At 63.7% G+C, this 54,331-nt stretch carries 64 protein-coding genes and 2 pseudogenes (1 of these 66 cut by a window edge); 41 read left to right on the top strand and 25 right to left on the bottom strand.

Annotation, left to right across the window (positions count from 1 at the left end):
* A protein-coding gene (locus AX703_RS09120) for an LPS-assembly protein LptD (RefSeq protein WP_062343707.1) crosses the window boundary here: on the bottom strand, window positions 1-1,238 show its 5' portion. It extends 1,042 nt beyond the left edge of the window; only the first 1,238 of its 2,280 coding nucleotides appear in the window; it begins with the start codon at window positions 1,236-1,238; the stop codon falls past the left edge of the window.
* Between the two features lie 104 nt (window positions 1,239-1,342).
* Between AX703_RS09120 and AX703_RS09115 the strand changes: the two genes are divergently transcribed.
* The 7 genes and pseudogenes from AX703_RS09115 to AX703_RS28850 all read left to right on the top strand — a co-directional run bounded on the left by AX703_RS09115 (window position 1,343) and on the right by AX703_RS28850 (window position 6,779).
* The gene (locus AX703_RS09115) at window positions 1,343-2,815 is read left to right on the top strand and encodes a leucyl aminopeptidase (protein WP_039332623.1); all 1,473 of its coding nucleotides are present in this window, start codon (window positions 1,343-1,345) and stop codon (window positions 2,813-2,815) included.
* Window positions 2,816-2,824: 9 nt separating this feature from the next.
* A complete protein-coding gene (locus AX703_RS26555) occupies window positions 2,825-2,980 on the top strand; it encodes a DUF2256 domain-containing protein (RefSeq protein WP_082013293.1) in 156 nt (51 codons plus the stop codon).
* A complete protein-coding gene (locus AX703_RS09110; protein WP_039332625.1) occupies window positions 2,980-3,411 on the top strand; it encodes a DNA polymerase III subunit chi in 432 nt (143 codons plus the stop codon). The genes AX703_RS26555 and AX703_RS09110 overlap by 1 nt, the downstream gene beginning before the upstream one ends.
* A gap of 78 nt (window positions 3,412-3,489) precedes the next feature.
* A complete protein-coding gene (gene ndk, locus AX703_RS09105; protein WP_039332627.1) occupies window positions 3,490-3,912 on the top strand; it encodes a nucleoside-diphosphate kinase in 423 nt (140 codons plus the stop codon).
* A gap of 227 nt (window positions 3,913-4,139) precedes the next feature.
* A pseudogene (locus tag AX703_RS28860) lies at window positions 4,140-4,616 on the top strand (TonB-dependent receptor plug domain-containing protein); the annotation flags it as partial.
* A gap of 423 nt (window positions 4,617-5,039) precedes the next feature.
* Complete coding sequence (locus tag AX703_RS28855) at window positions 5,040-6,449, top strand: TonB-dependent receptor (RefSeq protein ID WP_369821005.1); 1,410 nt, start codon at window positions 5,040-5,042, stop codon at window positions 6,447-6,449.
* A gap of 198 nt (window positions 6,450-6,647) precedes the next feature.
* Complete coding sequence (locus AX703_RS28850) at window positions 6,648-6,779, top strand: hypothetical protein (protein WP_369821004.1); 132 nt, start codon at window positions 6,648-6,650, stop codon at window positions 6,777-6,779.
* On the opposite strand, the gene AX703_RS09090 is transcribed toward AX703_RS28850, so the two are convergent.
* The 3 genes from AX703_RS09090 to purM all read right to left on the bottom strand — a co-directional run bounded on the left by AX703_RS09090 (window position 6,776) and on the right by purM (window position 9,967).
* Window positions 6,776-7,840, bottom strand: coding sequence for an MFS transporter (locus AX703_RS09090; RefSeq protein ID WP_231735465.1), 1,065 nt, complete (start codon window positions 7,838-7,840; stop codon window positions 6,776-6,778). The two genes, AX703_RS28850 and AX703_RS09090, sit on opposite strands and share 4 nt — an antisense overlap.
* Window positions 7,841-7,926: 86 nt before the next feature.
* Window positions 7,927-8,868, bottom strand: a complete 942-nt coding sequence (gene purN, locus AX703_RS09085) for a phosphoribosylglycinamide formyltransferase (RefSeq protein WP_082734501.1) — start codon at window positions 8,866-8,868, stop codon at window positions 7,927-7,929.
* Window positions 8,861-9,967 (bottom strand): phosphoribosylformylglycinamidine cyclo-ligase, encoded by a 1,107-nt coding sequence (gene purM / locus AX703_RS09080; RefSeq protein ID WP_062343705.1) that lies wholly within the window; start codon window positions 9,965-9,967, stop codon window positions 8,861-8,863. Before purM ends, purN begins: the two co-directional genes overlap by 8 nt.
* Before the next feature lie 112 nt (window positions 9,968-10,079).
* On the opposite strand from purM, the gene AX703_RS09075 reads away from it, so the two are divergent.
* Genes AX703_RS09075 through AX703_RS09060 form a run of 4 tightly spaced genes read left to right on the top strand, consistent with a single transcriptional unit; the run spans window position 10,080 to window position 13,136 of the window.
* A complete protein-coding gene (locus AX703_RS09075) occupies window positions 10,080-11,369 on the top strand; it encodes a hypothetical protein (RefSeq protein WP_062343704.1) in 1,290 nt (429 codons plus the stop codon).
* Between the two features lie 32 nt (window positions 11,370-11,401).
* Window positions 11,402-12,016: a DnaA ATPase domain-containing protein gene (locus AX703_RS09070; protein WP_062343703.1), complete on the top strand. Its 615-nt coding sequence runs from the start codon at window positions 11,402-11,404 to the stop codon at window positions 12,014-12,016.
* Window positions 12,017-12,042: 26 nt separating this feature from the next.
* Window positions 12,043-12,768 (top strand): serine O-acetyltransferase EpsC, encoded by a 726-nt coding sequence (epsC, locus tag AX703_RS09065; protein ID WP_062343702.1) that lies wholly within the window; start codon window positions 12,043-12,045, stop codon window positions 12,766-12,768.
* A gap of 2 nt (window positions 12,769-12,770) precedes the next feature.
* Window positions 12,771-13,136, top strand: a complete 366-nt coding sequence (locus AX703_RS09060) for a DUF2794 domain-containing protein (RefSeq protein WP_230487778.1) — start codon at window positions 12,771-12,773, stop codon at window positions 13,134-13,136.
* Here the strand turns inward: AX703_RS09060 and AX703_RS09055 are convergent.
* From AX703_RS09055 to pyrE, 9 genes are read right to left on the bottom strand one after another with little or no spacing between them, the layout of a single operon-like run.
* Window positions 13,133-13,495, bottom strand: coding sequence for a PaaI family thioesterase (locus tag AX703_RS09055; protein ID WP_052242158.1), 363 nt, complete (start codon window positions 13,493-13,495; stop codon window positions 13,133-13,135). The two genes, AX703_RS09060 and AX703_RS09055, sit on opposite strands and share 4 nt — an antisense overlap.
* 50 nt (window positions 13,496-13,545) lie before the next feature.
* Window positions 13,546-14,049, bottom strand: coding sequence for a PaaI family thioesterase (locus AX703_RS09050; protein WP_082734500.1), 504 nt, complete (start codon window positions 14,047-14,049; stop codon window positions 13,546-13,548).
* Between the two features lie 52 nt (window positions 14,050-14,101).
* Window positions 14,102-14,545: a Holliday junction resolvase RuvX gene (ruvX, locus tag AX703_RS09045; protein WP_156451994.1), complete on the bottom strand. Its 444-nt coding sequence runs from the start codon at window positions 14,543-14,545 to the stop codon at window positions 14,102-14,104.
* Between the two features lie 20 nt (window positions 14,546-14,565).
* On the bottom strand, window positions 14,566-15,672 hold the full coding sequence (locus AX703_RS09040) for a DUF3089 domain-containing protein (protein ID WP_369821003.1): 1,107 nt from the start codon (window positions 15,670-15,672) through the stop codon (window positions 14,566-14,568).
* Between the two features lie 53 nt (window positions 15,673-15,725).
* On the bottom strand, window positions 15,726-16,787 hold the full coding sequence (locus AX703_RS09035) for an AI-2E family transporter (RefSeq protein ID WP_062343699.1): 1,062 nt from the start codon (window positions 16,785-16,787) through the stop codon (window positions 15,726-15,728).
* A gap of 5 nt (window positions 16,788-16,792) precedes the next feature.
* Window positions 16,793-17,704, bottom strand: a complete 912-nt coding sequence (gene lepB, locus AX703_RS09030; protein WP_062343698.1) for a signal peptidase I — start codon at window positions 17,702-17,704, stop codon at window positions 16,793-16,795.
* The gene (gene acpS, locus AX703_RS09025; protein WP_062343697.1) at window positions 17,701-18,120 is read right to left on the bottom strand and encodes a holo-ACP synthase; all 420 of its coding nucleotides are present in this window, start codon (window positions 18,118-18,120) and stop codon (window positions 17,701-17,703) included. Before acpS ends, lepB begins: the two co-directional genes overlap by 4 nt.
* A 10-nt stretch (window positions 18,121-18,130) precedes the next feature.
* Window positions 18,131-18,874, bottom strand: coding sequence for a pyridoxine 5'-phosphate synthase (locus tag AX703_RS09020; RefSeq protein ID WP_062343696.1), 744 nt, complete (start codon window positions 18,872-18,874; stop codon window positions 18,131-18,133).
* The gene (gene pyrE, locus AX703_RS09015; protein WP_062343695.1) at window positions 18,871-19,455 is read right to left on the bottom strand and encodes an orotate phosphoribosyltransferase; all 585 of its coding nucleotides are present in this window, start codon (window positions 19,453-19,455) and stop codon (window positions 18,871-18,873) included. The genes AX703_RS09020 and pyrE overlap by 4 nt, the downstream gene beginning before the upstream one ends.
* A gap of 269 nt (window positions 19,456-19,724) precedes the next feature.
* On the opposite strand from pyrE, the gene coxB reads away from it, so the two are divergent.
* The 16 genes from coxB (at window position 19,725) to AX703_RS08940 (ending at window position 31,897) form a co-directional block, all read left to right on the top strand.
* The gene (gene coxB, locus AX703_RS09010) at window positions 19,725-20,723 is read left to right on the top strand and encodes a cytochrome c oxidase subunit II (protein WP_082734502.1); all 999 of its coding nucleotides are present in this window, start codon (window positions 19,725-19,727) and stop codon (window positions 20,721-20,723) included.
* Between the two features lie 30 nt (window positions 20,724-20,753).
* Window positions 20,754-22,445, top strand: coding sequence for a cytochrome c oxidase subunit I (gene ctaD, locus AX703_RS09005; RefSeq protein WP_062343694.1), 1,692 nt, complete (start codon window positions 20,754-20,756; stop codon window positions 22,443-22,445).
* A 154-nt stretch (window positions 22,446-22,599) separates the two neighbouring features.
* Window positions 22,600-23,526 carry a heme o synthase gene (locus AX703_RS09000; protein WP_062343693.1) on the top strand — a complete coding sequence of 309 codons (927 nt, stop codon included), beginning with the start codon at window positions 22,600-22,602 and terminating at the stop codon, window positions 23,524-23,526.
* Window positions 23,526-23,690 (top strand): hypothetical protein, encoded by a 165-nt coding sequence (locus AX703_RS27855; RefSeq protein ID WP_169745704.1) that lies wholly within the window; start codon window positions 23,526-23,528, stop codon window positions 23,688-23,690. Before AX703_RS09000 ends, AX703_RS27855 begins: the two co-directional genes overlap by 1 nt.
* A 1-nt stretch (window position 23,691) precedes the next feature.
* Complete coding sequence (locus AX703_RS08995; RefSeq protein ID WP_062343692.1) at window positions 23,692-24,333, top strand: cytochrome c oxidase assembly protein; 642 nt, start codon at window positions 23,692-23,694, stop codon at window positions 24,331-24,333.
* Between the two features lie 82 nt (window positions 24,334-24,415).
* The gene (locus tag AX703_RS08990) at window positions 24,416-25,237 is read left to right on the top strand and encodes a cytochrome c oxidase subunit 3 (protein ID WP_039332657.1); all 822 of its coding nucleotides are present in this window, start codon (window positions 24,416-24,418) and stop codon (window positions 25,235-25,237) included.
* Window positions 25,237-25,608, top strand: coding sequence for a DUF983 domain-containing protein (locus tag AX703_RS26550; RefSeq protein ID WP_082734499.1), 372 nt, complete (start codon window positions 25,237-25,239; stop codon window positions 25,606-25,608). Before AX703_RS08990 ends, AX703_RS26550 begins: the two co-directional genes overlap by 1 nt.
* Entirely contained in the window at window positions 25,608-26,201 is a 594-nt protein-coding gene (locus AX703_RS08980; RefSeq protein ID WP_062343691.1) for an SURF1 family protein, read from the top strand. The genes AX703_RS26550 and AX703_RS08980 overlap by 1 nt, the downstream gene beginning before the upstream one ends.
* A 59-nt stretch (window positions 26,202-26,260) precedes the next feature.
* Entirely contained in the window at window positions 26,261-27,667 is a 1,407-nt protein-coding gene (thrC, locus tag AX703_RS08975) for a threonine synthase (protein WP_062343690.1), read from the top strand.
* Window positions 27,660-28,544, top strand: a complete 885-nt coding sequence (locus AX703_RS08970; protein ID WP_039332903.1) for a class I SAM-dependent methyltransferase — start codon at window positions 27,660-27,662, stop codon at window positions 28,542-28,544. Before thrC ends, AX703_RS08970 begins: the two co-directional genes overlap by 8 nt.
* Before the next feature lie 54 nt (window positions 28,545-28,598).
* The gene (locus tag AX703_RS08965) at window positions 28,599-28,973 is read left to right on the top strand and encodes a dihydroneopterin aldolase (protein ID WP_039332665.1); all 375 of its coding nucleotides are present in this window, start codon (window positions 28,599-28,601) and stop codon (window positions 28,971-28,973) included.
* Window positions 28,970-29,731, top strand: coding sequence for an SDR family oxidoreductase (locus AX703_RS08960; protein WP_039332667.1), 762 nt, complete (start codon window positions 28,970-28,972; stop codon window positions 29,729-29,731). The genes AX703_RS08965 and AX703_RS08960 overlap by 4 nt, the downstream gene beginning before the upstream one ends.
* Window positions 29,728-30,732, top strand: coding sequence for a GTP 3',8-cyclase MoaA (gene moaA, locus AX703_RS08955; protein ID WP_062343689.1), 1,005 nt, complete (start codon window positions 29,728-29,730; stop codon window positions 30,730-30,732). Before AX703_RS08960 ends, moaA begins: the two co-directional genes overlap by 4 nt.
* A 3-nt stretch (window positions 30,733-30,735) precedes the next feature.
* A complete protein-coding gene (locus AX703_RS08950) occupies window positions 30,736-30,972 on the top strand; it encodes a MoaD/ThiS family protein (protein WP_039332670.1) in 237 nt (78 codons plus the stop codon).
* Window positions 30,965-31,411 carry a molybdenum cofactor biosynthesis protein MoaE gene (locus AX703_RS08945; protein WP_039332671.1) on the top strand — a complete coding sequence of 149 codons (447 nt, stop codon included), beginning with the start codon at window positions 30,965-30,967 and terminating at the stop codon, window positions 31,409-31,411. Before AX703_RS08950 ends, AX703_RS08945 begins: the two co-directional genes overlap by 8 nt.
* Window positions 31,412-31,474: 63 nt before the next feature.
* Window positions 31,475-31,897, top strand: a complete 423-nt coding sequence (locus tag AX703_RS08940; RefSeq protein ID WP_039332672.1) for a hypothetical protein — start codon at window positions 31,475-31,477, stop codon at window positions 31,895-31,897.
* A 51-nt stretch (window positions 31,898-31,948) separates the two neighbouring features.
* Here AX703_RS08940 and AX703_RS08935 read toward each other — a convergent pair whose 3' ends face one another.
* The gene (locus AX703_RS08935) at window positions 31,949-32,521 is read right to left on the bottom strand and encodes a hypothetical protein (protein ID WP_156451993.1); all 573 of its coding nucleotides are present in this window, start codon (window positions 32,519-32,521) and stop codon (window positions 31,949-31,951) included.
* 269 nt (window positions 32,522-32,790) lie between these two features.
* Here AX703_RS08935 and rplU point away from each other — a divergent pair, with 269 nt between their 5' ends.
* The 3 genes from rplU (at window position 32,791) to AX703_RS08920 (ending at window position 34,187) form a co-directional block, all read left to right on the top strand.
* Window positions 32,791-33,087, top strand: a complete 297-nt coding sequence (rplU, locus tag AX703_RS08930) for a 50S ribosomal protein L21 (protein WP_011444588.1) — start codon at window positions 32,791-32,793, stop codon at window positions 33,085-33,087.
* A gap of 28 nt (window positions 33,088-33,115) precedes the next feature.
* Window positions 33,116-33,385 carry a 50S ribosomal protein L27 gene (gene rpmA, locus AX703_RS08925; protein ID WP_039332678.1) on the top strand — a complete coding sequence of 90 codons (270 nt, stop codon included), beginning with the start codon at window positions 33,116-33,118 and terminating at the stop codon, window positions 33,383-33,385.
* 232 nt (window positions 33,386-33,617) lie between these two features.
* Entirely contained in the window at window positions 33,618-34,187 is a 570-nt protein-coding gene (locus AX703_RS08920) for a GNAT family N-acetyltransferase (protein ID WP_062343713.1), read from the top strand.
* Window positions 34,188-34,224: 37 nt separating this feature from the next.
* On the opposite strand, the gene AX703_RS08915 is transcribed toward AX703_RS08920, so the two are convergent.
* A complete protein-coding gene (locus AX703_RS08915) occupies window positions 34,225-35,109 on the bottom strand; it encodes a metal-dependent hydrolase (protein ID WP_062343712.1) in 885 nt (294 codons plus the stop codon).
* Between the two features lie 37 nt (window positions 35,110-35,146).
* On the opposite strand from AX703_RS08915, the gene AX703_RS08910 reads away from it, so the two are divergent.
* Window positions 35,147-35,734, top strand: a complete 588-nt coding sequence (locus tag AX703_RS08910; protein ID WP_039332680.1) for a TetR/AcrR family transcriptional regulator — start codon at window positions 35,147-35,149, stop codon at window positions 35,732-35,734.
* Here the strand turns inward: AX703_RS08910 and AX703_RS08905 are convergent.
* On the bottom strand, window positions 35,718-36,452 hold the full coding sequence (locus tag AX703_RS08905; RefSeq protein WP_062343687.1) for a folate-binding protein YgfZ: 735 nt from the start codon (window positions 36,450-36,452) through the stop codon (window positions 35,718-35,720). The genes AX703_RS08910 and AX703_RS08905 overlap by 17 nt on opposite strands.
* Before the next feature lie 39 nt (window positions 36,453-36,491).
* Between AX703_RS08905 and pyrC the strand changes: the two genes are divergently transcribed.
* Window positions 36,492-37,532: a dihydroorotase gene (gene pyrC, locus AX703_RS08900; RefSeq protein ID WP_062343686.1), complete on the top strand. Its 1,041-nt coding sequence runs from the start codon at window positions 36,492-36,494 to the stop codon at window positions 37,530-37,532.
* A gap of 4 nt (window positions 37,533-37,536) precedes the next feature.
* Here the strand turns inward: pyrC and rarD are convergent, their stop codons facing one another.
* Complete coding sequence (rarD, locus tag AX703_RS08895) at window positions 37,537-38,424, bottom strand: EamA family transporter RarD (RefSeq protein WP_062343685.1); 888 nt, start codon at window positions 38,422-38,424, stop codon at window positions 37,537-37,539.
* 205 nt (window positions 38,425-38,629) lie between these two features.
* On the opposite strand from rarD, the gene AX703_RS08890 reads away from it, so the two are divergent.
* On the top strand, window positions 38,630-39,106 hold the full coding sequence (locus AX703_RS08890) for a glycine zipper 2TM domain-containing protein (RefSeq protein ID WP_062343684.1): 477 nt from the start codon (window positions 38,630-38,632) through the stop codon (window positions 39,104-39,106).
* 117 nt (window positions 39,107-39,223) lie between these two features.
* On the top strand, window positions 39,224-39,442 hold the full coding sequence (locus tag AX703_RS08885) for a hypothetical protein (RefSeq protein WP_062343683.1): 219 nt from the start codon (window positions 39,224-39,226) through the stop codon (window positions 39,440-39,442).
* Between the two features lie 107 nt (window positions 39,443-39,549).
* Here the strand turns inward: AX703_RS08885 and astD are convergent, their stop codons facing one another.
* Both astD and AX703_RS08875 read right to left on the bottom strand, forming a co-directional pair.
* Entirely contained in the window at window positions 39,550-40,965 is a 1,416-nt protein-coding gene (gene astD / locus AX703_RS08880; RefSeq protein WP_062343682.1) for a succinylglutamate-semialdehyde dehydrogenase, read from the bottom strand.
* Window positions 40,966-41,108: 143 nt separating this feature from the next.
* The gene (locus AX703_RS08875) at window positions 41,109-42,515 is read right to left on the bottom strand and encodes a protein adenylyltransferase SelO (protein WP_062343681.1); all 1,407 of its coding nucleotides are present in this window, start codon (window positions 42,513-42,515) and stop codon (window positions 41,109-41,111) included.
* A 72-nt stretch (window positions 42,516-42,587) separates the two neighbouring features.
* On the opposite strand from AX703_RS08875, the gene AX703_RS08870 reads away from it, so the two are divergent.
* The 5 genes from AX703_RS08870 (at window position 42,588) to AX703_RS08850 (ending at window position 48,355) form a co-directional block, all read left to right on the top strand.
* Window positions 42,588-43,442 (top strand): alpha/beta fold hydrolase, encoded by an 855-nt coding sequence (locus AX703_RS08870; protein WP_062343680.1) that lies wholly within the window; start codon window positions 42,588-42,590, stop codon window positions 43,440-43,442.
* Window positions 43,439-44,608 (top strand): glycosyltransferase family 4 protein, encoded by a 1,170-nt coding sequence (locus tag AX703_RS08865; protein ID WP_062343679.1) that lies wholly within the window; start codon window positions 43,439-43,441, stop codon window positions 44,606-44,608. The genes AX703_RS08870 and AX703_RS08865 overlap by 4 nt, the downstream gene beginning before the upstream one ends.
* Before the next feature lie 139 nt (window positions 44,609-44,747).
* Window positions 44,748-45,506, top strand: a complete 759-nt coding sequence (locus AX703_RS08860; RefSeq protein ID WP_039332697.1) for a tetratricopeptide repeat protein — start codon at window positions 44,748-44,750, stop codon at window positions 45,504-45,506.
* 18 nt (window positions 45,507-45,524) lie between these two features.
* A complete protein-coding gene (locus tag AX703_RS08855) occupies window positions 45,525-46,865 on the top strand; it encodes a PQQ-binding-like beta-propeller repeat protein (protein ID WP_062343711.1) in 1,341 nt (446 codons plus the stop codon).
* 155 nt (window positions 46,866-47,020) lie between these two features.
* Window positions 47,021-48,355, top strand: coding sequence for an isoprenylcysteine carboxylmethyltransferase family protein (locus AX703_RS08850; RefSeq protein WP_082734498.1), 1,335 nt, complete (start codon window positions 47,021-47,023; stop codon window positions 48,353-48,355).
* A 3-nt stretch (window positions 48,356-48,358) separates the two neighbouring features.
* On the opposite strand, the gene AX703_RS08845 is transcribed toward AX703_RS08850, so the two are convergent.
* The 3 genes from AX703_RS08845 to AX703_RS08835 all read right to left on the bottom strand — a co-directional run bounded on the left by AX703_RS08845 (window position 48,359) and on the right by AX703_RS08835 (window position 50,892).
* Window positions 48,359-48,658 carry a putative quinol monooxygenase gene (locus AX703_RS08845; RefSeq protein ID WP_062343677.1) on the bottom strand — a complete coding sequence of 100 codons (300 nt, stop codon included), beginning with the start codon at window positions 48,656-48,658 and terminating at the stop codon, window positions 48,359-48,361.
* Window positions 48,658-50,031 carry a glutamate--cysteine ligase gene (locus tag AX703_RS08840; RefSeq protein WP_062343676.1) on the bottom strand — a complete coding sequence of 458 codons (1,374 nt, stop codon included), beginning with the start codon at window positions 50,029-50,031 and terminating at the stop codon, window positions 48,658-48,660. The genes AX703_RS08845 and AX703_RS08840 overlap by 1 nt, the downstream gene beginning before the upstream one ends.
* 111 nt (window positions 50,032-50,142) lie before the next feature.
* On the bottom strand, window positions 50,143-50,892 hold the full coding sequence (locus tag AX703_RS08835; RefSeq protein WP_062343675.1) for a 16S rRNA (uracil(1498)-N(3))-methyltransferase: 750 nt from the start codon (window positions 50,890-50,892) through the stop codon (window positions 50,143-50,145).
* 46 nt (window positions 50,893-50,938) lie between these two features.
* On the opposite strand from AX703_RS08835, the gene ubiA reads away from it, so the two are divergent.
* Window positions 50,939-51,853 (top strand): 4-hydroxybenzoate octaprenyltransferase, encoded by a 915-nt coding sequence (gene ubiA / locus AX703_RS08830; protein WP_062343674.1) that lies wholly within the window; start codon window positions 50,939-50,941, stop codon window positions 51,851-51,853.
* Here the strand turns inward: ubiA and AX703_RS08825 are convergent.
* Together AX703_RS08825 and AX703_RS08820 are read right to left on the bottom strand one after the other, a co-directional pair.
* Window positions 51,832-52,677, bottom strand: coding sequence for an arylamine N-acetyltransferase (locus AX703_RS08825; RefSeq protein WP_062343673.1), 846 nt, complete (start codon window positions 52,675-52,677; stop codon window positions 51,832-51,834). The two genes, ubiA and AX703_RS08825, sit on opposite strands and share 22 nt — an antisense overlap.
* Complete coding sequence (locus AX703_RS08820; RefSeq protein WP_062343672.1) at window positions 52,667-53,044, bottom strand: VOC family protein; 378 nt, start codon at window positions 53,042-53,044, stop codon at window positions 52,667-52,669. Before AX703_RS08820 ends, AX703_RS08825 begins: the two co-directional genes overlap by 11 nt.
* 105 nt (window positions 53,045-53,149) lie before the next feature.
* On the opposite strand from AX703_RS08820, the gene soxR reads away from it, so the two are divergent.
* Window positions 53,150-53,590 carry a redox-sensitive transcriptional activator SoxR gene (gene soxR / locus AX703_RS08815; RefSeq protein WP_039332918.1) on the top strand — a complete coding sequence of 147 codons (441 nt, stop codon included), beginning with the start codon at window positions 53,150-53,152 and terminating at the stop codon, window positions 53,588-53,590.
* On the opposite strand, the pseudogene AX703_RS08810 reads toward soxR, so the two are convergent.
* A pseudogene (locus AX703_RS08810) lies at window positions 53,587-54,331 on the bottom strand (chromosome segregation protein); the annotation flags it as partial. The gene soxR and the pseudogene AX703_RS08810 overlap by 4 nt on opposite strands.

Below are 54,331 nucleotides of genomic sequence, written 5' to 3'. Positions count from 1 at the left end.
GGAACACCGTCGAACGCCATCCTCTTGCGATAATCGATCGCTGGCAGGGCGAGCGGCACCATGCCCTGTGGATCGTTGACGCGGACCGTCTGCGTGACCCAGCCGGCAATCGAGAGATAGCTGTCGTCGTCGATGCGCTCGAGGTTCAGCGAAGACCGCAGGCGGTCGTCACGGCTGATGTCGTAGCGGCGCAGGAAGGTGCGGTCGGAGGCAAAACGTGCGTTGCCGGTCAGGCTCCAGTGCGGCGAGAACTGGAGCTTCCCGTTGGCGTCGAGATACCCGCGCCATGATTGCTGGCTGGCGTTGGCTGCGCCCGTCGAGGTACTGCCAAGCGGAATGCGCGCGCTTCGCGTCGCATAGCCGGTAACCTGGAACGCACCGAGGTTGGTGAGATGCCGGTACTTGGCCGTCAGCATCGGTAGCGAGCCGGTATAGAACGTGCCGGTCAGCGCAAGGTCGCGGTTGTCGGCGATGCGCCAGTACCAGGTCTCGCTGATTTCCGCGCCGTTGGCTGCACCAAGCCGGAAGTCGGGAATCAACAGGCCTGTTTCGGCACGGAAGTCCGAGGTGTGTCCCAGGCCGGGCAGTGGCAGGATCGGCACGCCGAACATGTGGAGCGTGGCGCCCTTGTACTTCACGCGCTTCTGCTTGGCGTCGAAATAGACGCGGGCTGCCGTCACTTCCCAACTCGGCCTTTTAGGACAGCCCTTGTCATCTTCGACTGCACAGCCCGAATAGGCCGCGTTCTCGAGCGTCATGTTGCCGGATTCGTCGCGCATGCCGCGTTCGGCGGCAAGGCGGCCCCCGGTACGCAACACCACCAGCAGGTCCTCGATAGCGCCAGCCTTGAATTCGTCCGTCAGCTCGACCTGATCGGTGTAGACGATGTTGCCGTCTTCATCCACGAATCGGATGTTGCCTGTCGCGAGGATCTGCCCTGTGTTGCGGTCCCAGGTGACATTGTCTGCACGCACTGTCTGAACATCGTGGCGCAGCACGACATTGCCCTCGGCAAAGACCTTTTCGGCGTTGCTGTCGTAGCGGACCTTGTCGGCTTCAAAGCGGACCTGATCGTCTACGCTCGATTCGTCGCCGGCGGGCGAGGCCATCGGCGCTTCCTGCGCAAGGGCCTGCGATGCGGCGAGCGGGAACAATGCCGCGGCAGAGGCAGCGGCAATACGCGCAAGGCGCAAGCGACGATCAAGGGCTTGCGGCTGCGGCCGCCGGGCGGGTTGCATGCGCTTGCCTATCGCACCAGTGCACCCTAACTGCAATTCCACAATTTCCGCTTCCCGCCCAGCTTGCGTCGAAGTGTGACGTCCATTCCGTTCAGGAGTTCCCCATGAAGGTCGTTTTCCGCACCAGCGATGCCCCGCTTCCCCGTCTGGTCGCCCGTCTCGTGGCGCAGGATGCGCTGCCGTCCGATCTTGACGCAGTGGTGCGCGAAGGTGCTGCGGCCGCGCGGTTTGCCGGAAAGGTGGGCCAGGTATTCGAAGCTTTCGTTGCGCACGATGCAGGCGTGAAGCGGCTCGCGTTGGCCGGTTTGGGCAAGGCAGACGCCACCGAGCGCAGCGCCAGTCTTGAGAAGGCCGGCGCGGCACTGACCGCAAAGTACCTGACATCGGGCGAGACTTCTTTGGCCATCGACTTCAGCGGCTCGGGCCTGTCCGGTGCCGAGGCCGCGTCCGTTCTGTTCGGTGCACGGCTGCGCGGCTGGCGCCATGATGTCTATCGCACCAAGCTGAGCGATGAGCAGAAGCCGTCGCTGACTGAAATCGTGGCGGTCAATGCCCCGGAAGGCGCTGCGGCAGCTTGGGAAATAGAATCGGCGCTTGCCGAAGGCATCGAGTTTACCCGTGAACTCGTCGCTGAGCCTGCCAACATCATTTACCCCGAAAGCTTCGTCGAGCGCGCCAAGGCGCGGCTCGAGGGCACCGGCGTCGAGATCCTCGTGCTGGGCCTCAAGGAGATGACCGAGCTGGGCATGGGCGCACTGCTTGGCGTGGCCCAGGGTTCGGTTCGTGAGCCGAAGCTGCTCGCCATGCGCTGGAAGGGGGCAGAGGCCGGAGCCTCAAGTTCTTCTGGCCCGACCGCCTTTGTCGGCAAGGGTGTCACCTTCGATACCGGCGGCATCTCGATCAAGCCTGCCGCCGGCATGGAAGACATGAAGTGGGACATGGGCGGCGCTGGCGCTGTTGCCGGGACAATGCTCGCGCTGGCCAAGCGCAAGGCCAAGGCAGACGTCATCGGCGTGTGCGGCCTTGTCGAAAACATGCCCGACGGTAACGCTCAGCGCCCTGGTGACGTGGTGACCTCGATGTCCGGCCAGACGGTCGAGGTGATCAACACCGATGCCGAGGGCCGCCTCGTGCTGTGTGATGCGCTGACCTGGGTGCAGAAGGAGTATTCCCCCAAGACGATCGTCGATCTCGCTACCCTGACAGGCGCCATGATCATTTCGCTCGGCCATGAATACGGCGGCATGTTTGCCAATGACGATGACCTTGCCGCCAAGCTCGATGCAGCCGGCAAGGCTTCGGGCGACAAGCTGTGGCGCTTCCCGCTCGGCCCTTCATACGACAAGCTGATCGACAGTCCGATCGCCGACATGAAGAATGTTGGCCCGCGTTACGGCGGATCGATCACCGCGGCGCAATTCCTCCAGCGCTACATCGACAAGGGCGTGGCCTGGGCGCACCTCGACATTGCCGGCATGGTCTGGGCTGACAAGCCCGGCCAGACCTGGGACAAGGGCGCCACCGGCTTCGGTGTGCGCGTGCTCGACCGCTACGTCCGCGACGTGCTGGAGGCTTGAGGCTTTCCCATGCCGAAGATGCGGCGCAAATCTGACCTTCCTACCAAGATTTGCGCCGCTTGCGGGCTGCCGTTCACTTGGCGCAAGAAGTGGGAGCGGGATTGGGATAACGTGAAGTTCTGTTCCGACCGCTGCCGTAGCGGCAAGGGCAAGGTTGCAGGCTGATGCGCGTCGATTTCTACCAGCTTACCAGTGATCCGGCCGAACAGGTCCTGCCGCTGATTGCGCGCAATACGCTTGGCGCAGGAGAACGGCTGTTGGTCGTGTCGGAAGACGAGGCGCAGCTTCGCAGTGTCAGTGAGGCACTTTGGACACGCTTGCCCGAGACATTTCTCGCCAACGGCCGTGCCGGGACCGATCAGGACGAGCGCCAGCCGGTCCTGCTGTCCGATGCGCCAGAGCCCGCCAATCGCGCAAGGTACATGGCGCTCGCCGACGGTATCTGGCGCGAGGGTGAGTTTGAACGGGTGTTCCTGCTGTTCCCGCCCGCGCGGATTGACGATGCACGGGGATGCTGGCGCATGCTCGGCAGCCGCGAAGGCGTCGAGCGCCGCTATTGGCGGCAAGAGGGCGGCAAGTGGAAGGAAGGGCCCTGAGCGCCATCCTTGCACCGCAGCACAAACATCGCTAGGGGCGCGCGCAATCAGATTCCCCCTATCGCAAGGAACGCTCCCATGGCGGTTACCCGCACTTTCTCGATCATCAAGCCCGACGCCACGCGTCGCAACCTGACCGGCGCGGTCACCAAGATGCTGGAAGAAGCAGGCCTTCGCGTCGTCGCTTCGAAGCGTATCCACATGACGCGCGAGCAGGCAGAAGGCTTCTACGCCGTTCACAAGGAACGCCCCTTCTTCAACGACCTCGTCGAGTTCATGATCTCGGGTCCGGTCGTCGTGCAGGTTCTCGAAGGCGAGAACGCCATGCAGCGTAACCGCGACATCATGGGTGCGACCAACCCTGCCAACGCCGAGCCCGGCACGATCCGCAAGGAATTGGCTGAATCGATCGAAGCCAACACGGTCCACGGCTCGGACTCGGACGAGAACGCGGCGATCGAAATCGCCTACTTCTTCAAGCCCGAAGAAATCGTCGGCTGATCGGCGAAAGCCGCCGCTGATTGAAGGGCCGGGGCAGAGATGCTCCGGCCTTTTTCGTGGGCGCGAGACGGACCTTCGGTCAATGTTGCGCAGATGCAACGCTTCGTTGCAAATCACATGTTATCCCACATAACCATAATTGTAAGCGGAGCATACAAGGCGTAGGTAGCCGGTTGTTCCAACACGAGAACGCTGAGGCCTTCCAGCCTCTTCAGGGAGGATACCTGATGTTCACAACCCGCGCTTCCGCGCGCCTGCTGGCGCGCACCAGTCTGTTTGCCGCTGCAGCTTTCGCTCTTTCGCAGCCTGTTCTGGCGCAGGACGCCGCTCAGGACGCAGCGTCCTCAGAGGACGGCGGCGAAATCATCGTGACCGCGCAGAAGCGTGCGCAGTCGCTGTCCGACGTCTCGCTTTCGGTTGCTGCTGTCGGCACCGAGCAGCTTGCCGCCAACAACACTGTCAATCTTGAAGGCCTGCAGGCGCTGGTTCCATCGATCAGCTTCGGCAACGACTTCAACTTCGCAAAGCTGTTCATCCGCGGCATCGGCTTGTCGAGCTCGCTCCCGGGCGTTGACCCGTCAGTTGCGCTCCATGTCGATGGCGTCGTCGTCAGCCTCGCGCAGGCCCAGCTTGGCTCGATGTTCGATCTCGAGCGCGTCGAAGTGCTGCGTGGACCACAGGGCACGCTCTACGGCCGCAACGCCACCGGCGGCGCGGTCAACCTGATCACCGCCAAGCCGACCGACAAGCTCGATGGCTACGTCCGCCAGACCCTCGGTGGCGATGCGTTCCTGGTGCAGACCGATGCCGCGATCGGCGGTCCGATCACCGAAGGCGTACGCGCTCGCCTCGCGGTCCAGCGCATCAAGCGCGATGGCTTTGGCATCAACGAATTCACGGGCAACGAGATCGACAACGCCAACCAGTGGTCGGTGCGCGGTCATCTGCAGTTCCTGCCGACCGACAAGCTGTCCATCCTGCTGACGGGTGAACTTCACACCGAGAACGATCGTTCGCTCGCTGTGAAGTTCCGCGAAGTTTCGTTCCCCGGCACGACGGTTCCGAGCCTGACTGCCTTGGGCCAGCGCACCAACGCCGACGGCAGCGCAGCATCGTTCGCCAAGAACGTGCGCAATCTCAACACCAACTATGACCCGATCAACGATCGCAAGCAGTATGCCTTCACCGGCATCATGGACTATGCGGCCTCCGATACGGTCGCGCTCAAGTCTCTGACAAGCTACCGCAACTTCCGCGCGATCTTCTTCCATGACTTCGACATGTCGTCCTACGCCGGTTATCCGCTGGCGCAGACCAACGCCGTGCGTACCAGCGCCAACCACTGGCAGCCGGTATTCGAGAACCAGTTCAGCCAGGAACTGCAGCTCAACGTCGATACAGACAAACTGCATGCCGTTTTCGCCGGCTTCTACCTGAAGGACCACATCCGCGTCGAAAACCACATCGGCTTTGACGTGCTGACCAACACCGACCCCTATCGCGTCCAGTTCGACGGCAAGCTTGATGTCGAGACCTGGGCCGTGTTCGGCAACGTGACCTACGACCTGACCGAGCAGTTCTCGATCAAGGCCGGTGGGCGCTATTCGTGGGAAAAGCGCAAGATCAAGAACAACAGCGGCATCGGCACCGCCGCGACCGGCTTCGTGCTTGATCCCTTGCAGTGGGACACATCGAAGACCTGGGACGACTTCTCGCCCTCGCTCGGCGTCGAGTTCCGTCCGAATGACGATGTGATGGCGTATTTCAACTGGTCGCGCGGGTTCAAGTCCGGCACCGCCGAAATCGGTTCGCGCCGTTCGGCCACTGCGGTCACGCCGTTCGTGAACCCCGAGAAGGTCGAGGCCTTCGAAGGCGGCATCAAGTACAGCGCCGGCTCGCTGCAGACGAACCTTGCCGTGTTTTACCAGAAGCTCAAGAACGGCCAGTTCCAGCGGACCTTCCCGATCCCCAACCCGCCGTTCTTTGCCAGCGCTCTGGAAAACGCAGCGGAGTCGCGGGCCTATGGTGCGGAGTTCGAGCTGCGCTGGCGCCCGATCGATGGTCTCGCCATTGACGCTTCGGCAGCCTACCTGAACTCCAAGTTCACCAAGTTCTTCTCGAAGAACCCGCTGAACGCGGCGCTGTTCGGCCCTGGCGGCGCTTCGCTGCCTGACGAAGACCTGTCCGGCAACGCTACCCGCATGAGCCCGAAGTGGACGCTGAACTTCAACCCGACCTACACGGCTGACCTTTCGAGCGGGGCCAGCGTGTTGTTCGGCACGAACGTGTCCTACCGTTCAAAGCAGTACCACACCGAGTTCAACGACGATCGCATGGCCGCTGACGGCTATGTGATGGTTGATGCGAACGTGAAGTACCGCCATTCGGACGACCGGACTTCGGTAAATCTCTGGGTGCGCAACCTGACCAACGAACTGGTCTGGGCGGGCAGCTACGCGGTTGCCACCAGCCGCACCATCGGTGGCACGCTGATGCCGCCGCGGACCTACGGCGTGACGCTTGGCTACGAATTCTGAGCCATCGCCCAGATCAAATGACAAGAGGCCGCCGGTTCACCCCGGCGGCCTTTCTGTTTAGGTCATTCACAAGAGGAGACCTGAAATGCAGGGCATGGGTGCTGGCGACTGTCCGTTCGAGTTCAACTTCGATGCTTCGACGTTCAAGGTCGGTGACACTGTAGCTATCGTATCGTCGGCAGTCCGATGTTCGAGGACATGCCTTTCGCCGGCGAACTGCTGGAAGTGCACGAAGATCATGTGGTGATTGCAGGCGATCCCAGCGACAGGTCCGTTCGCTATCGTGGGACGCGCGAGAACCGTCCCAATGTGCAGGCCAGCGAGATCTAGGCAGTGAGGGCGCGTTCGCCGCGATACCATTGCGTGAGGCCCCACCCGATCCCGGCTATGGCGAGCAGGCCAAGCAGGATCGGCATAGTGTAGCCGAAATCCGTGGCAAGCAGTGCTGCGGCAACCAGTGCGGCAGAAGAGCAACCGAGGTCCCACCCGCCCTCGGTGGCCATGTTGAAGCGCAGCGTGCATTGCGAGCGCTGGGCCATGGCATAAAGCGGCGAAAGCATGGCAGTTGCCAGCATGGGCGCGGCCAGCGCACCGAGCGCAGTTGCGATCAGCGCGGGCAGGGGTGAGGCCCACGCAAGGGCCTTGAGCACCAGAACCGCAGCGCCAAGACCATAAGCCAGCGCTAGAGAATACGTCCCGCGCCCGCCGTCGATCAGCCGGCCGATGATCAGGCTGCCTGCCGCTGCGCCCAACCCGGCAAGCGCAAGCGCGCCGCCAAAGCTCTCGAAGCTCTGCCCCAGGGTGACGAACAGCGCGAGGTTCCAGACCACGACCGAGCAGCCCGACTGGAGCCCTTCGGCAAAATAGATTCTACGCCCCGCGCTGACGATCGCAGGGTCTGCACGGCTTTCGCGCGGGACCGCCGGATTGGGCGCGCCCGTCAACGGCAGGCCCGCGAGCAGCTGCATCGCCGCAATCACGGCAAAGCCGATGACTGGCCCGGCGCCCGAAAGCAGAAAGCCCCCCGCAACTGGGGCAACGATTCCCACTGCGGCGGTGGTCGCCTGCTGGATCGACACCTGTCGCCCCAACGCAGCGTTATCGCCTGCAGCGGAGACGTAGGCGTGATAGCCGGTCCAATAGAGCACGCTGCCAAGCCCGGAGACCAGGATATACGCCACCAGCAGCAGTCCCATGCCCTCGACGAACGGCAGCATAAGGAACGAAGCTGCGCGCACTCCGCAGCCCAGCAACAGCACGGTGCGCAGTCCGTGCGCATGGGCAATGGGCAGTACCGCCGCTCGCAGGGCGAAGCGCGAAAGTAGCACTAGAGCAAAACTGGCCAGCGCAAGTGCCGGGCTCAGCCCCTGCTTGACCAGAAAACCGACCACGAAAAGCCCGCCGCTTGTCTCAACAAACGATTGCAGGCCCGTGTGTGCGTAAATGCGGCGGATGGCCGTGAGCTGCATGGCGCTCTTTAGAACTCCAGCATTGCGGCGAGCCGCTTGGGCGCCACGGCGGCCCAGCTGCGGCGAAGCCAGTCGGCTGCGTGCTCCCAGTCGACATCGGGACGGTTGAGAATCAGTCCTGCCCAGCCGCTTGCGCCATAGTAGGCTGGCCGGAACCAGGTGTCCTCGTCCTGCTCGATCAGGGCGGCCAGTTCGTCCTGACCGCTCGTCTTCACCAGCAGTGCTATGTGCGGGGTGCCGTGGTGCTGATCGCTGAAATAGGCGAAGTACTTGCCGCCCACGCGCCAGCCGGGAGCACCGTGGCTTTCACGCTCTTCGACATCAGGAAGGGCGGCAGCGAGCCCGCGCACCTTCTCGAGCAACCATCCAGCGCTGTTCTCGCGAGCAACATAGCTGGCGAGGGTTCGCGAATAGAGCTGGTGCTCGGCGAACAGGACACGAGCGGCAAGACTGTCGCCGGTATCGCCCGGAATGATTGCTACCGGCGTCTGGCCGAGGATCGGGCCATCGTCGAGTTCTGCGGTCACGAGATGCACTGTGCACCCACCGTGGCTGTCCCCCGCCTCGATCGCGCGATCGTGGGTGTGCAGGCCCTTGTACTTGGGCAGCAATGAGGGGTGGATGTTGAGCATCCGCCCTTCCCAGCGTCCGACAAATTCGGGGCTCAGGATGCGCATGTAGCCGGCAAGGGCGATATAGCGCGCCCCGGCCCGGACCACCTCGGCCTCCATCATCGCGTCGTGCTCTGGCCGGGGAATGCCCTTGTGCGGCAGGCAGAACGTCGCCACCCCCTCAGCCTCGGCAAGTTTCAGACCCGAAGCATCCGGGTTGTTCGAGAGAACGAGTACGATCTCATAAGGACAGTCCGCCGCACGGCTTGCATAGAGCAGCGCGGCCATGTTGGTGCCGCTGCCCGAAATGAAGACGGCGACGGGGACCCGGTCAGCCAAGGTGGGTGGCTTCCCATGTCTCGCGGGCGGACCAAGTCTCGGCGCTGCCGGTGACGGTGCAGCCCTTTTCACCCGCGACGATCGTGCCGACGCTGTAGACGGTCTCCCCCGCGGCGGCGAGATCGGCGACAAGCGAATCGGCCTCGGCCGCTTCCACCGCCAGGATCATGCCGATGCCGCAGTTGAAGGTGCGGGCCATTTCCTCGGGCTCGATATTCCCTTGGGCCTGCAGGAACGCCATCAGGCGGCTCTGCTCCCAGCTGTCGGCATCGATGCGCGCGTGAAGGCCTTGCGGCAAGACACGGGGCACGTTCTCGAGCAGGCCACCGCCGGTGATGTGGGCCAGCGCATTGATCCGGCCCGAGCGGATGAAGGGCAGCAGGCTCTTCACGTAGATGCGGGTCGGCTCGATGAGGTAATCGATCAGCAGGCGTTCGTTGTCGAACAGGGCAGGGCGGTCAATCTTCCAGCCCTTGTCCGCAGCGAGACGACGCACCAGCGAGTAACCGTTTGAGTGAACGCCAGACGAGGCGAGCCCGAGCAGCACGTTGCCTTCGGCCACGCGGTCCCCGGTCAACTGCTCGCCGCGCTCAACGGCGCCAACGCAGAAGCCAGCGAGATCGTAGTCTCCGTCGGCGTACATGCCGGGCATTTCCGCGGTTTCGCCACCAATCAGGGCGCATCCGGCCTGTTTGCAGCCCTCGGCAATGCCGGCGACCACGCGCTCGGCCACGCCATTGTCCAGACGGCCGGTGGCGAAGTAATCGAGGAAGAAGAGCGGTTCCGCCCCCTGCACGATCAGGTCGTTCACGCACATCGCGACAAGATCGATGCCGATCTTGTCATGCCGGTCGTGATCGATCGCCAGCTTGACCTTGGTGCCAACGCCATCGTTGCCAGCGACAAGAAGCGGGTCCTTGTAGCCCGCCGCCTTGAGGTCAAAGAAGCCGCCGAAGCCGCCGAGCTCCGCATCCGCGCCGGGCCGGGCCGTTGACTTCGCCAACGGGCCAATGGCCTTCACCAGCGCATTGCCAGCGGCGATGTTCACGCCAGCCTTGGCGTAGCTATAGCTCTCGGGCTTTTCCTGCTTGTCGCTCATGGTGCGCGCGCCTAGCGCTTTCCTGCTTGGATTTCCACTTTCGTTTCGGCAAAAGCGGGCATCCAGTTGCGGAATTCGAATTCCGTGTGCGTTACCGGCCGGACCTTCGGCCATGACTGGTTTCGGAGTTCCCTTGGTCGCCCTGCATCTGCCAATCGAAAAAGCGAAGAACCGCAAGGCGCTGATGCTGGGCATTGCCCTCGTCGCGGCACTGGGCGGGGCTGCTCTTGTCGCGCAGATCGAGGGTGATCGCGGCATTCCGCCGATCGCCAGCAATGGCGACTACGAAGTGCGAGGGATCGAGGTGAACGTCGGCGGCGACAATGCCGAGGACGCACGCAACAAGGGCTGGCGCGAAGCGCAGCGCAAGGCGTGGACCAAGCTCTGGGAAAGCAACGGTAGTGGCGGGGCCGCTCCAGGGCTCGATGATTCGACGATCGAATCGATGGTCTCGGCTGTGGTTGTCGAGCACGAACAGATCGGTCCGCGCCGTTACATCGCGCGCCTCGGCGTGATCTTCGACCGCGCCCGCACCGGTGAACGACTCGGCATGACCGGCGCGAAGGCCCGCTCGGCGCCGCTGCTGGTCGTGCCGGTCCTCTACCAGGGCGGCGTGGCGACGGTGTTCGAAACCCGCACTCCATGGCAAAAGGCGTGGGCGGAGTATCGCACAGGCAGCAGCGCGATCGACTACGTGCGACCAGCTGGCGCAGGCTCCGATTCGCTCCTGTTGACGGCGGGGCAGCTTGATAGGCGCAGTCGCAACTGGTGGCGGCTGATCCTGGACGAATTCGGAGCGTCCGACGTGATCATGCCAATCGCGCGCCTGGACCGGCAATTCCCCGGGGGCCCTGTTACCGGCACGTTCACCGCGCGCTACGGTCCGGACAATCGCTTCCTCGGCAGCTTCACCCTGACCGCCAAGAGCGAAGCTGATCTGCCCAGGATGCTGGAAGATGCGATCGGCCGGCTGGACGGCATCTACACCCAGGCTCTCGTTGCAGGGGTCCTGAAGCCCGATCCGACGCTCAACATGGTGGCCGAAATCGATCCGAAGCTGATCGAGCAGACGCTGGCAAGCGCAGGCCCGGTCGCCACGCCTGCCTCGGCGAACGCTCCCGAAGCCACTCCAAGCGCCGCTGCCACGCCGACGGCGGCTGCGGGCGGAGCGACCATAACGATCCAGTTCGCCACTGCGGACGGCCCGGCGGTCGACGCCGGCATGGCTGCGGTGCGTGGCATCCCCGGGGTGAAGAGCGCGGTCTCGAGTTCGATCGCGATTGGCGGCACGTCGGTCATGCGCGTCACCTACGCGGGCGAAATAGATACGCTGGCCGCAGCACTGCGGGCGCAGGGCTGGCGGGTGACGGTCGGCGCAGGCGCGCTTTCGATCCGCAAGTAACCCGAACCGCGATTCGAGCGTATAGTCGGCAGATGTCGTCGCAGATCGCCCTTCCGCTGGTGACAGCGCGCGGTGCCGAAACCGTGATCATGGGGCCCTGCCTGGTGCCGGTGATCGAAGCGCTGCAGTCGGCTGCCACCTGGCCCTTCCGCACCGCAATTCTCGTCGGCCCGCCACGCTCGGGCAAAAGCCTGCTGGCCCGCTGGTTTGCGGAGAGTGGGGCAGGGGAGGTGTTGGACAGCGCCGATTCGCTGCCTGAGGACGAGATCTTCCATAAATGGAACCGCGCCCAAGCTTCGGGACGTCCTCTTTTGCTGGTCAGCGATCGCGCTCCCGGTGACTGGACGATCACTCTGCCGGATCTCGCCTCGCGCCTGGGTTCGGCCCTGCTGATCGAGATTGGCGCACCAGACGACGAGCTTATAGCGGGCTTGATCGTGGAACATTCCGCGCGGCGAGGGCTTGTTTTGGGTGAACAGGCAATCGCCTACCTTTTGCCCAGAGTGGAACGCACGCACGCAGAAATCGAGTTGCTGATTGAAACTCTTGACCGTCTGTCTCTTGAGCGTAAATCACCCGTCACCATATCACTGGTCCGCGACGCGCTTGCCGAGCGGACAGGGGAATTCCAGCCGCGCTTGCTTTAAGCGCCTGAAAGAGAGAGAATCAGGGCATGTTCAACGGCCTGATCGCCTATCTGGACTCGATCCGCTCGCGCGATCCCGCGCCCCGCTCGCGTTGGGAGATTCTGCTCTACCCGGGCCTTTGGGCCGTGGGCTTCCACCGAGTCGCGCATTGGCTGTTCGAGGCCGAGCTGTTCTTCCTCGCTCGTCTGGTGAATCATTTCTCCCGTTTTTTGACTGCGATCGACATCCATCCGGGCGCCAAGATCGGTAAGCACCTGTTTATCGACCACGGTTTCACCGTCATTGGCGAGACGGCCGAGATTGGCGACAATGTCACCATCTACCAGTGCGTCACGCTAGGCGGGACGAACCCTGCAAATGGTATCCCTGGAAAGCGTCACCCGACCTTGAGCGACAATGCGATTATCGGCTCGGGTGCCCAGATCCTGGGGCCGATCACTGTTGGTCCTCGCGCTCGAGTAGGGGCAAACGCCGTTGTGACCGACGATGTGCCTGAAGGCGCTACGATGGTCGGGCTGAAAGCTCGCTCCACGCTGGTGCCTGCAGAAACGTGGCTCAAGGAATTCATTCCCTACGGCACTCCGTGCAAGGAGCCGTGCGAGCCGAACGGCGGTTCGCGGGTTGACGAGCTAGAGGCCGAAGTCGCAGCGCTGAAGGCACAGGTTGCGGCACTCTTCGCTGCTCAGACGGGTGGCGACGATACCTCGCCTGCGCCAACTCCGACCACGGTCGGCAGAAGGAACCGCAGCTGAGCGTGACCGGCCCTGATGCCGGGACGTCCGGCACCGTCGTCCCATTCCCGAACGCGCGTGCGATCCAGCAGGTCGGCTTCGAACGGCCAGAGCTGCTGAAGATCCTCGATCTCTACGGTCGCATGGTCGCAGCCGGCCTGTGGCGCGATTATGCAATGGACTTTGGCAAGGATGCTGCTGTCTTCGCAGCGTTCAAGCGAACCGCGGAACGCCCCACGGCAAGGATTGAAAAACGGCCCTCGCTGCGCAGCAAGCAGGGCATGTGGGCACTGTTCGGAGAAGCCGGGCAAGTCCTCAAGCGCGGCCATGACCTGGCGGGTGTTCTGTCGCCGCTCGAGCGCCGTTTGATGAAGGTCGTGGAGGATTAGCTCTTCGGCTTGATCAGGAAATTCATCCAGCAGCTTGCCAGCGGTTTGTCGCGATCAGACTGCCAAGCTTCTGCGCGCACGTTGGCAATGCGCCTTCCTGCGCGGATTACCTCGCCGCGCGCGAAGGTTTCTACCGTCACGCCGCCTCGCAGGTACTCGACGGAGATGTTCACTGGCTTGATTCGCATCCTCGCGTCCTCCTCGCCGAGATGGGCGTGAAGGGCCATGATCGCGGCGATTTCCATCATGCCTGCGATAGCGCCGCCGTGAAGGAACCCAGGCCGACCCATGGCTCGATCGGAAAAATCCATTGCCAGAAGCGGGGCGTCGTCAAGCATGCCAGCGATTCGCATGCCCATTGATCGCGCATAGGGCGGCAACTTTTCCGACAAGAGAACGCCAGCTTCGCTCACTTCGTTTCTCCTGGTGAACGCGCCCAACCGTCTGCTTGGACCTGGATGAAGATGCCGGCGGCGTGCGCTACGGGATCAGTGATGTCGCCGTCGTGGGCAATGCCCCGGACGAATGCCATCGACTTCTTCAACTGGTAGCACTCTGCCCAGGCAATAATCGTTTTGCCTGGCGTTGCGGCGCGAACATAGTCGACACGCAGGTCCAACGTCACTTGCGGGCGAAAGCCGCCGCGCAGTGCCCAGACGGACATCGACGTGGCATTGTCCAGCAAGCTGATTATCGGTCCGGAAGCGAGCACGCCCGTCTCGGGATCTCCGACCAGGTCCTCGCGCCATGGCAGGCCAAGCTCCACCCAATTGTCCCCATGAGCGCGATATTGCATGCCGATGAAGCCGGTGTGCCCGTGGCGCATCATGAACTTGCCGAACTGCGATGGGTTGAAATCCATGCCCGGCGGGATCGCGGGCCGTCCTCCGGTGGGTTCGGGCGTTGTATCCATGCTGACTCCCTGCCGCAGCTATGGTGCGATTACAAGCGCATTAAGCGGACGATTAAAACGCGCTTCCGGCCAGCGCGTCGATGGCGCCTTGCAAGATCAGGGCAGCGGCGTGTGAATCGATGCGCTCTGCCCGCTTGGCCCGGCTGAAGTCCTGCTCGATCATCGCCCGCTCGGCGGCCTGCGTAGTCCACCGCTCGTCCCAAAGGAGGATCGGCAGCCCAAGATCCTCGAGGTTGCGAGCGATAGCCCTGGCGCCCTGCGACCTCGGGCTTTCCGATCCGTCCATATTGAGCGGCAGACCAATCACGAGCCCTACGACACCGCGTTCCTCGATCAGCGCCTGCAGCTTTGCCTTGTCGGCGGTGAACTTGCCGCGCTGAAGTGTCTTGCCTGCCGTGGCGAAGCGCCAGTCTCGGTCGCACAGGGCAATGCCGATGGTCTTGGTGCCAGTATCCAGCCCGATCAGCACCCCGCCTTCGGGCAACTCGTCGCGCATGCACAACGCGGACTGCGTAATCACTTCCCGGCGTCCGCGTGGCGTCTTGTCCAGGCATCCGCTCGGCGCGCAACATCTGCGCGCAGGTTCGACCAGAAAAGCGGAATGTCGTAGACGTGATAGTTGTTGCCCGGAAGCACGAAGGGGCCAAGATCGGGCGCATCTCCTATCAGCAACAAGCCGGTCTTTGCGTCGCAGCGCGCAGGAACCGCCTTCGGGATCAGCTCTCCGGAGTCGAGATGCTTGTTGGGTTTCAACGTGCCAAGGTTGGCGGTAGCGGTAGCAGAGCCGCCGACGCTTCCGGTCAGCGGGTTCGTGCATAGCACCGGACGCGAGTCCTTCTGCTGTCCATCAAGGGCCTGACGCGTGCGGTAGGCTTCCAGCACCAGCTGGGGGTCGGCTGGCTCGGCAAAGCTGGCCCAGGTCATCACGCATCCTGTGGCATCGGCGGATGCGCAGGCGGGGAGTCCCATTTCGGGCAGGTCATGCTCGACGGATATCGGCCAGCCGATCGGATAGGCCGCGACTATCCGCGACGCGAGCGGTGTGCCCGCAACCCGATCCTTGAGCAGGTGCATGAGGTGAAGGGCGCCCTGGCTGTGTCCCGCCAGCACGATCGGCTTGTCGGCGGGCACGTTCGCCAGAAACGCATCGAAAGCCTGGCGCACATCGGCATACGCAGATTCAAGCGCCATCTCCCCTTCGGCCTTGTCGGTGAGAAAAGCGCCGAAAGCGGCTTGCCGGTAGCGTGGAGCCCATACTTCCGACTGTTGGTTGAAGGCTGATGCCATCCCCTGCACAAAAAAGGTTGCACGCCGATTGCTGTCAGCGTCGTCCAGGGGTCCATTCCAGTTCTCGCGAGCAAGATAGCTCGTAGGGTGAATGAAGAAAACCGCAGCAGGCCCCTTTGCTCCGCTATTGTCCACGCCTGTCGGGACCCACTGCGCCGGGTCTTTCTGCATCCCCGGCCGCGCGAACCACATCTTGTTTCCGGAATAGGCATCGGCCGGAAGAGGCTCGAGCCTACCGTACGATACGCGCGGAACAAATGCGAAGCGGGTCAGCTCGTTCTGCCAGATGCTCAGCGCGAAAACCGCAGCAATCACCATCACGATGAGGAGAGCCATGAGATACAGGAACTTGCGGACCATTCTTCGTCTCAAATCTCGAGGGGCCAGATTCAGCTATCGACCCGGTTTGCAGAATTACGTTCAGCCTGGCGTTCAAGCATGATCTTCATCATGGCGACGATCGGATCCGCCAGCATAAGGCCGAGAATTCCGAACAGCAGCCCGAACATCAACTGTGCGCCCAGCACGAGCGCGGGTGCAAGATCGACTGTCCTCCTGGCAACCATCGGCACGATCACATTCCCGTCCACCGTCTGCACGACGATGTAGACGGCGATGCAGAATAGTCCCATTTCGGTGCCGCCGGAAAAGCCGACCATGATCATCAGGGCTCCGGAAATCGGCGCGCCGATGTTGGGCAGGAATGCCAGTAGCCCGGTCAGCAGACCAAGCAATGCTGCCATTGGGACTCCCCACCATGCGAGCAGGGCCCAGGTGGCCACGCCTTCCACTGTCATTCCGAGGAGGCGGCCGAACAGCAGCATGCGCAGCGATTTGCCCATGCGCAGAGCGGTCGTTTCCCAGTGCTCGCGGCTGTCTTCCGGCAGCATCCAGGCAACGCCCCGGCGGTAGAGGTCCGGCTCGAGAACGAAGTAGATCGACAGAATGAGGATTAGAAAGGCGGTGGTGAATCCGTTCAGTACGCCTCCAAGCGCCCGCGTGACCTGTCCGACGCTGCCAAGAACCTGTCCCGCGATGTTCTGGAGATCCAGATTCTGCACGTTCACGCCGTGCCCTTCCGCCCAGGCGCTCAACCTGGTGAGCTGCGTCTGGATGACCTGGGGCAGTTCGGCTGCCTGCGCTGCGATCTGCCCGCCAGCAAAGATCACCACCCACACCAGGAATGCCAGCGTGCCAACCAGGACGATGACGATCCTGAAGCTGCGGGGAATCTGCGGCAGGACCCTTGCGATCAGCCGTTGGCCGCCGTCGATCATGGCCGCAAAGACAATGCCGCCGATGATGACCATGATCGGCTGCGCCAGCAGCACCGCCAGCGCGAACAACCCGGCGATCCCCAACCAGACTGCGGCCTTCTTTGCCTCTCTGCGCACCAGATTGTCGGTTATGTCGGTCGGACCGGCCGTTGCGGTGGGTTCGCATTCATCCATTTGCTTCACCGCTTGTCTGGACCGTCCGTCACCAAGGGTTGTTGGCGGATTTCCGGGCGCAGTCTGGTCCAGGCGCGATCTTTGCGCAAGGCGGTCCACCAGGTCCACGGGTTCCAGCTTTCGCCGCCATCGAGCGAAAAGGTGACGAACTCGGCCCGGCCGCCGACATTGGCCAGTGGCACCGGTCCACCAAGGCCACGTTCCTCGATCAAAGCCCGACTATCGGCCGAATGGTCGCGGTTGTCCCCCATCAGGAAGACATGTCCCGGCGGAACGAGCGTTTCCTGATAGTTGTCCAGCACCTGGTCCATGTGGTCGATGATCACATAGCTGGCCCCGTTCGGTAGGGTCTCCCTGAAGGCCGGCAGCTCGAAGACTTCTCGGCCATCATCCAGACGGGTCCGGTATCGCTCGAACATGTCGTAACAGGGGGCACCGTCGCACGAAAGCTGGGGGTCGGCAGGGATCTGCACTGGCGGCTCGGCCTGCTGTGGGACGAGTTTTCCGTTCAGGATGATCTGTCCGTGGACGACAGCGATCCGGTCCCCGGGAAGAGCGACGACCCGCTTGATGTAGTCCTCATCCCTGTCCGGCGGCACGGCAATCACGATGTCGCCATATTCCGGGGTCTTGGGCAGCAAGCGCTCCGACCCACGAGGCAGGATGTGGAAGGATGCCGAAACCCAGGACCAGCCGTAGGGGTATTTGGCAACGATCAACCGGTCGCCCACCAGGAGGTTCGGCATCATCGAGATCGAGGGAATGTAGAAGGGCTTGGCAATCAGGCTGTGAAACGTCACGACCGCCAGCAGCATCAGGAAAAGACCGCGAATCTCTGCCCACCAATCCACGCCACCGGGCGGTGGCGGGGGAGGTGAAAGCTCTTGCTGCGGCTGGGCTGGGGTTTCGGCGGTCAAACTGCGGACTTTTCTGCCAAGGGGCGGGCCTCGATGACCACGAAGGCCTGCGCCCACGGGTGGTCGTCGGTCAAGGTGAGGTGAACTATCGCCTCGTAACCATTGGGGGTTATCGCGGCAAGGCGAGCTGCAGCCCCGCCTGTCAAGGCAAGCGTCGGCGCTCCCGACTTCGCGTTGACGACTCCGATGTCCTTCATGAACACACCGGCCTTGAAACCGGTCCCGACGGCTTTGGAGAAAGCTTCCTTGGCGGCAAAGCGCTTCGCCAGCGTGCCGGCTATGGTGAGCGGGCGCCGCGCAGCCTTGGCTTTCTCGACCTCTGTGAAAACGCGATCCATGAAGCGGTCGCCAAATCGATCGATCGAGTTCCGGATCCGCTCGATGTTACAGAGGTCCGAGCCCATGCCGATGATCATGCTTCGGCCGTTACCGCGCTTCGTCCATCAGGTCGCGCATGCGGCGCACCGCTGCCTCGAGTCCGACAAAGATGGCTTCCCCTATGAGGTAGTGGCCGATGTTCAGTTCGGCCAGCTGCGGAATCGCTGCGATCGGCTGGACGTTCTCGTAAGTCAGGCCATGTCCCGCATGCGGCTCGATCCCGTTCCGTGCTGCGAGCGCAGCCATATCGGCAATACGCTTCAATTCGATTGCGCGCGCGTCGCCTTCAGCATGCGCATATTCACCGGTATGCAGTTCAACCACCGGTGCGCCGAGCTTCATTGCCGCCTCGATCTGGCGGGCTTCGGGGGCGATGAACAGGCTTACCCTGATTCCGGCATCCGAGAGGCGCGCCACGATCGGGGCAAGCCGGTTGTGCTGGCCGGCGGCATCAAGCCCGCCCTCGGTCGTCCGCTCTTCGCGCCGCTCCGGGACGATGCAGGCAGCGTGCGGCTTGTGGCGCAGCGCGATCTCCAGCATCTCGTCGGTCGCGGCCATCTCTAGGTTGAGCGGCAGGTTGGTTGCCGCCTGAATGCGGGCGAGGTCCTCGTCGCGGATGTGCCGGCGATCTTCGCGCAGGTGTGCAGTGATCCCATCACCGCCTACGCTGGCGACGATCTCGGCTGCGCGAACCGGATCCGGATGATCTCCGCCTCGGGCATTGCGGATCGTTGCGACGTGATCGATGTTCACGCCCAGGCGGAGGCGGCCCGGTGTCAGAACGCTGTTCACGGCTTGGCCCTGCTGCCCGGCTTGACCGCTTCGGTCGCGGCCAGTTCGGGCGGCAGTTCATCGGGCGCATAAGTCGGAAAGTTCAGCGCGACGAGCGGGAAGAACGGAACGCCGAGGTCGACGCTACCGGCCGATCGGTCGACGAGCGCCGCCGCCGCGATGACCTGGCCGCCGGCTTCCTCGATGGCCTTGATAGCCTCGCGGCTGGAAAGGCCGGTCGTCACCACGTCCTCGACCATCAGCACCTTCTCACCCTGGTTGAGCGAGAAGCCACGGCGCAACTCGAACGTCCCGGTCGGACGCTCGACGAACATAGCCTCGACACCCAGCGCGCGTCCCATTTCATGCCCGATGATTACGCCGCCCATGGCCGGCGAAACCACCTTCTGGATCTGCTGGCGCAATTCGCGCGGAATCTTCTGAGCGGTTGCTGCAGCTAGACGCGAGGCGCGCATCGGGTCCATCAGGACTCGGGCGCATTGCAGGTAGTGCGCGCTGTGACGCCCAGAGGAGAGCAGGAAGTGCCCTTCGAGCAACGCCTGGCTGGCACGGAATTCGGAAAGGATCTCGTCTTCGAGCATCGGTCTGCCTGGAATATTGCCGCAACGCCCCGCAAATGGCCCCTGCCTGCGCCGGGAGCAACCCTTTTCGAACAGCGTTGTGACGGACTGTTTCGGCATTGCCCGAATGGCCATGAGAGCCCCATGAAAAATATGCGTTCTGCCGCTTGAGGCTTGGGACAGCTACGCGTATAGGCCGCTCCAATCGAGGGACTTAGAGGAGGTGCGCAAGTGCCTCCTTGATGCAGCGCAACAAGCGCGCAAACAGGGAAAAAGCGGAAACTTTGACGATGAGTCTTGCCGATACCGCCCGTTCCATGGGCAAAGCTTTCCGGACCTTTGGCGTCGCTGCCGCGCTGACTTTCGGGACCCAGGCCGTGGCTGCAGCACCTGCTGCGCCGGTTGCAGCCGAAGCTGCAGCTCCGGTTGCCGCTGCGCCGGCTGCGGCTGCCAGCGACTCGGCTGCACCCGCACTGGCCGCCGAAGCCGCACCGGTTGACAAGGGCTACTACACCCCCATGAAGCCGACTGCCGGCAAGGGCCAGCCGGTCGACAAGGGATGGACCTTCCAAGACCAGTATTCGCCGATCGGCGAGGAAGGCCTCTGGATGCACGACGTGATCCTGATGCCGATCATTGTCGCTATCTCGATCCTCGTGCTGGTGCTGCTGCTGGTCGTGATGGCCAAGTTCAACAAGCGCGCCAACCCGGTCGCTTCGAAGACCAGCCACAACACCCTGATCGAAGTGATCTGGACGCTGGTTCCGGTTCTCATCCTGGTCGTGATCGCGGTTCCATCGATCCGCCTTCTCGCTCACCAGTACGATCCCGCCCCTAAGGGTGCGCTGACCGTCAAGGTTACCGGCTATCAGTGGTACTGGGGCTACACCTATCCGGACAACGGCGGCTTCGAAGTAATTTCGAACATGCTGCCGGATGAGGATGCGGTGAAGAACGGTGAACCGGCACAGCTCGCTGTTGATAACCGCATGGTCGTGCCTGCAGGTGAGCCGATCCGCATTCAGACCATCGGTTCGGATGTGATCCACGCCTTCGCCGTACCGTCGCTGTGGTTCAAGCTCGACGCCGTGCCGGGCCGCATCAACGAGAAGGTTCTCTTCATCAAGGAGCCGGGCGTCTATTACGGCCAGTGCTCCGAGCTGTGCGGCGCCCGCCACGGCTACATGCCGATCGCGGTGGAAGCCCTGCCGCGCGACAAGTTCGAGGCTTGGGTGAAGACCCAGCCCGGCGGCACCGTGGGAGCAGCTTCGGCTGCCCCTGCCGCCTGACGCGATGTTCATGCACAAGGTTTGACCGAGATGGCCACCATTCCCGCAAACGAAGGTTTCGATGCGCATCACGATGCGCACGACCACGATCATGACCACAAGCCAGGGTTTTTCGCCCGCTGGTTCATGTCTACCAATCACAAGGACATCGGCACGCTCTACCTGATCTTCGCGATCTTCGCGGGGGTCATCGGTGGTGCCGTATCCGGCATCATGCGTGCCGAACTCGCTGCGCCTGGTATTCAGTACCTTGGGTGGTGGACCGAGTTCCTTGGAGGCAACGCGGCTGATTTCAACGCCACGCTCCACATGTGGAACGTGCTGATCACCGCCCACGGTTTGATCATGGTGTTCTTCATGGTCATGCCGGCAATCATCGGCGGCTTTGGCAACTGGTTCGTGCCGATCATGATCGGTGCGCCGGACATGGCCTTCCCGCGCATGAACAACGTGTCGTTCTGGTTGACTTTCGTTGGTTTCTGCTCGCTCATGTTCTCGGCATTCATGCCGGGCGGCACGGGCATCGGTGCCGGCACGGGCTGGACGGTCTACGCACCGCTGTCCACCTCGGGTTCGGTCGGACCGGCCGTCGACTTCGCGATCTTCTCGCTGCACCTTTCGGGCGCGGGTTCGATCCTCGGCGCGATCAACTTCATCACCACGATCTTCAACATGCGTGCGCCGGGCATGACCCTGCACAAGATGCCGCTGTTCGTGTGGTCCGTGCTCGTCACCGCATTCCTGCTGCTGCTGGCGCTGCCCGTTCTGGCCGCCGCCATCACCATGCTGCTGACCGATCGCAACTTCGGCACGACCTTCTTCGATCCTGCTGGCGGCGGTGACCCTGTTCTCTACCAGCACCTGTTCTGGTTCTTCGGCCACCCCGAAGTCTACATCATGATTCTGCCTGGCTTTGGCATCATCAGCCAGATCATCTCGACCTTCTCGAAGAAGCCGGTGTTCGGCTACCTCGGCATGGCCTACGCCATGGTCGCAATCGGCGTGGTCGGATTCATCGTGTGGGCGCACCACATGTACACCACCGGCCTCGACGTGAACACGAAGATGTACTTCACGGCCGCGACCATGGTCATCGCGGTTCCGACCGGCATCAAGATCTTCTCGTGGATCGCAACGATGTGGGGCGGCAGCCTCGAGTTCAAGTCGCCGATGGTCTGGGCGCTGGGCTTCATCTTCCTGTTCACCGTGGGTGGCGTCACCGGCGTGGTGCTGGCCAACGGCGGCGTGGACGACAATCTGCACGACACTTACTACGTCGTCGCACACTTCCACTACGTGCTGTCGCTGGGTGCCGTGACCTCGCTCTTCGCCGGGTTCTATTATTGGTTCCCGAAGATGAGCGGCCGTATGCACTCCGAGTTCCTGAGCCACCTGCAGTTCTGGATCTTCTTCGTCGGCGTGAACCTGATCTTCTTCCCGATGCACTTCCTCGGGGTCCAGGGCATGCCGCGCCGTTATCCGGACTACGCTGTTGCCTACTCGTACTGGAATGAGATCGCGTCGCTGGGCTATGTGATCATGGCTGTCTCGATCGGCGTGTTCTTCATCAACATCCTCTACGCATTCCTTGCCGGCAAGAAGGCTGAAGCCAACTACTGGGGCGAAGGTGCGACCACGCTGGAGTGGACCCTGTCCTCTCCCCCGCCGTTCCACCAGTTCGAAACCCTGCCGGTGATTGACGACGCGGCTCACGCACACTGAGCGTATCGTCAGCCCAAGGGCTGAAACAGAAAGGGCCTCCGGAGCGATCCGGGGGCCCTTTTCCTGTCCGGACCAAGCACAACAAACCTGCCCGAACGCCTCGTCCCGTTTCGCTTTCCATGAACGTCAGGTGCGCGTATAGGCGCGGCCAATCATGGATTCTGCAACACCCCTCGGCTCGACCGTAGCCCTGCCCGCGGAGTGGCGCGATTTCTTCGCGCTGACCAAGCCGCGCGTGATGACGCTGGTCATCTTCAGCGGCCTGTGCGGCCTTCTAGCCGCGCCCGGCCAGATCCACCCGATCCTCGCCTTCACTGCCATCCTGTGCATCGCCGTCGGTGCTGGCGGCGCTGCGGCGCTCAACATGTGGTGGGAAGCCGATATCGACGCAGGCATGAAGCGCACGTCAAAGCGGCCGCTGCCGTCAGGCCGCATGGACCCGACCTCGGCGCGTGACTTCGGTTTTGCGCTGTCGGGAGCGTCCGTGGTGATCATGGGGCTGGGCGTGAACTGGCTTGCGGCAGCCATCCTCGCCTTCTCGATCTTCTACTACGCCTGGATCTACACCGTCTGGCTCAAGCCTCGGACGCCGCAGAACATCGTGATCGGTGGCGGGGCAGGGGCGTTCCCGCCGTTGATCGGCTGGGTAGCGGTGACGGGCAACATCACGCTGATGCCTGTTCTGCTATTCCTGATCATCTTCATGTGGACGCCGCCTCACTTCTGGGCACTCGCCCTGTTCGTGCAGATCGATTACGCCAAGGTTGGTATTCCGATGATGCCGGTCGTTGCAGGCGAGAAGTCCACGCGCCGTCAGATTCTGATCTACGCATTGCTGCTTCTGCCCGTCACGCTCGCGCCGTGGTGGATCGGCGGAACCGGCTGGGTCTACGGTGTTTCCGCGCTGGTGCTGGGGGTGATCTTCGTGGCGCTCTCGATTCAAGTGGGACTGCGCAGTTCGGTACCCGATGACAAGATGAAGCCTGAAAAGCGCCTCTTCGCCTATTCGGTACTCTATCTCTTCGTCCTTTTCGGCATGCTGGCGGGGGACCGGCTTGCCACAGTGCAAGGCTGGCAATGATGAACGACCCCAAGCAGAATACGCACCTCGGCAAGGAAGAGACTACGCTCTACCGCGCGCGTCAGCGCAGCCGCAACAAGGTCCTCGGCATCGTGCTCGGATCGCTTGCCGTGCTCTTCTTCGCGATCTCGATCGTGAAGATCGCTGCACAAGTGAACCACTGACATGGCTGGCGCAGTCGTTCCCGACCAGCGCAAGAACCGCAACGTTGGCCTGATGGCCGCTGGCGCTGCGCTGGCGATGCTCGGGCTTGGCTATGCTTCGGTTCCACTTTACCGCCTGTTCTGTCAGGTCACCGGTTACGGTGGCACCACGCAGCGCGCGGATTCAGAGAAATTGGCCGGCCTAAAGGTCGCCGCAAGGATGATCCGCGTCCGTTTCGATGCCAACACCGCGCCGGGCATGCCGTGGATGTTCAAGCCGCAGCAGGTGACGCAAGATCTCCGCATCGGCGAACGCAAGATTGCAACGTTCGAGGCCAAGAACCTCTCGGACCGCCCGATCACCGGGACCGCGATCTTCAACGTCTCACCCGAGCAGGCTGGCAAGTACTTCAACAAGATCCAGTGCTTCTGCTTCACCGAACAGAAGCTGATGCCCGGTCAGGATGTGCGCATGCCGGTTATCTACTATGTCGATCCCGCGATTCTCGACGATCCCGGCGCCAGCAACATCGAGGAGATCACGTTGAGCTACACGTTCAACGAGACTCCCGAAAGTGCGGCGCAGGCGGGCAGTTCCGCTGCGAACAAGCCACTTGCCTCATTGACAGAAAAGCCTCTGGACCGCGCGCAAGCACGGCGATAAAGGCCCAGATGAACTGCTCCTGTAGCGTCCTGCTGCGGGCAAGCCATTACGACCAGATTTGACTGGGGGAATTGAGGCGATCATGGCCGGCGCAAAGAACCACGATTATCATATCCTTCCGCCCGACGTGTGGCCCTTCGTCGGTGCCATCTCGGCCCTGACCATGACCAGCGGTGGCGTGCTCTATATGCACAAGATGGCTGGCGGCACTGCCGTCATGCTGCTTGGCCTGCTGGGCGTCATCGTCACGTTCTTCTCGTGGTTCGGCAAGATCATCAAGGAAGCGCATGCGGGCGACCATACTCCGGTCGTTCAGCTCCATCAGCGCTACGGCATGATTCTTTTCATCGCTTCCGAAGTGATGTTCTTCGTCGGCTGGTTCTGGGCGTTCTTCGACTTCTCGCTGTTCCCCTCGGAATTGGCCGAAGTGGTTGGTGGCCAGTGGCCACCCAAGGCGATCGAAGCGGTGATGGATCCCTTTGACCTGCCGTTGCTCAACACCCTGATCCTGCTCTGCTCGGGCACCACGCTTACCTGGGCGCACCACGCTCTGATCCATGGTGATCGCGAAGGTCTCAAGAAGGGCCTTTGGGCGACGATCCTGCTCGGTCTGCTTTTCTCGGGCATCCAGGCTTATGAATACGCTGGTGCACCGTTCGCCTTCGGCACCAACACTTTCGGTTCGTCGTTCTACATGGCGACCGGGTTCCACGGCTTCCACGTGATCGTTGGCACGATCTTCCTGATCGTGTGCCTCATTCGTGCGTACAAGGGCCATTTCACCCCGCGCCAGCACTTCGGCTTCGAAGCGGCTGCGTGGTATTGGCACTTCGTTGACGTGGTTTGGCTGTTCCTGTTCGTGGCGATCTACGTGTGGGGCAGCTGGGGTTATCCCACCCACTGATGCCCGAAGGCAAAAGCCAGAACACGAAGGGGCAGCCGGGGATCACCCAGGCTGCCCTTTTCGGTTTATGCCCGCGCTGTGGCGGGAAAGGGCTGTGGGCTGGGCTCGGGGCTCTGGCGGAACGGTGCGCTTCATGCGGGCTGGAATTCGAACGCCATGAGCCGCGAGGGCGGGGAATGTATCTCGTGGTCCTCCCCATCACGATCCTGCTGGTCCTTGCTGCGCTCAAGCTGGACGATATTGTCCAGTTGCCGATCTGGGCGCTGATTGGCCTGTGGGGAACGCTCGTCCCGGCCGTCGTGACCGTCGCCCTGCGCTATGCCAAGGCAACCGTGCTGATGGCGCGACTCGAAAAGGAAGGTCTTCTTTGATGCGGCGCGTGCCGATTGTCTCTACCGTGATCGTGATCGCTGCTATCCTGACCATGATCGGGCTCGGGGTCTGGCAGCTTGAGCGGCTGCAGTGGAAGCAGAACCTCATGGCACATTACGTGGCGGCCATGGCAAATCCGGCGGCAGTGCCGTTCCCTTCGGCCGATCCGCAGCAGACTGAAGCCGTTCTGTTCCGCCGGTCGAGCGTGAATTGCCGCTTCACCTCGGATTGGAACTCCATCGCCGGACGAAACGGCAAAGATCAGGCGGGTTACGTCCATGTCGTGCTCTGCGGGATTGATGGGAACAAGACAGCGTATGTCCAGGTAGGCTGGACCCAAGGCCCCCAGCATCCCGAGTGGGAAGGCGGAGAGGTCAGTGGTTTGATTGCGCCCTACATGGATGGAAACGCCCGCCTGATAGCCGACCCCGCGGTTTCCGGCTTCGAGGCCAGTGCGAAGCCCGACCCTAGCGACATTCCCAACAACCACCTTGCCTATGCGGTGCAATGGTTCTTCTTCGCCGGTGTGGCACTGATCATTTATGCCCTCGCCCTGCGCAAGCGTTGGCGGGAGCGGGGCTCACCGCCCTGAAAGCAAGGGGCGCCTCAATCCTTGCCCTTTGCGCCCTTGGCCGCTAACCGCGCAAACCCATGAAGTACGTCAGCACCCGGGGGCAGGCACCCTCGCTCGATTTCCAGGGCGTCACGCTCGCAGGCCTCGCCTCGGATGGCGGCCTCTACGTGCCCGAGACATGGCCGCAGTTCAGCGCGGACGAGATCGCCGCCATGGCCGGTTTGCCCTACGCGAAGCTGGCGCAGACGATCATGCAGCCCTTTGTCGGCGATTGCCTGACGCCTGAGCGCCTGCTCGAACTGTGCGAGCAGGCCTATGGCCGCTTTGCTCACGCTTCCGTCGTGCCGCTCAAGCAACTAGACGAGACGCAGTGGGTGCTCGAACTGTTCCACGGGCCTACGCTGGCGTTCAAGGACGTCGCGCTGCAGCTGCTCGGCCTGCTGTTCGAGGAGTTCCTTGCGCGCGGCGATGATCACATAACCATCGTCGGCGCGACTTCGGGCGATACCGGCTCGGCCGCGATCGACGCTGTTGCCGGCCGTGCCAAGGTGGACATTTTCATGCTCCATCCACATGGCCGCGTGTCCGACGTGCAGCGTCGCCAGATGACCACGGTCATCGCGCCCAACGTCCACAACATCGCCATCGACGGCAGCTTCGACGACGCTCAGGCGATGGTGAAGCGCATGTTCAACGATGCCGCAATGACCAGCCGCTTCGGCATCGCAGCGGTGAACTCGATCAACTGGGCACGGTTGATGGCGCAGGTAGTCTACTACTTCTACGCCGCGCTCCAGCTTGGCGCACCACAGCGCAAGGTTGCGTTCTCGGTTCCGACGGGCAACTTCGGCGATGTCTTTGCAGGATACGTCGCGGCCAAGATGGGCCTGCCGATCGAGCGCCTCATCGTTGCAACCAACGTCAACGACATCCTCCACCGCGCGCTGTCCAGCGGCGACTATTCCGCCAGCACCGTCACGCCAACGGCTGCGCCATCGATGGACATCCAGGTGTCCTCGAACTTCGAACGCCTGCTGTTCGACGGCTGCGGCCGAGACGGCTCTGCGCTTGCCGCGCAGATGAAGCACTTCGAGGCGACCAGGGCGATGCAGCTGACCAACGCGCAGCGCGAATCGGCAGCTGAATTGTTCACCTCCGAGCGCGCCGATGCCGGGCAGATGGCCAATGCCATGCGCTGGGCCTATGAGGCTTGCGGCGAAGTGCTCGATCCCCACACGGCAATCGGCCTCCACGCCGCTCGCGTTGCAGAAGGTATCCCCGCGGGCGTGCCGATCGTCACGCTCGCCACTGCCCATCCCGCCAAGTTCGTCGACGCGGTAGAGCGCGCCACCGGCGTCCGCCCGGGCCTGCCTTCGCGCGTAGGTGACCTGTTCGAGCGCGAGGAGCGCTATGATCGCCTTCCCGGCGAGTATGATGCTGTCGCCGCCTACGTCGCCGAGCGCGCCACGCTCAAGCATGGCTGATCTCGATCTCCAGCCGAAGTTGATGGTCGGCGAGGGCTGGGCGGACTTCGCCCTGCTCGATTCCGGCCACGGTCGGAAGCTGGAGCAATACGGCCCGCACCGGTTCATCCGCCCTGAACCGCAGGCGATGTGGACACCGCGCACTTCGGACTGGAGCGCCGACGCCGAGTTCGTCCCAGGTTCCGACGAGGACGGTGGCGGTCGCTGGCAGTTCGATCGCCCGGTCCCGCGCGAGGGCTGGGAGCTTGGCTGGAACGACGTCCGCTTCACCGCCTCCTGCACCCCGTTCCGGCACCTCGGCTTCTTCCCGGACATGGCTCCGGTGTGGGACTGGATGGGCGAGCGTCTTGCCGGCAAGCCTGACGCGCAGACTTTGAACCTGTTCGGCTACACCGGCGTCGGCACGCTGGCGCTGTCCGATTACGGTCCGGTCACCCACGTCGACGCCTCGAAGAAGTCTGTCGCCCAGGCCCGCGCCAATGCACAATTGTCAGGCATGGCCGAACGCCCGGTCCGCTGGATCATTGATGACGCTGCCAAGTTCACCGCCCGCGAAGTCCGCCGCGGTCGCCGCTACGATGGCATCATCCTCGATCCACCGAAGTTCGGCCGTGGCCCTGATGGCGAAGTCTGGCGTCTTGAGGAGAGCCTTCCCGGCCTGATTGCCGATTGCGCGCAACTGCTTGACGCCGACAGCCGCTTCCTGTTCCTCACCGTCTATGCTGTCCGTATGTCCTCCCTCGCCATTGCCGGGCTTCTGGCAGAGGCCCTGAAGGACCTGCCCGGCACGATCGAGCACGGCGACCTGTGCATCCGCGAACAGGGTGGGGGCGGACGTCACTTGCCCACGGCCATCTTCGCCCGCTGGAAAAGCTGAATCCCACCCGGTGCGATGGACTTGACGTCGCGCCGGTGCCAAAGAGCTCATCCCATGTCAGACAGCCTGATCCTCGAAGTCGCCAATCTCGAAACCGATGTCCTGACCGGGATCTATTCGGAAGAGACCGGCCGTCCGCAGCCCCTGCGCATCACGATGCGAGTCGGGCTCAGGCATCAGGATCGCTACACCGCCGATTGCCCGCTTGCCGCCAGCAAGAACTACATGGACCTCAAGTTTGCGGCCACCGACGGCTTGCCCAAGGGGGTGCATTTCAAGCTGATCGAGGCCGTGGCAGACCACATCATCGAAACGCTGATGTTGCAGGATGATCGGGTCCAGTGGGTGGAAGTGAAGATCGTGAAGCTGGCGATCAGCGAGAACGGCGAGGAAATCGGGATCACCCTAAAGCGCGAGCGCAAGGCTTGAGCCAGCGCCCACTCGCGCTGGTCACCGGCGGTTGGCGCCGGATCGGCGGCGCGATTGCCCGCAAGCTTGCGGGTGAGGGCTGGGACCTGGCCCTCCACGCCCACCGCGCCTCGACATTCGACAATGAATTCAAGGCCCAGCTCGAATGGCTCGGTGCAGCGGTCCATCCCGTATCGGGCGACCTCGAAGATCCCGCCTATCCACCCAACCTGCTCTGCGAAGTGACCGCGCTTGCCGGTCGCTCGCCCGACCTGCTGGTGAACTGCGCCTCGCTGTTCCATGATGATCGCGCCGAGACGATCACCTCCGAAGCGCTCGAACAGCACTTCCGTGTGAACCTGTTCGCCCCGCTGCTGCTGACCCGCGCCTTCGCCGAGGCCTTGGGCGAGCGGGGCGGTTCCGTGGTCAACATCCTCGACCAGCGCGTGCTCAATCCCGTGCCGGACCAGATCAGCTACACGCTTTCGAAGCAGGCGCTTCATGCCTCGGTGCGAACGATGGCCCGCGCCATGGCGCCCAAGGTGCGCGTCAACGGGGTCGCGCCGGGCCTGATCCTGCCGACTGCTGATTACGACGCCGAACAATGGCGGCGGCTCGAGGACATCATGCCGCTCAAGCGCCTCCCTGGCGCCGACGAAATCGCCGACGCCGTGCACTACCTTGCGAGCGCCAAATCGGTCACCGGGCAGACTTTGTTCGTCGATGCCGGCGCGGCTCTTGAATCTTACGCGCGCGACTTCGTATATCTCGAGAAGTGAGCAGCCAAGCGCCTCTAATTGATCGGTTCGCCCGCCGGATCACCTACCTCCGCCTTTCGGTGACCGACCGCTGCGACTTGCGCTGCGCCTACTGCATGCCCGAGCGCATGGAGTTCCTGCCCAAGGCTGAAGTCCTTACTCTCGAAGAGCTGCACCGCCTCTCGCTCCGGTTCATTGCCCGCGGCGTTCGCAAGATTCGTCTGACCGGGGGCGAGCCGCTGGTCCGCCGCGACATGATGGATCTGGTCCGCGCGCTGGGCCGCAAACTGGGCGATGGGCTAGACGAACTGACGCTGACGACCAACGGTACGCGGCTGACCGAATTCGCCGATGACCTCGCGGCCGCGGGCGTCAAGCGGATCAACGTCTCGCTCGACACGCTGGACCGTGGGGCATTTGCCAAGCTCTCCCGGCGCGACATGCTGCCGCAGGTGCTTGAAGGCATCGCCGCTGCCAAAGCCGCGGGCCTCAGGGTCAAGATCAACGCCGTCGCGCTCAAGGACATCAATGAGGCCGAAATTCCCGGGCTGATCGAATGGGCGCATGGTGCAGGGCACGACATGACTCTTATCGAGGTCATGCCGCTCGGCGAGATCGAAGGCGACCGCTTCGATCACTACCTCCCGCTCGATGCCGTCCGCCGCGATCTCGAGACGCGCTGGACCCTGACCGACAGCGATGCACGCTCCGGCGGCCCGGCGCGCTACGTCGACATTGCCGAAACCGGCGGTCGCCTCGGCTTCATAACTCCGCTTACTGGCAATTTCTGCGCCGGTTGCAACCGCGTGCGCGTCACGGCCACCGGCCAACTCTACATGTGCCTCGGTGGCGAAGGGCGCGTCGACCTGCGTGCCGCGCTGCGCTCCGATAATCCGGACAGTGCCCTGTCCGAATGTTTCGCTCGCGCCATGGGCGAAAAGCAGGAACGTCATTCCTTCGTGATCGACAGGCCTGGCAGCGCGCCGGCCGTGTCGCGCCACATGTCCACGACGGGCGGCTGAACCATGGCAAAGCTGGTGTTCTTGGGGAGGCTGGAAGACGTGGCCGGCCTGCCCGAAATGGCAGTCCAGCCCGGACCGGTCGAACAGGTCCTTGCGACGCTCGATCCTGGACTCGCCGTCCAGTTGCTGGGCGAGAAGGTCCGTATGGCGCTCAATGGCCGCCTCCTCACTGACGTCGGCGGCATTGTCCTTGGCCAAGGTGACGAACTCGCCTTCCTTCCCCCGGTCAGCGGTGGCTGACGTCCGTCTCTCGCTCGAGGCGTTCGATCCTGCCTCCGAGATCGCGTCGTTCAATGCGCGTCACCCCGACGCGGGCGGCATCGTCACCTTTCTCGGCCAGGTTCGCGATTCGGGCGGCGTCGAAGCGCTCGAACTGCAGCACTATGAACCGATGACCCTCCCCGGAATGCAAGAGCTGGCCCGGGTCACCGAGAAGCGGTGGCCCGTCGAAGGCCTGCTCATCCTCCATCGCAGCGGCGTGATGTATCCCGGTGACGCGATCGTCCTCGTCTGTGCCGCCGCCCGCCATCGTCGTGACGCTTTCGCCGCCGCCGATTTCGCCATGGACCACCTCAAGAGCGAATCGTGGTTCTGGAAGCGTGAGAAGACCGCAGCGGGTTGGCGCTGGATCGAACCCAGGCCAGAGGATCACGAAGACATTTCCCGCTGGCGCATTTGATTCGCGTCAAGGAATAGCCTCCGCGACAGGCGCATGAAGGCTCCAGCAAAAGGAGCCCAGTCCATGAGCATGCACATCGCCGCCGACCGGATCGAGCATGTCGCCGAAATCGTCGAGCAGCCGCACCACACCACTGTCGATCGCAACTTTGGCCTGCCCGGCGGGCTCTATGCCGTGTCGGCTGGCGGCTATCTCGCCTTCATTGCCATGATGGCCTCGATCTTCGGCAATGGCGAACTTGCCATCCCGATGACGATATTCGTGCTCTTCGTCGCCTGCGCTTTCGGTATCCCGGCGGTCTGGACCAAGCTCGGCGCGGACCGGCACCCCGATGCGCTCGGCTGGTACGATTTCCGCCGCAAGGGCATCCAGACCCTTTCGGGCAAGCTTGATGCCGGCTCGGCCATGGCGCAGGTGCTGATCCTGCCAGTGCTGATCGCGGTGTGGGGCCTTGCCATCGCCGTGATTGTCGCGACGGTCCGCTGACCTATCGATTACCCCCCGAAGGGCGCTGCGCTTGGGCGCGGCGCCCTTTTCCTATCCGGCAAGTTGCGAAAGCAGCGAATCGATTACCGAAGTCTCACTTGCGACCAGCGCCTCGACCTGCCCGCGCGCCTCGCGCACGGCCTTGAGATCTGCATCGGACCCGTCGACCGCACGATTGCTTGCCTCTGCCTCCAGCCGGTCAAGATCGGCAAGCGGCAGTCCGGCCCGCGCCCGCGCCGATTCGAGTTGCGCCACCGCCAGCGATGCCACCGACCAGTTCTCCGTGCCCTTCGCTGCGCCGCGTGCGGCGCTGACGGCGCGGGTGGCCGAGGCTCGAGCGCCCTCGAATGCAGAATGTGCGTCGCGCGCTCGCTCGGTCAGGTCAGCCAACCGCTTGGCCATGCCTTCGGACATGACGGCCGGAGCGGGCGGAGCAGGAGGCGCCGCCTGCGCTGTGCGATAGGCGTCTTCCGCAGGCCTGCGGGCGAGCGAGGGGAACCTGTCGCGGTCGGCGCAGCCGCCCAGCAGGGTGGCAGCGGCGAGAGCGGCCACGATGGCAGCACGATGGGCGGCAACACGCGGCGCGGCTGTTCTCAGGGCGATCAAAGTCTTGTGGCGAGCCATGAACGTCGCCATAGCATGCGCACGCGCGCTCGCCAGCCTTGCTTGGCGGCCGGGCGTCATAAGGCCGGATTTCGGGCGCGAAGCTGCCAAGTTCCCTTGATTGCGGGCATTGACAGCGGGGCCGTGTTTGACTATCCGCGCCACTCTTTCCGGGACCCTGCAGCAGCGGGGTATCGGTATGTTGCCCTCAGTCAGCGATTCGCAGGCGTTGGGCGCCTCATTTGGAATCGCCCAGGGCAACCGGGCTTTTGGAACGGATACACAGAACGATGTTCGCAATCGTGCGCACGGGCGGCAAGCAGTATCGGGTCGCCGCCGGAGACAAGATCGCGGTCGAGAAGCTGGCAGGCGAAGCCGGCGACAAGATCACGCTGGGTGAAGTCCTCCTCGCCGGTGAAGGCGATTCGCTGGCTGACGCCGCGAAGGTCACTGTTTCGGCAGAGATCATCGCCCAGGCGAAGTCGGAGAAGGTGATCGTGTTCAAGAAGCGCCGTCGCCACAACTATCGTCGCCGCAACGGTCACCGCCAGCAGATGACCCTGCTGCGCATCGTCTCGGTCGCCTGAGCGCAAACGGAATTCGGAGTAATCTGAGATGGCACACAAGAAAGCAGGCGGCTCTTCGCGCAACGGTCGCGACTCAGCCGGTCGTCGCCTCGGCGTGAAGAAGTTCGGCGGCCAGGAAGTGGTCGGCGGCAACATCATCATCCGCCAGCGCGGTACCAAGGTGTACCCGGGCGCCAACGTCGGCATGGGCAAGGATCACACCCTGTTCGCGCTTGGCGAAGGCCGCGTACGCTTCCACGCTGGCAAGCTTGGCCGCAAGTACGTGTCGGTCGACATGATGGCCGAAGCGGCTGAATAACCGGATGGTCATTCAAAGGGCCATCCCGATGGGGTGGCCCCGCCAGCACTTCGTAGCTGGCCGATAGAGGGAGAGGGCCCCGCCCATCTCCCTCTTTTCATGTCTCCCTCGGACGCAAACCGCTCCCCTCGCAATCGGATGCAAAGACTGTCCGATCCGGCGAGGGGCGCAATACCTCTGTCACGTCAGCGTTTTAGGCGCGCTTACAGAGGGGCCGATGAAGGAGAATCTGATGTTCATTCGCAGCGAACGGCTGTTCCTGCGGCCTGCCTGGCCGGAGGACTGGGCCGAACTCCATGCCCTGATCGACGATGAGGCCGTCGTGCGCAATCTCTCGCGCGCGCCATGGCCCTATGGCCCCGACGACGCCAAGCGTTTCGTCGCGGCTCCCCAGGGTGACAATCACCCGCACTTCCTCGCAACGCTTCCAGGCGCCCATGGATCGCGGCTGATCGGCTGCGTCGGCCTCTTCGAGGATGCGGGCGAGACCGAACTTGGCTACTGGGTCGCACAGGCGCACTGGGGCCGCGGCTTTGCTACCGAAGCCGTGCGCAGCGTCCTCTCGTTGGCGCGCACGCTCGGCCATCGCCGCGTCAATGCGCGCCATTTCGCCGACAATCCGGCGTCGGCAAGGGTGCTGGAGAAGGCAGGCTTCCGGCCGACCGGCGAAATCCGCCTCGGCCATAGTCCGGCGCGGGCCAGGCCTGCGCCCACTATCCACCACGTCATTGATCTGGTTGCCCCGGTCGATTGCGACGGCCCGGAAGATGGCGGCTTCGTGCCGATGCGACGCGCCGCCTGATGTAAAAAAGGGCTCCCCACGGGGAGCCCTTCGATCTTCAGCGCGGCATCACCGCATCGGGAAACTCGCTGTCCGCCTTGCCGATCAGCGCGCGGTCGTCGTGCTGCCACGGGTGGAACCCCGGCAGGAAGTAGCTGAGCCAGGCCGGGAAGATGCGGCGGATCACGCCGGGCTTCCACAGCAGGTAGGCGGCCAGCTTCCACTTCCACTTGGCGCCCGTCAGCCCGTCCTGCGCCAGCAGGTCCATCGTGTCCTCGACGCGGTGGGTGATGAAGTTCTTCGTCACCACCACCATCATCAGGCTCTTGACCTTCCAGCGTTTCCACCGGCTCCAGTTGCGCGTGGCATGGAGCCAGGTGTCATAGGCAACGCCCTTGTGCTCGATTTCCTCGATCGCGTGCCAGCGCCACATGTCGGCGGCTTCCTGCTCTGCCCCGGCAAAGTGTGCAGGGTTGGCAAGGAATTCGTGCGCCATCATCGCGGTGTAGTGCTCCAGCGCCATGGTGGCCGCCAGGTTGAGAATGACCGGGCGGTCCTTGGTCAGCGCCAGCAGTTCCTCGACGCGCTTGTCGATCCGCGCCATGTCGTAACCGGCGTTTTCGGCCTGACGGTTGAACGCGATGTGCTCGCGCGTGTGGTTGATCTCCTGCTTCACGAAAGCCCGGATCTCGGCCTCGAGCTTTGGCGGCACGCCATCGCGGTGCGCCTTGACCGCTTCGATGAAAAACGCCTCGCCGCGAGGGAACGTGCCCGACAGCGCATTGTGCCACGCCGTTGCCACCGGATCGCCAGCCAGCCACCAGCGGCCCGCAGGCTCATTGCGGCCAAAGCGACGGTCGCGTATCGTGATCGTCAGGTCCGATGGGGTGGGCACGGCCTTGCCGGAGGCGGCGGTGCGCTCTAGGGCGATCGTGGGGGTCATGGCAGTCATGAGCCGTAATCTAGGCGTGCTTACACCAATGTCAATAAGGAAGCGTCTTCCGCCTGAAGAAAGCCGCATGGCCGCGCTCGAAGCCGCGCGCGCGCTGCTGGTGGAAGCGGGCCCCCAGGCTGTCACGCTCAAGGCTGTTGCCGGGCGAATCGGTCGTACGCACGCCAACCTGCTGCATCACTTCGGCTCCGCGTCCGGTCTCCAGAAGGCACTGGCCAAGCATCTTGCCGAGACGATCTGCGCCACTATCCGCGATGCGGTGATCGCCAGCCGCTCGGGCATCGGCAAACCCCGCGATGTCGTGGACCTGACATTTGATGCCTTTGACCGTGAAGGCGCGGGCGCGCTCGCCTCGTGGATGTTGCTTTCCGGCAACGAGGATGCGCTCGACCCCATCGTCGACACCATTCACGATCTCGTCGTCGATCTTGAGGAATACAGTTCCGACGCGCAGCGCAGCACCACCCTTGCGCTCACGCTCATGGCCTTGGGCGATGCGCTGATGGGCGGCCCGCTTGCCAAGGGTCTGGAACTGCCACGCACCGCAGCGCGCGATCGCGCCGAACAGATGCTGATCGAAGGAATTGCCGCCGGGCAGGTTACTCAGGCGGATTGAGGTCCATCCAGTCCGGGGCAAGGTCGGCTGGAATGTCGTCCACCCGGCGATGGTCAACCGCAAGGCCAAGGTCCGCATAGGCCACGCGCTGCCGCGGCGGGTCTGACTTGTCCAGGGGCACCACCACCAGCCGACGATTGACCTTCTGTCGCCAGTTCATCCGCGCCGTATTCTCCTGGCCGACATAGCAGCCCTTGGTGAAGCTCACGCCATTGAGGTCCACCGCGTTGCACTCAAGCCAGAGCACTTCGCCGTTGCCCAATTCAGCCTGACCTTCGGCCACGCCCAACTTGAGTCGATGCGCGCGCCATGCATCGTCTCCCGCTTCGTCAGCATCGGACACCGGCGCAATCCACCGCTGCCCCAGCGCGCGCAGGCGGGGATCGTCCGCGCCACCATCGCCGGGGTGATCCTCCCAGAACACGCCGAGCGAATCGGCCCGTTCAATCCCGATCTTGCGCCGCAGCCGGTAGAGCATGAGGCGCTTGGCCAGGGCATCGGCACTGGCCGCCTCGCAATCGATCAGAAGGCCATCCACGCCATCGGGCCAGACGATAAAGTCGAACAGCACCTTGCCCTGCGGGCTCAGCAGCGCCGTCCACACCGGCAGCACGCCCTTGACGTCGTTGGTCACAAGCCCCTGCAGGAAACCGGCAACATCCTCGGCGGGCTCAAGCGGAGAAAGGCGGATCAGGGCGCGTTGGAAGAGGCGGGTCATGACTGGTAGATAGGAAGCGTCGCCGCTAAGGGGAACCCCATGACGACAACGACGACTCTGACGATCCGCCGCCCCGATGACTGGCACACCCACTTGCGCGACAAGGACGTGCTCGTTGGCGTCGCACCTTACACCGCGCGCCAGTTTGCCAGGGCGATCGTCATGCCCAACCTTTCGCCGCCGATGACCGATGTTGCGGGCGTTGCCGCCTATCGCGACCGCATCCTTGCCGCGCTCCCGGCGGGCAGCGATTTCACCCCGCTGATGACGCTTTACCTGACCGATTCGACCGACACTGCCGAAGTTGAGCGCGGTTTTGCCGAAGGTGTGTTCATCGCGGCCAAGCTTTACCCCGCCCATGCCACCACCGGATCTGCCCACGGTGTCACCGACATCCGCAATATCTATCCGGTGCTGGAGGTCATGCAGCGCATCGGCATGCCGCTGCTGATCCATGGCGAAGTCACCGACAGCCACGTCGACATCTTCGATCGCGAAGCCGTTTTCATCGACCGCACACTGACGCGCCTCGTTGCCGACATGCCCGAGCTCAGGATTGTTTTCGAACATATCACCACCGAGGAAGCCGCGCAGTTCGTGCAAGGGGCGGGGCCGAACGTCGCGGCCACGATCACGCCGCAGCACCTCCACATCAACCGCAATGCCATGCTGGTCGGCGGCATCCGGCCACATGCCTTTTGCCTGCCGGTGGCCAAGCGCGAGAAGCACCGCCTTGCCCTGCGCAAGCTTGCCACCTCCAGCTGCGAGCGCGTGTTCCTCGGCACTGACACCGCGCCGCACGCCAAGCACCTCAAGGAAACTGCCTGCGGCTGCGCCGGCATCTTCAACGCGCCCTTCGCGCTCGAAAGCTACGTCACCGTGTTCGACGAGGAAGGCGCCCTGGACCGCTTCGAGGCGTTCGCCTCGCTCAACGGCCCGGCGTTCTATCGCATGCCGGTGAACGAAAGCACGATCACGCTCGAGAAGGCTCCGGTGGAAGTCCCTGAAGTGCTCGATTGCAACGGCACGCTGATCGTGCCGTTCCATGCTGGCGAAACTCTCGCATGGCGGCTGGCTTGAACCTTCAGGCCTGACGGGCCCGCTTCACCATGTCCCAACTGTAGAGCGCGATTGCCGCCCAGATCAACGCGAAGCAGGCGAGCCTTGTAGCGTCGAGCGCTTCGCCGAACACCGTCAGCCCGAGAATGAAGCTGAGCGTGGGTGACAGGAACTGGACGAAGCCCAAGGTCGAGAGCGGTAGGCTCCGCGCTGCCACGGCGAACAGCAGCAGCGGTATCGCCGTCGCCACGCCCGAAGCGATCAGCAGCGGGGTCTCATGGCCGCCCATCGCGAGGGCCGACCCCGCGGGTGAAACCGCGCCAAGCCAGACGATGACCAGCGCTGGCGCCACCAGCAGCACGGTCTCGATCGTCAGGCCAGGAACCGCACCGACCGGCGCCTTCTTCCGCACGAAGCCATAGAACGCGAACGTGAACGCCAACGATAGCGCGACCGCCAGCGTATCCAGCGCGCCCCCGAGCAGCAGGCCTATTCCCGCACCAGCCAGCGCCACCGCCACCCATTGTACCCGGGTCAGCCGCTCGCCGAGGAAGACCGTGCCGAGAACGACGTTGATCAGCGGGTTGATATAGTAGCCAAGGCTAGTCGCCAGGACGTGCCCGCTGTTGATGGCGATCACGAAGATCAGCCAGTTCGATCCGATCAGCAGCGCGCTCAGCACAAGCAGGCCGAGCACATGGCCGCTGGTCAGCGCGGCCCTCACATCCGGCCATTGCTTGCGGAAGCTGATGATCACGAAGCACACCGGTACCGTGAACAGAACCCGCCAGCCCACCAGTTCGAGCGGGGGCACCGCGTGAAGCGCCCGGAAATAGAGCGGGAGCAGGCCCCACATCACATAAGCCGCCAGTGCTGATGCGAGTCCCCGGCGTAAGGTGCTGGATTCGTTCATGCGGCGTCCCTGCCAGCAATGTCGAACGGGGCCAACCCCGCTCTGGCCCTCGTTTCATCGGCAACGGCAATCGCTTCGCCGCAAAGTTCAAATCTGACGCCCCGGTTGCGATCTGTTCAGGTTGGCGGGCGTAAATCTTAACCAACGAAGCAACAGGACCAGACTCCGAACGGTGCGGGTCCTCGATCAAATGAGGAGAACGTCAATGTTCAACCTGAAGAATACCGCCCTGGCCCTGGTTGCCGCATCAACCGTCGCTGCTGCCGTTCCGGCAAGCGCCGCAGTCCTTCCGCAGGCTCAGGCGAGCACCGCCGTTGCCGCCCAGTGGAATGAAGGCTGGAATGGCGAGAGCTGGGAACATGGTCGTCGCGACCACGACTGGCGCGGTGACCGCTATTACGGCCGTGGCTACGACCGCAACTATTACCGCGGTAACGACCGTCGCTATTATGGCGACCCCGTCTATCGCAACACCCGCGTCTGGCGCGGCAATGATGGCCGCTACTACTGCCGCCGCTCGAACGGCACGACCGGCCTCCTGATCGGTGGTGCAGCCGGCGCCCTGCTCGGCCGTGAAGTTGCCGGTGACTATGGCGACCGCACCCTCGGTGCGATCCTCGGCGCCGCGGGTGGCGCCCTGCTCGGCCGCGAGGTTGACCGTGGCGGCTCGCGTTGCCGCTAAGTCAGGGTTCCTGAGTTATTGACCGTCCTTCGGGTCGCACTGAAAGGTCGGCGAGGGAGCGTTCCGCAGATGCGGGACGCTCCCTTTTTCTTAACCATGCCGCGCTAGTCCACCATCATGCGCAGCCTTGGCCTCGTTCTCACACTGACTCTCGCTGCCTGCGGTTCTGCGCCTGTCGAGCAGGACAAGACCCCGCTGGACCCGGTAATGACCGAGGCCCTCGAAGGACAGCTCATGGTCGATCCCGACCTCAGCCAGCAGAACATGCGCAATCTCGCGGTCGTTCCCGGCGGTCCGATCGACCCGGCGCTCCCGCTCCCCGATCCGAAAAGCTGATCTTACAATTCGCTCGTCCTGAGCCTGTCGAAGGACGCAAGCACAGCGCTTGCCAACCAGAACCCTTCGACAAGCTCAGGGTGGGCGGCATTGGGTTATCCGTAGTGTTATTCGCTGCGCAGGCCCACGCCGATGCTTGCGCGCGGCTGATCCATCTCGCTCGAGGCGACCGGGTAGGCGCAATAGTCCGCCGCGTAATAGGCGCTCGGCCGGTGGTTGCCTGAAAGCCCGACGCCGCCGAACGGTGCGGCAGACGACGCACCATTGGTCGGCCGGTTCCAGTTGACCACGCCCGCTCGGATATTGGCCCAGAAGCGGTTGTAGTCCTGCGGGGTGCCGCCGATCAGCGAGGCTGAAAGACCGAACCGCGTGTTGTTCGCCTCGGCAATCGCCTCGTCGAAATCATCGACCTTCACCACCTGCAGGAGCGGGCCGAACAGTTCCACATCAGGCCGCTCAGCAATGCCGGTAACGTCGATGATCGCCGGGCTCAGGAACGGCAGTCCTTCCTGCAGGCGCACCATGTGCTTGATCGGCCGTCCGCCCGACGAAAGCAGGTAGACGAAACTTTCGGTCAGCCCGTCAGCCGTGCGGTTGTCGATCACCGGGCCCATGAAGGGCGCCGGCTCGTCGAACGGAGCGCCGACTATGATCCGGTCGGCCAGATGCTTCACCTGACTCACCACCTCGTCGTACATCGAAGATTTGACGATCAGGCGCCGCCCGGCCGTGCAACGCTGCCCGGCGCTGGTAAACGCCGATTGCACGATCAGCGTGGCCGTATCCTCGATCTTGGGTGTATCCCACACCACGATCGGGTTGTTGCCGCCCATCTCCAGCGCCACGATCTTGCCGGGATTCGAGGCCAGCTTGCGGTTGATCGCGATGCCGGCGTGTGCAGAGCCGGTGAACAGCACGCCGTCGATCCCGTCATGGGCGACCAGCGCCTGACCCTCGGCGGGGCCACCGATCAGCACCTGGACCACAGCCGCCGAGATGCCCGCCCGGTGGAAGCACTGCGCCAGCAGTTCACCTGTCGCCGGGGTCTTTTCCGAAGGCTTGAACACCACGGCATTGCCGGCAACCAGAGCCGGCACGATATGGCCGTTGGGCAGGTGGGCCGGGAAGTTGTATGGCCCGAGCACTGCCAGCACGCCATGCGGCTTGTGGCGCAACGCCGCCGTGCCTTGCAGCGCGCTGTCCAGCTTGCGCTGCGACGTGCGGTCGGCATAGGCGCGGATCGAGATCTCGACCTTGTTGACGACACTTTCGACTTCAGTGCGCGCTTCCCACAGCGGCTTGCCCGTCTCGCGCGAGATCATTGTCGCCAGCTTGTCGGCGTCCTTGCGCACTTCGTTGGCGAAGCGGCGCACCAGCTCGATGCGCGTGGCAAGGGGCTGCGCTGCCCATGCCGGCCAGGCCCTGCGCGCACGCGCGACGACTTCTTCGACGTCGCCGATCTTGCCGCGCCACACTTCGGCGCCGGTTGCGGGTTCAAACGAAACGATTTCGGCAGCTGCCACGGATTTGCCTGCTCTTCTTTTAAATTCTTGCGCGAACGATGGGTCCCGATCCCGGGCGTACCGTAACGCAGCGTTGGTTACCGATTAAACAAAATTCATGGGCGGGACCACCCCTGCCTTTCGGATTTCAAACGGGGCGGAATTCACGCGGCCGAATGACCCACAGGTTCCGGCCTTGCGCCCATTGCCTCGCCCATGCGCCGCACTGCATCGACTTTGGCGAACAGACCGCTCCAGTCGTCCTGTCCGGCAATCGGAGCCCAGATCGCCTCCACTTCATCGATCAGCATGGACTGCGGTGCTGCATCGGACCAGTACGGATGGCTACTGTCGGTCGCAACGTAAGGTGCCAACGATGCCTTCAGCGCCTGCTCCTCCTCGCTTGCCCCGAACAGTCCGCGCCCGCAGCGATGGGTGAAGAAGAACGCATCCGGTCCCAGTCCCCGGGTTGCCATCACCTTTTCGCAAGCCCCGATCAGCGCCGTATCCTCTTCCAGCCCGCGTTGTTCCACACCCAGCCGCCACAGCCATCGCTTCGTCATGGCCTGCTGGTACAGCTCGGGATAGCGGTTGAGCGCCTCGATCAGCGGCGGCGCCTCTGCCAGCGTGCGCAAGGTCACGGCCAACTGCCCGCAATTCCAGTGAATTGCCTCGGGCTGGCGGCCATAGGCATAAAGCCCCTGGTGATCGAAGTAGGCCGCGGTGAAGCCAGGTTCCCACTTCGGCAGCCAACGCCACGGCCCATAGTCGAAGCTTTCGCCCGTCACGTTCATGTTGTCGGAATTGAGCACGCCATGGACGAAGCCTGCCACCATGTAGCTCGCCGCCATGTCGGCCATGCGCTCGACAACCTGATTGAAGAACCGCACCGCCGGATGGGGGGCATCTGCGTGGCCCCCCGGAAAGTTCGCGAGGCAGTAAGTCACCAGTTGCGCCATCTCGTCTTCGAGCTCCAGCGCCGCCAGCCGCTGGAACGTGCCGATGCGGATGTGCCCATGGTTCAAGCGTACCAGCACTGCCGATCGCGTCGGCGAGGGTTCGTCCCCACGATACAGCGATTCGCCGGTCTCGATCACCGAAAGCGTGCGGCTGGTATTCACCCCCAGCGCCTCGAGCATCTCGGTCGCCAGAATCTCGCGCACTGCGCCTTTCAGCGTCAGCCGCCCATCGCCTGCGCGGCTCCACGGCGTCTGGCCGGAACCCTTGGTGCCCAGATCCATCTGCCGCCCGCCTGCGTCGAGCATCTGTGCAAAGGTAAACCCGCGCCCGTCGCCCAGGTCAGGGTTGTAAACCCGGAACTGATGCCCGTGATACCGTAGCGCCAGCGGTCCGGGCATGTTGTCGGCCAAAGGCTCGAAACGCCCGAAATGTCGCACCCATTCCTGATCGGTCAGACGCGCCAAGCCGATCTCGGCTGCCGCCCGGTCATTGCGCCAGCGCAGTATGGTTTCGGGAAAGTCCGCCGCCTTCACCGGATCGCCGATCCAGTCGGCCAGAGCCATGATACGGGGTGAGGGGCGATAGATCGCGTCTTGCGGGAGCGCCTGCATCCGGCAATAGTGGGCATGACCAGGCCTGCCCGCAAGCAGGCACCCCCGATTTCACGCGGAATACCAGACGAAATGGCCGAATACGAAGATCGCTACTGGACCAGCAGCGACGGATTGCGCCTGCATTTTCGCTACTTCGACGGCGATTCCAGCAAACCCCCGGTAGTCTGCCTGCCGGGATTGACCCGTAACGCCCGCGATTTCGAAGATCTTGCTGCCCGCCTTGCTGGCACATGGCGGGTCCTCTGCCCGGAAATGCGCGGCCGCGGTGACAGTGATTACGCCAAGGACCCGATGACCTACACGCCCATGCACTATCTGCAGGACGTCGAGGCGCTGCTGGCGCAGGAAGGGATCGAGCGTTTCGTTTCCATCGGCACCTCGCTCGGTGGCTTGCTCACCATGCTGCTCGCGGCCGCCAACCCACAGCGCATCGCCGCCGCCGTGCTCAACGACGTCGGCCCCGAGGTCTCAGAGAAAGGCCTCGAACGCATCCGCGGCTATGTCGGTCAGGGGCGAAACTTCGAAACCTGGATGCACGCCGCCCGCGCGCTTCAGGAAAGCAGCGGCGATGTCTACCCCGATTGGGACATCACCCAATGGCTCCGCTATGCCAAGCGCATCATGGTCCTGGGTACCGGCGGACGCATCGCCTTCGACTACGACATGAAGATTGCCGAGCCGTTCGAGGCTCCCGCCGGCGCGACCCCGCAAGTCGACATGTGGCCGCTGTTCGATGCACTCGCCACCCGTCCGCTGCTGATCTTGCGCGGCGAGAATTCCGACATTCTCGAAGCGGCCACCGCACTAAAGATGGCCTCACGGCCCGGCGTCGAACTCGTCACTCTCCCGCGCACCGGCCATGCGCCAACACTCGATGAGCCGGAAAGCATCGCCGCGATCGGACGGCTGCTGGCCCGGGCATGAGCCGCCCACCGGTCAAGGGACCCCTGAAACTGCTCCACCTGCATTCGACGTTCGATGCAGGCGGCAAGGAACGGCGCGCCGTCGCGCTGATGAACCGCTGGGGGAAGGGGCAGAAAGATCAGCCGATCGAGCATCACATCGTCTCGGCTCAACCTGGCGCGATGGGCGCCAAGGCCCTGATCGACAAGAAGGTGTCCGCGTTTTTCCCGTTCGGCTTTCCGCCGCTTGCGGGAAAGCTTGGCGTTGGCCGCCTGCGCCAGCTCGCCCGCGCGATGCGGGGATTCGACCTCGTCCTCACCTACAACTGGGGCGCGATGGACGCGTGCATGGCCCATGCGGTCTTCGCGCCGACCATGGGCCTTCCTCCCCTGATCCACCATGAAGACGGCTTCAATGCCGACGAGGCCGATGGCCTCAAGACCAGCCGCAACTGGTACCGTCGCGTTGCGCTTGCCCGCGCCAGTGCGCTGATGGTCCCCTCGCGTCAGCTTGAGCACATTGCACTCACCGTCTGGCACCAGCCGCGCAGCCGGGTTCAGCGCATCGCCAACGGCATCGACACTGGTCTCTATGCCCGCAAGCCCAAGCCCGACGTGCTGCCACGCGTGGTCAAGCGCCCCGGCGAGAAGTGGCTCGGCACGCTCGCCGGCCTGCGCGCGGTGAAGAACCTGCCGCGCATGGTCCGCGCGATGAAGGATCTGCCGCCCGAATGGCACCTTGTCATCCTCGGCGAAGGCCCGGAACGCGAGGCGATCACAGCCGAGGCCATCCGCCTGGAGCTCGGCCACCGCGTTCACCTGCCCGGTCACGTCGCCGATCCGTCGCTCGCCGTCGGCCTGTTCGATCTCTTCGCGCTCTCGTCCGACAGCGAACAGGCACCGCTTTCGGTGATCGAGGCCATGGCCGCCGGGCTCGCCGTTGCCAGCCCGGCCGTGGGTGACGTCGCGGAAATGGTGGCGGAGCCAAACCGGCGCTTCATCGTGCCCGCCAACGATGAGGCTGCCTTCGCCGGCGCAATCGCCACGCTCGCTGGTGACGAACCACTGCGCCGCGCCATCGGCAAGGCCAACCGTGATCGCGCCCGCGCCGAATTCGATGAGTCTGTGATGGCGAACCTCTACGCGCAAGTCTACGCGCAGGCGCTGGGGACCAACCCGTTCCGCTGAACAGCCTTCAGCAAGCGTTCACGCTCGTCGCGGCAGGTGGGGCACGAGCAATCAATTCCGTTGAAAAGGCGGGCCCATCCGCTAAACACCGCGCCAGACACACGCTAGCAAACGTCAACCAATTCCCGAAAGCGCTGCCTTGGCTCTCCGTCCTGATAGTCCGCAATCCCGTTCCAACCAACTCGCCGAGCGTTCGGCCGGGCAGGGCGATGCCTTCCTGCGCGAAGTGGACGATGCCCTGCGCGAAGATCAGGTCTACACCGCGATCCAGAAGTACGGTAAGCCCGTCGGTGCGCTGATCGTGGCGGGCCTGCTCGGTCTGGGCGGTTATCTCTGGTATGAAAACCACAGCAACGCCAAGGCTGCCGAACAGGGCGAAGTGCTGACGAAGGCACTCGACAACCTGGAAGTGCGCAATCTCAAGGCTGCCACCGATGCGGTTGCCCCCCTCGCTGCCGAAGGGACTGACGGTTACCGCGCTACGGCGAAGATGCTGGCGGCGGGAGTCCTGTCCGAACAGGGCAAGAACGCCGAAGCGGCCAAGGCTTTTGCCGCGATTGCCGCCGATGCCGACATTCCGCAGGCCTACCGTGATCTCGCCACGATCCGCGAAGTCTCGCTGACTTTCGACCAGCTCGGTCCTGACAAGGTGGTTGAGCGTCTGAAGCCGCTGGCCGTACCCGGCAATGCCTGGTTCGGCAGCGCGGGTGAACTCGTCGGCATGGCCTATGTCAAGCAGGGCAAGAACGACCTTGCCGGGGCGATGTTCGCGCAGATCGCCAAGGACAAGACCGTGCCTGATACCCTGCGCCGCCGCACGCGCCAGATGGCCGGGTTGCTCGGGGTGGATGCCGTGGAGGATCCCGGCACCGCCACGATAGTGCAGAGCGCGCAATAAGTTTTGAGGATGCATTCGATGACGCCGAAACCCAATTTCCGCCGCGCTTCGCTGACCAGCGTGGTGGTTCTCGCGCTCGCTCTTGGCGGTTGCGGCGTCTTCAAGAAGGGCGTGAAGACCACGCCGACGGTCGGTTCGCGCCAGCCGATCCTCTCCAAGATCGATGCCGGCACCAAGGTCGATGATTCGATCTCGCTGATGACGGTCGTGCTTCCCGCTGCGGAAGTGAACACCGAGTTTGCGCAAGGCGGCGGCAACGCCTCGAAATCCTACGGCCACGCCGCCCTTGCGGAATCGCCCTCGCGCGCCTTCAGCGTCTCGATCAAGGGCTCGAATGCCCGCCAGCGCCTCGCCGCATCGCCGGTCGTTGGCGGCGGCAAGCTCTTCGCGATGGATACGGACGGCACCGTCCATGCCTTTGACGCAAGCACCGGCGCCCGCGTGTGGGACACCTCGGTCCGCGCTGAAAAGCAGAACGCCGGCTCCACCTTCGGCGGTGGCGCATCCTATGATGACGGCAAGGTCTACGTCACCAACGGCGTCGGGGAAGTCGCCTCGCTTGATGCCGGCTCGGGCGAAATCAAGTGGCGTGTGAAGCCCGCTGGCCCGTTGCGCGGCTCGCCCACGGTCGCTTTCGGGCAGGTCATGGTGATGAGTCAGGATAACCAGCTCTTTGCCCTCAACGAAGCCGATGGTGCCGTGCTGTGGAATGAAAGCGCTTCGGTAGGCCAGACCAACGTGTTCGGCGTTGCCTCGCCAGCAGCAGGGCAGGGCACCATTGTCGCCGGTTTCTCCTCGGGCGAACTCGTCGCCTATCGCTATGAGAACGGCCGCCAGCTCTGGGCTGACGCTCTGGCTCGCACCTCGATCGCCACCTCGGTTTCGACCCTGACCGACATCGACGCCGATCCGATCATCGAACGCGGCCGCGTCTATGCGCTGGGGCAGGGCGGACGCATGGCCGCCTATGAACTGGTCACCGGCCAGCGCATCTGGGAATTGAACCTCGCAGGCATCTCCACCCCCGCCATCGCCGGAGACTGGATCTTCGCGCTGACCGACGAAGCCAAGCTGCTGTGCATCGCCAAGTCGAGCGGCAAGGTCCGCTGGATGACGCAGCTCCAGCGCTACCGGAACGAAAAGAAGAAGAAGAACCAGATTCTCTGGACCGGCCCCGTTCTTGCCGGCAACCAGCTGTGGATCGCCAACTCGCGCGGTGAAGTCATGCGCGCCTCGGTAAATGACGGCACGGTAAGCGAATTCACCAAGGTCGGCTCCAGCGTCACCCTTGCGCCCATCGTCGCCAACCAGACGCTCTATATCCTCGATGATGGCGGCAAGATCACCGCGTTCCGCTGAGCGCGACCTTGGGTCTGATGCTTCGACAAGCTCAGCATGAGCGGATTTGGTAGCGGCTCATCAAAGGGCCGCTCACCCTGAGCCTGTCGAAGGATGCCCGCGCAAGGTTGGTCATCACAACCATATCCTAACCCTTTGATGCGATGGACAGGTGCATGAGCGCCCGTCCGGCCCCGCCTCCGTCAGACGTCTCCGCAGGCACCGGCCTTGCCGGGGTCATCGGCCTTGTGCTGTGGGTCCTCACCTGCCGCTTCTGGCCTCAGATCGTCACCACGCTGGGCCTCTCTGCCCCCGCTGAAGTGATGGACGGCCCCTCCGCTGCGCTCGCCGCCCTGCTGTTCTCCGGTAGCGCGATGATCGGTTACGCGCTGCTGGTGGAGAAGGTCCACCTGCGCCCGTCGACCGGCATAGACTGGTCTCGCCCACGCCCCTTGCGCGAGGTCCTCGACATCTCGATCACCAAGATCGCCGGGCTCTGGACCACGTGGGCCGTTATCGGCTTTGCCTACTGCATCGCCCGCTGGTACTGGCGCGGACAATACGTCTTCGCGATGGAAGTGCTGGAAACGGCCGCGCCATTCCTGTTCCTTGGCGCCATCCCTTATGTCCTCTGGCTGGACCGCGTCCTCGTCAACCCGCGCGATGCATCGTGGCACTTCGGCGCCATGCTCATCGGGCGCGAACCCTGGGACCCGGCGGAAGTGAAGCGCCACGCCCTGGCCTGGCTGGTCAAGGGCTTCTTCTGCGCCTTCATGATCTCGATCGTGCCCGGTGGCTTCGCCGCAGTCATCCACTTCGACTGGGCTTCCGTTCTCGACGACCCCGTCGCGCTCGGCACCCTTTTGATCGAGACGATGTTCATGATCGACGTGCAGATCGCCATGGTCGGCTACCTCGTCACCATGAAGCCCCTGGACGCGCAGATCCGCACCGCCAACCCGCACCTGTCGGCATGGGTGGCAGCGCTGATCTGCTACCCGCCGTTCATCCTCATGGGCGATGGCGACGTGCTGGATTATCGCCACAATGGCGCGGAATGGGCCTACTGGCTCCAGGGTCACACCGGCCTGCTCTGGCTCTGGGCAGGAGCGCTGGTGTTCCTTACCGCCGTCTACGCCTGGGCCACCGTCGCCTTCGGCCTGCGCTTTTCGAACCTCACCTATCGCGGCGTCCTGACCAACGGCCCCTACCGCTACACCCGCCACCCCGCCTACCTGTCCAAGAACGCCTACTGGTGGCTCGCCTCGCTGCCGTTCCTCACCACCAGCGGTTCGATGGTCGATGCGATCCGCAACACCGTGATCCTCGGCCTCGTCAGCGCGGTCTACTATTGGCGCGCCCGCACCGAGGAGCAGCACCTTCTTGTCGAAGACGCCAAGTATCGCGAATACCATGCGTGGATGGCCGAACACGGCCTTATCACGTCGATCCTGCGCAAGCTCGCCCGCGCTGTCACGCCGCGCCGGCCAGTTGTCCAGCCGGCCGAATAGGCGTCAGACCTCCGCGCCCTCGTCGGTTTCGAACACGCGAATCTTGCGCTCGAACAGCCCCAGCGTCGCACGCTCCTGCGCCCACGCCTTCATGTGTTCGGTCTGGAAGTGCGCCTTGAGCGCGCCCATGTCGCGCCACTTCTCGGCGATATGGATCAGCTCGGGATCGAGCACGTCCTGCGCATAGGCATACTGGATGCAGCCATCCTCGGCCAAGGTCGCAGCGATGACCTTGGCCATCATCGGGCGGATCGACTCGATGTTCTCGACCGGAACGCGGACAGTGCCCATCACGATGATCATCAGAAGCTCTTCTCGCCATAGATGCGCGAAAGGTCGCCGCCCCATTCGCCGTGGTAGAGGTCAAGCAGGCGTTCGGCGGGGGTCTTGCCCGAAGAGACAATCTCGTCGAGCGGCTGGAGATAGCCGGTCTCGTTGTCACCCGCCTCGTTCAACTGCGCGCGTGCAGCCAGGCCAGAGCGCGAGATCGCCAGAACTTCGGCAGCAACATCGCGCAACTTGCCCCCACCCGGCAGCGACGCATCAAGCCCCAGCTTGGGCACTTCGGCGCGCAGGCGTTCGCGCCCTTCCATGTCCCAGCCCTTGACCAGGTCCCACGCCGCATCGAGCGCGCCCTGATCGTAGAGCAAGCCCACCCACAGCGCCGGCAGCGCGCAGATACGGCTCCATGGACCACCATCGGCCCCGCGCATTTCCAGGAACGACTTGAGCCGCACTTCGGGGAAGGCGGTCGAAAGATGGTCGTTCCAGTCCGAAAGCGTCGGCTTCTCGCCGGGCAGCACCGATAGCTTGCCGTCAAGGAAATCGCGGAACGAAAGCCCTGCCGCATCGATGTACTTGCCGTCGCGGAACACGAAATACATCGGCACGTCGAGCATGTACTCGACATAGCGCTCATACCCGAAGCCTTCGTCGAACACGAACGAGAGCATCCCCGTGCGCGCCGGATCGGTGTCGGTCCAGATATGGCTGCGGTACGACAGGAACCCGTTGGGCTTGCCTTCGAGGAACGGCGAATTGGCGAACAGCGCCGTTGCCAGCGGCTGCAGCGCAAGGCTGACGCGGAACTTCTGCACCATGTCCGCCTCGGATCGATAATCGAGGTTGGTCTGGATCGTGCAGGTCCGCAGCATCATGTCGAGGCCCATCGAGCCCACGCGCGGCATGTGCCGCAGCATGATGTCATAGCGGCCCTTGGGCATGATCGGCAGCTCTTCGCGGGTCTTGTCCGGCCACAACCCCATGCCGAGATAGGCAAGGCCCAGCTTGTCGCCGATCGTCTTGACCTGCGCCAGATGACGCCCGGTCTCGGCACAGGTCTGGTGCAGGTTCACCAGCGGCGCGCCCGAAAGCTCCAGCTGCCCGGCCGGCTCCAGGCTCACCGCACCATCGGGGCCAGACATTGCGATGACGTTCCCGCCCTCGATGATCGGCTCCCAACCATACTCGGTCAGCGCGTTCAGCAGGTCGCGAATGCCGCCTTGCTCGCCATATGAAGGCGCCGCCCGGTCAGCCGTGCGGTAGACGAACTTTTCGTGCTCGGTGCCGATCCGCCAGTTTTCCTTGGGCTTTTCGCCCTTCTGCATCGGCACCACGAGCATGTCGCGGCTCTCGATGACGGGATCGTTGCTATTTGAAACTTGCCGCGTGCTCATGCCCGCTTCCGTTAATGGGCGGGACAGCTTTTAGCCAGCCTAATTGTAGCACGTCACCTGCAAGGCAATGTTGCCAAGAGCGCGCCAATCGCCTGTAACTTCAGGCGGCTCTCATCCGAACCAGTCGCCCTGCATGCCCATCCACAAGGCCGTCCCGGCGATCGCCGCCGTCTCGCCGCGAAGGATGCGCGGTCCCAGCGAAAGCGCCGCTGCCGCCGGATGCGCCCTCACCAGGGCCCGCTCCGCCTCGTCAAACCCGCCCTCCGGCCCGATCAGCAAGGCGGCCGGCCCGTTATGGATCGAAAACGCCACCGCCGCCGGCATCCCGCCGTTCTCGTCGGCAAAGAACAGCGTTCGCCCTTCCGGCCAGTCGCGCAGCAGATGCTCCAGCTTCACCGTCTCGCCAAGGTCTGGCAACGCCGTGCGGGCGCACTGCTCGGCCGCCTCGGTCATGATCGTCAGCGCGCGTTCCGGGTTCAGCTTGTCCGCCACGCAGCGCCGCGTCACCACCGGCACGATCTTTGCCGCGCCCAGTTCTGTCGCCTTTTCCAGCACCAGATCGAAGTTCGGCTTCTTCAGCAGTGCCGCGCAGAGCCAGAAATCAGGAACGTCCTCGCGTTCACGCAGACGCCGCTCGACCTCGACGACCACCTCGCGCTTGCCGGCCTCGGTCACGCGCGCCAGCCACTCACCGGTGCGGTTATCGCAGACGATCACCGCATCGCCTGCTCCCACGCGCATGACCTTGCCCAGATAATGCGCCTGCTGCCCCTCGATCGGCAGTCGCATTCCCTCGCTCAACGTCGTATCGACGAACAGCCGCGGCGCGGATTTCGGTGGCCAGGCAGGAGTCGCGGTCATCCCCACCGCCTAGCGCGGATATTGCCTTTCGTTAAGAGTCTGTAATGTGACTTCGACCACTTCCGAAACGATCGTCCCCGACAGTGAACATAAGGGTCTGGTCGCCAGCCTGCCGCAACCTTGGCGCAACCTTGCCTTGCTGGCGCGGTTCGACCGGCCGATCGGCTGGTGGCTGCTGTTCTGGCCCTGCGCCTGGGGCCTGTTCCTGGGCGGCGGATCGGCGCGCTGGGGCATCCTCGCGTGGATGCTTTTGGGAGCCATCGTCATGCGCGGGGCAGGGTGCGTCTACAACGATATTGTCGATGCCGATCTCGACGCCCGCGTCGCCCGCACCGCGGCTCGCCCGATTGCCAGCGGCGCAACCACCAAGCGTACCGCGTGGATCTGGCTGCTCACGCTCTGCGCCGTAGGTCTTGTGGTCCTGCTCCAACTGCGCTGGGAAGCGCAGGTCGTGGCGCTCGGCAGTCTCGCACTCGTGGCCGCCTATCCCTTCATGAAGCGCATTACCGGCTGGCCGCAGGCGTGGCTTGGTCTTGTCTTTACATGGGGCGCGCCGGTCGGCTGGGTCGAGGCGACGGGCTTTGAACGCCTCGCCCCGCTGGCTGCGCTCTACGCCGGGTGCTGGGCCTGGTGCATGGCCTATGACACCATCTACGCACTGCAGGATCGCGAAGACGATGCCATGGTCGGCATCGGGTCCTCCGCGCTTTCGTTCGGGAGCCACGTTCGTGCAGGCGTCGGCGGGCTCTACGCGATGGCCTTGCTGTGCTGGGCAGGGGCGATCTGGCTCACGCGCGCCGATCCGCTCGCATTGCTGGCACTGGCACCGGTCTCGCTCCACCTCCTGTGGCAGGTCGCCACGCTCAAGGAAGATGGTGCCGATCCGCTGGCCAAGTTTCGGTCGAACCGCTTTGCCGGCTTCCTGATGGCCGCGGCCTGCTACGTCGTCGGCGCGGCCTGAGCGCCGAACAGCGCCTCGTGGCGGGCCTCGATCGCGGGCCACAGGTCAGCCGCTTCGGGCACGTCGATCAGGAACAGGTCGTGCAGGATGCTGACCAGCTCCCGAGCGGAGCCCAGTTCGCGCCGCTCTTCGCCATGCGCTCCCACAACCGTGAGCACCTTGCCCCTGAGCATCAGGTAGCTGCCCGAAAGCCGCCTCTGCACGGTCAGGTTCTGTACGAAGACCGAGGCAGGATCACTGGCCTGCCAATGGCATAGCGCCGAAAGCTGACCCTCGTCGGCAGGTTGGTCCACGAAATCGTACGACATCGCTGTGGGGCCAAGGCTGACGGAAACCCGCCACATCGCGTCGTCTGTCCGGCCGAGCGACACCGGCAGCGGATCATGCATCCACTGCCCCGGTTCGAGCGGCACCGGCGCGCCGAGCCAGCTTCCGAACCCCGCATCGACCAGCTTCGGCCCATCGCACTGCACCAGCAGGCACAAGTGCGAACCCATGCACTCATCGCCGCGCGCTTGTCGCATGACCCCGGCGCTCATCCGCACGACATCGAACCCGATTGCCGACAATGCCGCGCCCAGTACGCCATTGTGCTCATAGCACCAGCCTCCGCGCCGCGCTTCCACCAGCTTGGCGAAGGCCGCGGCAGGATCGATCGTCAGGCTGCGACCAAGCTGTACATCGATGTTTTCGAACGGGATTGCCTGAACATGCGCCCTCACGATGGCATCCAGCGTCGGCAGGTCGGCGGCCACAGGCGCGGACACGCCGATCCGCGCCAGATAGGCGGCCAGTTGCGCAGGGGAGAGCGGTTCAATCGCCATAGCTGACCACTTCGAATTCGATCCCGTCCCAGTCATAGAAATAGAACCGCCGGCCCGGCTCATAGTCCGCATGATTGAACGGCTCGAGCCCCGCTGCAATCACGATCTGCTCGGCAGCGGCAAGGTCATCCACTTCGATGCCCACGTGCTGCAGCGGCATGCCTTTGGCAAAGCGCGTCGAGACACCACCCGGCGGGGTATAGAACACGATGTAATGGTTCTCGGTGCCGAGATGGATCGAAAATCCATCGTCGATTGCCAGGCCACGCCAGCGTTCGTGCCACCCGCAAAGCTCAGTGAAGAACGCCGCACAGCGTTCGGCATCGCTGACCGAGATGTTGACGTGTTCAAGGCGGGCAGACGGCATCGTCGGGGTCCTTTCGGGATACGGTGTCGAATCGATGCTTGCGAATCTGCAACCTCAAGTTAACTTGAGGTCAAGCGGAAAGCGTGGAGTCGCAGAACCTTGGCCATTACCCGCAACGATCTCATCCCGATCGGCACGCTCGCGCGCCGCACCGGCCTCGCGGTCAGCGCCATCCGTTATTACGAGGATCGCGGGCTCGTCACCTCGATCCGCACGGGCGGGAATCAGCGCCGCTTCCTTCGCTCCGACATCCGCCGGTTGAGCTTTGTGCAGATCGCGCAGAAGCTCGGGCTTGGCCTGGCAGAGATCGAACGCGAACTCGCCGCCCTGCCGCAGGGCCGCACCCCGAACGTGCTTGATTGGCAGCGCATAAGTCGCTCATTGCGCAAGGAAATCGACAGCCGCATCCAGCTCCTTACCCGCACCCGCAACAAGCTTGACGAATGCATAGGCTGCGGCTGCCTCAGCCTCGAACGCTGCCAGCTCTACAACAAGGATGACCGCGCCGCCGCAGCTGGGCCGGGGCCAAGGTATGTGCTGGATTAGCCCGCGTTCTCAAGCAGTTCCACTGCACCGCCCAAGTCCACGCTGACAAGGCGCGATACGCCGCGCTCCACCATCGTCACACCGAACAGGCGGTGCATGCGGCTCATCGTCACGGCGTTGTGCGTGACGATCAGGTAGCGGGTGCGGGTTTCGGCGACCATCGCATCGAGCAAGTCGCAGAACCGCTCGATGTTGGCATCGTCAAGCGGCGCGTCGACTTCGTCGAGCACGCAGATCGGGGCGGGGTTGGTCAGGAATAGCGCGAAGATCAGCGCGACGGCAGTCAGCGCCTGCTCGCCGCCCGAAAGAAGAGTCAACGATTGCAGACGCTTGCCGGGCGGTTGCGCGAAGATTTCGAGGCCGGCTTCCAGCGGATCGTCGGAATCGACCAGCGCCAGATGCGCCTCGCCACCGCCGAACAGGCGGCTGAACAGGCGGCGGAAGTGGCCATCGACCGCCTCGAATGCCGCCCGCAGGCGCTCGCGCCCTTCGCGGTTGAGGCTGCCGATGGAGCCTCTAAGTCTATGAACGGCCTCGGTTAGTTCCGCCTGCTCGGCCACCGAGGTACCATGCTTTTCCTCGGCATCCTTCAGCTCGTCAGCCGCCACGAGGTTCACCGGCCCAATGCGCTCCCGCTCCGCCGAGAGACGGTCCATCGTCGCCGACTCCTCGGTCGCGGCGGCAACGTCGGCTGAGGAAAATTCGAACCGCTCGGGCAGGAGGGGGGGAGGGCATTGGAAG

The sequence above is a fragment of the Novosphingobium sp. CCH12-A3 genome, from assembly GCF_001556015.1.
Lineage (GTDB): Bacteria > Pseudomonadota > Alphaproteobacteria > Sphingomonadales > Sphingomonadaceae > Novosphingobium > Novosphingobium subterraneum.
The sequence above is the reverse complement of the archived record's forward strand: the minus strand, read 5'-3'. Positions and strand labels throughout refer to the sequence as shown.

Coding starts and splice junctions, on each gene's coding strand:
- AX703_RS09035 (WP_062343699.1), bottom strand. CDS start 16,787: ATGGATGAATGCGAACCCACCGCAACGGCCGGTCCGACCGACATAACC.
- ndk (WP_039332627.1), top strand. CDS start 3,490: ATGGCGGTTACCCGCACTTTCTCGATCATCAAGCCCGACGCCACGCGT.
- pyrE (WP_062343695.1), bottom strand. CDS start 19,455: ATGCTCGAAGACGAGATCCTTTCCGAATTCCGTGCCAGCCAGGCGTTG.
- AX703_RS26555 (WP_082013293.1), top strand. CDS start 2,825: ATGCCGAAGATGCGGCGCAAATCTGACCTTCCTACCAAGATTTGCGCC.
- AX703_RS09075 (WP_062343704.1), top strand. CDS start 10,080: ATGACTGGTTTCGGAGTTCCCTTGGTCGCCCTGCATCTGCCAATCGAA.
- AX703_RS08835 (WP_062343675.1), bottom strand. CDS start 50,892: ATGACCGCGACTCCTGCCTGGCCACCGAAATCCGCGCCGCGGCTGTTC.
- AX703_RS08905 (WP_062343687.1), bottom strand. CDS start 36,452: ATGACCCGCCTCTTCCAACGCGCCCTGATCCGCCTTTCTCCGCTTGAG.
- rpmA (WP_039332678.1), top strand. CDS start 33,116: ATGGCACACAAGAAAGCAGGCGGCTCTTCGCGCAACGGTCGCGACTCA.
- AX703_RS08870 (WP_062343680.1), top strand. CDS start 42,588: ATGGCCGAATACGAAGATCGCTACTGGACCAGCAGCGACGGATTGCGC.
- AX703_RS09070 (WP_062343703.1), top strand. CDS start 11,402: ATGTCGTCGCAGATCGCCCTTCCGCTGGTGACAGCGCGCGGTGCCGAA.
- purM (WP_062343705.1), bottom strand. CDS start 9,967: ATGAGCGACAAGCAGGAAAAGCCCGAGAGCTATAGCTACGCCAAGGCT.
- thrC (WP_062343690.1), top strand. CDS start 26,261: ATGAAGTACGTCAGCACCCGGGGGCAGGCACCCTCGCTCGATTTCCAG.
- AX703_RS08885 (WP_062343683.1), top strand. CDS start 39,224: ATGCGCAGCCTTGGCCTCGTTCTCACACTGACTCTCGCTGCCTGCGGT.
- acpS (WP_062343697.1), bottom strand. CDS start 18,120: ATGATCATCGGCATGGGCTCGGACCTCTGTAACATCGAGCGGATCCGG.
- AX703_RS08950 (WP_039332670.1), top strand. CDS start 30,736: ATGGCAAAGCTGGTGTTCTTGGGGAGGCTGGAAGACGTGGCCGGCCTG.
- coxB (WP_082734502.1), top strand. CDS start 19,725: ATGAGTCTTGCCGATACCGCCCGTTCCATGGGCAAAGCTTTCCGGACC.
- AX703_RS08980 (WP_062343691.1), top strand. CDS start 25,608: ATGCGGCGCGTGCCGATTGTCTCTACCGTGATCGTGATCGCTGCTATC.
- AX703_RS08915 (WP_062343712.1), bottom strand. CDS start 35,109: ATGACCCCCACGATCGCCCTAGAGCGCACCGCCGCCTCCGGCAAGGCC.
- AX703_RS09110 (WP_039332625.1), top strand. CDS start 2,980: ATGCGCGTCGATTTCTACCAGCTTACCAGTGATCCGGCCGAACAGGTC.
- AX703_RS26550 (WP_082734499.1), top strand. CDS start 25,237: ATGCCCGAAGGCAAAAGCCAGAACACGAAGGGGCAGCCGGGGATCACC.
- AX703_RS08995 (WP_062343692.1), top strand. CDS start 23,692: ATGGCTGGCGCAGTCGTTCCCGACCAGCGCAAGAACCGCAACGTTGGC.
- AX703_RS09040 (WP_369821003.1), bottom strand. CDS start 15,672: ATGGCTCTCCTCATCGTGATGGTGATTGCTGCGGTTTTCGCGCTGAGC.
- AX703_RS08825 (WP_062343673.1), bottom strand. CDS start 52,677: ATGGCGATTGAACCGCTCTCCCCTGCGCAACTGGCCGCCTATCTGGCG.
- pyrC (WP_062343686.1), top strand. CDS start 36,492: ATGACGACAACGACGACTCTGACGATCCGCCGCCCCGATGACTGGCAC.
- AX703_RS08990 (WP_039332657.1), top strand. CDS start 24,416: ATGGCCGGCGCAAAGAACCACGATTATCATATCCTTCCGCCCGACGTG.
- AX703_RS08935 (WP_156451993.1), bottom strand. CDS start 32,521: ATGGCTCGCCACAAGACTTTGATCGCCCTGAGAACAGCCGCGCCGCGT.
- AX703_RS08865 (WP_062343679.1), top strand. CDS start 43,439: ATGAGCCGCCCACCGGTCAAGGGACCCCTGAAACTGCTCCACCTGCAT.
- ctaD (WP_062343694.1), top strand. CDS start 20,754: ATGGCCACCATTCCCGCAAACGAAGGTTTCGATGCGCATCACGATGCG.
- AX703_RS08850 (WP_082734498.1), top strand. CDS start 47,021: ATGAGCGCCCGTCCGGCCCCGCCTCCGTCAGACGTCTCCGCAGGCACC.
- AX703_RS28850 (WP_369821004.1), top strand. CDS start 6,648: ATGCCTTTCGCCGGCGAACTGCTGGAAGTGCACGAAGATCATGTGGTG.
- AX703_RS08970 (WP_039332903.1), top strand. CDS start 27,660: ATGGCTGATCTCGATCTCCAGCCGAAGTTGATGGTCGGCGAGGGCTGG.
- AX703_RS27855 (WP_169745704.1), top strand. CDS start 23,526: ATGAACGACCCCAAGCAGAATACGCACCTCGGCAAGGAAGAGACTACG.
- AX703_RS08920 (WP_062343713.1), top strand. CDS start 33,618: ATGTTCATTCGCAGCGAACGGCTGTTCCTGCGGCCTGCCTGGCCGGAG.
- rplU (WP_011444588.1), top strand. CDS start 32,791: ATGTTCGCAATCGTGCGCACGGGCGGCAAGCAGTATCGGGTCGCCGCC.
- AX703_RS09055 (WP_052242158.1), bottom strand. CDS start 13,495: ATGGGCATGCGAATCGCTGGCATGCTTGACGACGCCCCGCTTCTGGCA.
- AX703_RS08855 (WP_062343711.1), top strand. CDS start 45,525: ATGACGCCGAAACCCAATTTCCGCCGCGCTTCGCTGACCAGCGTGGTG.
- AX703_RS08890 (WP_062343684.1), top strand. CDS start 38,630: ATGTTCAACCTGAAGAATACCGCCCTGGCCCTGGTTGCCGCATCAACC.
- rarD (WP_062343685.1), bottom strand. CDS start 38,424: ATGAACGAATCCAGCACCTTACGCCGGGGACTCGCATCAGCACTGGCG.
- AX703_RS09050 (WP_082734500.1), bottom strand. CDS start 14,049: ATGGATACAACGCCCGAACCCACCGGAGGACGGCCCGCGATCCCGCCG.
- AX703_RS09000 (WP_062343693.1), top strand. CDS start 22,600: ATGGATTCTGCAACACCCCTCGGCTCGACCGTAGCCCTGCCCGCGGAG.
- AX703_RS08840 (WP_062343676.1), bottom strand. CDS start 50,031: ATGAGCACGCGGCAAGTTTCAAATAGCAACGATCCCGTCATCGAGAGC.
- epsC (WP_062343702.1), top strand. CDS start 12,043: ATGTTCAACGGCCTGATCGCCTATCTGGACTCGATCCGCTCGCGCGAT.
- ruvX (WP_156451994.1), bottom strand. CDS start 14,545: ATGCGCGACGAGTTGCCCGAAGGCGGGGTGCTGATCGGGCTGGATACT.
- AX703_RS08965 (WP_039332665.1), top strand. CDS start 28,599: ATGTCAGACAGCCTGATCCTCGAAGTCGCCAATCTCGAAACCGATGTC.
- AX703_RS08845 (WP_062343677.1), bottom strand. CDS start 48,658: ATGATCATCGTGATGGGCACTGTCCGCGTTCCGGTCGAGAACATCGAG.
- AX703_RS08940 (WP_039332672.1), top strand. CDS start 31,475: ATGAGCATGCACATCGCCGCCGACCGGATCGAGCATGTCGCCGAAATC.
- AX703_RS08820 (WP_062343672.1), bottom strand. CDS start 53,044: ATGCCGTCTGCCCGCCTTGAACACGTCAACATCTCGGTCAGCGATGCC.
- AX703_RS09115 (WP_039332623.1), top strand. CDS start 1,343: ATGAAGGTCGTTTTCCGCACCAGCGATGCCCCGCTTCCCCGTCTGGTC.
- AX703_RS08910 (WP_039332680.1), top strand. CDS start 35,147: ATGTCAATAAGGAAGCGTCTTCCGCCTGAAGAAAGCCGCATGGCCGCG.
- AX703_RS08875 (WP_062343681.1), bottom strand. CDS start 42,515: ATGCAGGCGCTCCCGCAAGACGCGATCTATCGCCCCTCACCCCGTATC.